60 protein-coding genes, 1 tRNA gene and 1 riboswitch (1 of these 62 running past the window's edge) are annotated in these 53,828 nt (G+C 73.4%); of the genes, 29 read left to right on the top strand and 32 right to left on the bottom strand.

The window, feature by feature from the left end:
• Positions 1-138: 138 nt before the first annotated feature.
• From ACFUVW_RS02175 to ACFUVW_RS02185, 3 genes are all read left to right on the top strand, one after another.
• A complete protein-coding gene (locus ACFUVW_RS02175; RefSeq protein WP_430569707.1) occupies positions 139-912 on the top strand; it encodes a class I SAM-dependent methyltransferase in 774 nt (257 codons plus the stop codon).
• Positions 913-1,025: 113 nt separating this feature from the next.
• Complete coding sequence (locus ACFUVW_RS02180) at positions 1,026-1,322, top strand: type II toxin-antitoxin system VapB family antitoxin (protein ID WP_380320948.1); 297 nt, start codon at positions 1,026-1,028, stop codon at positions 1,320-1,322.
• Positions 1,323-1,383: 61 nt separating this feature from the next.
• On the top strand, positions 1,384-2,019 hold the full coding sequence (locus ACFUVW_RS02185) for a LytR C-terminal domain-containing protein (protein ID WP_430569708.1): 636 nt from the start codon (positions 1,384-1,386) through the stop codon (positions 2,017-2,019).
• 22 nt (positions 2,020-2,041) lie between these two features.
• Here ACFUVW_RS02185 and ACFUVW_RS02190 read toward each other — a convergent pair whose 3' ends face one another.
• From ACFUVW_RS02190 to ACFUVW_RS02205, 4 genes are all read right to left on the bottom strand, one after another.
• A complete protein-coding gene (locus ACFUVW_RS02190; RefSeq protein ID WP_430569709.1) occupies positions 2,042-3,349 on the bottom strand; it encodes a uracil-xanthine permease family protein in 1,308 nt (435 codons plus the stop codon).
• A gap of 147 nt (positions 3,350-3,496) precedes the next feature.
• Positions 3,497-4,210: a rhamnogalacturonan acetylesterase gene (locus ACFUVW_RS02195; RefSeq protein ID WP_430569710.1), complete on the bottom strand. Its 714-nt coding sequence runs from the start codon at positions 4,208-4,210 to the stop codon at positions 3,497-3,499.
• Positions 4,211-4,293: 83 nt separating this feature from the next.
• Positions 4,294-5,217 carry an LLM class F420-dependent oxidoreductase gene (locus ACFUVW_RS02200; protein WP_430569711.1) on the bottom strand — a complete coding sequence of 308 codons (924 nt, stop codon included), beginning with the start codon at positions 5,215-5,217 and terminating at the stop codon, positions 4,294-4,296.
• A gap of 45 nt (positions 5,218-5,262) precedes the next feature.
• Positions 5,263-5,916, bottom strand: coding sequence for a disulfide bond formation protein DsbA (locus tag ACFUVW_RS02205; protein ID WP_430569712.1), 654 nt, complete (start codon positions 5,914-5,916; stop codon positions 5,263-5,265).
• A 64-nt stretch (positions 5,917-5,980) separates the two neighbouring features.
• Between ACFUVW_RS02205 and ACFUVW_RS02210 the strand changes: the two genes are divergently transcribed.
• The 4 genes from ACFUVW_RS02210 (at position 5,981) to pnuC (ending at position 9,416) form a co-directional block, all read left to right on the top strand.
• On the top strand, positions 5,981-6,220 hold the full coding sequence (locus ACFUVW_RS02210) for a hypothetical protein (RefSeq protein ID WP_430569713.1): 240 nt from the start codon (positions 5,981-5,983) through the stop codon (positions 6,218-6,220).
• A 121-nt stretch (positions 6,221-6,341) separates the two neighbouring features.
• Positions 6,342-7,478 carry a class I SAM-dependent methyltransferase gene (locus ACFUVW_RS02215; protein ID WP_430569714.1) on the top strand — a complete coding sequence of 379 codons (1,137 nt, stop codon included), beginning with the start codon at positions 6,342-6,344 and terminating at the stop codon, positions 7,476-7,478.
• Positions 7,479-7,512: 34 nt separating this feature from the next.
• Positions 7,513-8,322 (top strand): TetR family transcriptional regulator, encoded by an 810-nt coding sequence (locus ACFUVW_RS02220; RefSeq protein WP_430569715.1) that lies wholly within the window; start codon positions 7,513-7,515, stop codon positions 8,320-8,322.
• Positions 8,323-8,428: 106 nt separating this feature from the next.
• Positions 8,429-8,572: riboswitch (FMN riboswitch) on the top strand.
• A 124-nt stretch (positions 8,573-8,696) separates the two neighbouring features.
• On the top strand, positions 8,697-9,416 hold the full coding sequence (pnuC, locus tag ACFUVW_RS02225) for a nicotinamide riboside transporter PnuC (protein WP_430569716.1): 720 nt from the start codon (positions 8,697-8,699) through the stop codon (positions 9,414-9,416).
• A 25-nt stretch (positions 9,417-9,441) separates the two neighbouring features.
• Here pnuC and ACFUVW_RS02230 read toward each other — a convergent pair whose 3' ends face one another.
• Together ACFUVW_RS02230 and ACFUVW_RS02235 are read right to left on the bottom strand one after the other, a co-directional pair.
• Positions 9,442-10,167 (bottom strand): hypothetical protein, encoded by a 726-nt coding sequence (locus tag ACFUVW_RS02230; RefSeq protein ID WP_430569717.1) that lies wholly within the window; start codon positions 10,165-10,167, stop codon positions 9,442-9,444.
• Between the two features lie 100 nt (positions 10,168-10,267).
• A complete protein-coding gene (locus ACFUVW_RS02235) occupies positions 10,268-11,524 on the bottom strand; it encodes an acyl-CoA dehydrogenase family protein (RefSeq protein WP_430569718.1) in 1,257 nt (418 codons plus the stop codon).
• A 226-nt stretch (positions 11,525-11,750) separates the two neighbouring features.
• Between ACFUVW_RS02235 and ACFUVW_RS02240 the strand changes: the two genes are divergently transcribed.
• Positions 11,751-12,233, top strand: a complete 483-nt coding sequence (locus ACFUVW_RS02240; RefSeq protein WP_430569719.1) for an NUDIX domain-containing protein — start codon at positions 11,751-11,753, stop codon at positions 12,231-12,233.
• A gap of 77 nt (positions 12,234-12,310) precedes the next feature.
• Here the strand turns inward: ACFUVW_RS02240 and ACFUVW_RS02245 are convergent, their stop codons facing one another.
• Positions 12,311-13,657, bottom strand: coding sequence for an Nramp family divalent metal transporter (locus ACFUVW_RS02245; RefSeq protein WP_430569720.1), 1,347 nt, complete (start codon positions 13,655-13,657; stop codon positions 12,311-12,313).
• Positions 13,658-13,789: 132 nt separating this feature from the next.
• On the opposite strand from ACFUVW_RS02245, the gene ACFUVW_RS02250 reads away from it, so the two are divergent.
• From ACFUVW_RS02250 to ACFUVW_RS02265, 4 genes are all read left to right on the top strand, one after another.
• Positions 13,790-15,073: a glycosyltransferase 87 family protein gene (locus ACFUVW_RS02250; protein WP_430569721.1), complete on the top strand. Its 1,284-nt coding sequence runs from the start codon at positions 13,790-13,792 to the stop codon at positions 15,071-15,073.
• A gap of 131 nt (positions 15,074-15,204) precedes the next feature.
• The gene (locus tag ACFUVW_RS02255) at positions 15,205-17,004 is read left to right on the top strand and encodes a choice-of-anchor I family protein (RefSeq protein WP_430569722.1); all 1,800 of its coding nucleotides are present in this window, start codon (positions 15,205-15,207) and stop codon (positions 17,002-17,004) included.
• 59 nt (positions 17,005-17,063) lie between these two features.
• Positions 17,064-17,735, top strand: coding sequence for an ANTAR domain-containing protein (locus ACFUVW_RS02260; protein ID WP_430569723.1), 672 nt, complete (start codon positions 17,064-17,066; stop codon positions 17,733-17,735).
• Positions 17,736-17,817: 82 nt separating this feature from the next.
• Complete coding sequence (locus tag ACFUVW_RS02265; protein WP_430569724.1) at positions 17,818-18,522, top strand: ANTAR domain-containing protein; 705 nt, start codon at positions 17,818-17,820, stop codon at positions 18,520-18,522.
• 13 nt (positions 18,523-18,535) lie between these two features.
• On the opposite strand, the gene ACFUVW_RS02270 is transcribed toward ACFUVW_RS02265, so the two are convergent.
• Both ACFUVW_RS02270 and ACFUVW_RS02275 read right to left on the bottom strand, forming a co-directional pair.
• Positions 18,536-19,159 carry a PAS and ANTAR domain-containing protein gene (locus tag ACFUVW_RS02270; RefSeq protein ID WP_430569725.1) on the bottom strand — a complete coding sequence of 208 codons (624 nt, stop codon included), beginning with the start codon at positions 19,157-19,159 and terminating at the stop codon, positions 18,536-18,538.
• 80 nt (positions 19,160-19,239) lie between these two features.
• Positions 19,240-19,779, bottom strand: coding sequence for a helix-turn-helix transcriptional regulator (locus tag ACFUVW_RS02275; RefSeq protein ID WP_430569726.1), 540 nt, complete (start codon positions 19,777-19,779; stop codon positions 19,240-19,242).
• Between the two features lie 78 nt (positions 19,780-19,857).
• On the opposite strand from ACFUVW_RS02275, the gene ACFUVW_RS02280 reads away from it, so the two are divergent.
• Genes ACFUVW_RS02280 through ACFUVW_RS02295 form a run of 4 tightly spaced genes read left to right on the top strand, consistent with a single transcriptional unit; the run spans position 19,858 to position 22,666 of the window.
• Positions 19,858-20,922 (top strand): serine hydrolase domain-containing protein, encoded by a 1,065-nt coding sequence (locus tag ACFUVW_RS02280; protein ID WP_430569727.1) that lies wholly within the window; start codon positions 19,858-19,860, stop codon positions 20,920-20,922.
• A 26-nt stretch (positions 20,923-20,948) separates the two neighbouring features.
• Positions 20,949-21,440 (top strand): hypothetical protein, encoded by a 492-nt coding sequence (locus tag ACFUVW_RS02285; protein ID WP_430569728.1) that lies wholly within the window; start codon positions 20,949-20,951, stop codon positions 21,438-21,440.
• 40 nt (positions 21,441-21,480) lie between these two features.
• Positions 21,481-22,017, top strand: a complete 537-nt coding sequence (locus tag ACFUVW_RS02290) for a toxin (RefSeq protein ID WP_430569729.1) — start codon at positions 21,481-21,483, stop codon at positions 22,015-22,017.
• 49 nt (positions 22,018-22,066) lie between these two features.
• Entirely contained in the window at positions 22,067-22,666 is a 600-nt protein-coding gene (locus ACFUVW_RS02295) for a dihydrofolate reductase family protein (RefSeq protein ID WP_430569730.1), read from the top strand.
• Here the strand turns inward: ACFUVW_RS02295 and ACFUVW_RS02300 are convergent.
• Positions 22,648-23,358: a hypothetical protein gene (locus ACFUVW_RS02300; protein ID WP_430569731.1), complete on the bottom strand. Its 711-nt coding sequence runs from the start codon at positions 23,356-23,358 to the stop codon at positions 22,648-22,650. The genes ACFUVW_RS02295 and ACFUVW_RS02300 overlap by 19 nt on opposite strands.
• A 148-nt stretch (positions 23,359-23,506) precedes the next feature.
• Between ACFUVW_RS02300 and ACFUVW_RS02305 the strand changes: the two genes are divergently transcribed.
• Entirely contained in the window at positions 23,507-23,923 is a 417-nt protein-coding gene (locus ACFUVW_RS02305) for a hypothetical protein (RefSeq protein ID WP_430569732.1), read from the top strand.
• A gap of 6 nt (positions 23,924-23,929) precedes the next feature.
• Here the strand turns inward: ACFUVW_RS02305 and ACFUVW_RS02310 are convergent, their stop codons facing one another.
• Together ACFUVW_RS02310 and ACFUVW_RS02315 are read right to left on the bottom strand one after the other, a co-directional pair.
• A complete protein-coding gene (locus tag ACFUVW_RS02310) occupies positions 23,930-24,253 on the bottom strand; it encodes a hypothetical protein (RefSeq protein WP_430569733.1) in 324 nt (107 codons plus the stop codon).
• Between the two features lie 83 nt (positions 24,254-24,336).
• Positions 24,337-25,005, bottom strand: a complete 669-nt coding sequence (locus ACFUVW_RS02315; RefSeq protein WP_430569734.1) for a Type 1 glutamine amidotransferase-like domain-containing protein — start codon at positions 25,003-25,005, stop codon at positions 24,337-24,339.
• 131 nt (positions 25,006-25,136) lie between these two features.
• On the opposite strand from ACFUVW_RS02315, the gene ACFUVW_RS02320 reads away from it, so the two are divergent.
• Together ACFUVW_RS02320 and ACFUVW_RS02325 are read left to right on the top strand one after the other, a co-directional pair.
• Positions 25,137-25,379, top strand: a complete 243-nt coding sequence (locus ACFUVW_RS02320; RefSeq protein WP_430569735.1) for a hypothetical protein — start codon at positions 25,137-25,139, stop codon at positions 25,377-25,379.
• A gap of 95 nt (positions 25,380-25,474) precedes the next feature.
• Positions 25,475-25,975: a DUF402 domain-containing protein gene (locus ACFUVW_RS02325; protein WP_430569770.1), complete on the top strand. Its 501-nt coding sequence runs from the start codon at positions 25,475-25,477 to the stop codon at positions 25,973-25,975.
• A gap of 450 nt (positions 25,976-26,425) precedes the next feature.
• Here ACFUVW_RS02325 and ACFUVW_RS02330 read toward each other — a convergent pair whose 3' ends face one another.
• The 3 genes from ACFUVW_RS02330 to ACFUVW_RS02340 all read right to left on the bottom strand — a co-directional run bounded on the left by ACFUVW_RS02330 (position 26,426) and on the right by ACFUVW_RS02340 (position 30,021).
• Positions 26,426-26,965 carry a hypothetical protein gene (locus ACFUVW_RS02330; RefSeq protein ID WP_430569736.1) on the bottom strand — a complete coding sequence of 180 codons (540 nt, stop codon included), beginning with the start codon at positions 26,963-26,965 and terminating at the stop codon, positions 26,426-26,428.
• A gap of 247 nt (positions 26,966-27,212) precedes the next feature.
• Complete coding sequence (locus ACFUVW_RS02335; RefSeq protein WP_430569737.1) at positions 27,213-28,157, bottom strand: hypothetical protein; 945 nt, start codon at positions 28,155-28,157, stop codon at positions 27,213-27,215.
• A gap of 115 nt (positions 28,158-28,272) precedes the next feature.
• Entirely contained in the window at positions 28,273-30,021 is a 1,749-nt protein-coding gene (locus tag ACFUVW_RS02340) for a DUF262 domain-containing protein (protein WP_430569738.1), read from the bottom strand.
• A gap of 223 nt (positions 30,022-30,244) precedes the next feature.
• Here ACFUVW_RS02340 and ACFUVW_RS02345 point away from each other — a divergent pair, with 223 nt between their 5' ends.
• Together ACFUVW_RS02345 and ACFUVW_RS02350 are read left to right on the top strand one after the other, a co-directional pair.
• Entirely contained in the window at positions 30,245-30,577 is a 333-nt protein-coding gene (locus ACFUVW_RS02345) for a tyrosine-type recombinase/integrase (protein WP_430569771.1), read from the top strand.
• A 324-nt stretch (positions 30,578-30,901) separates the two neighbouring features.
• The gene (locus ACFUVW_RS02350; protein WP_430569739.1) at positions 30,902-31,555 is read left to right on the top strand and encodes an integrase core domain-containing protein; all 654 of its coding nucleotides are present in this window, start codon (positions 30,902-30,904) and stop codon (positions 31,553-31,555) included.
• 60 nt (positions 31,556-31,615) lie between these two features.
• Here ACFUVW_RS02350 and ACFUVW_RS02355 read toward each other — a convergent pair.
• The 5 genes from ACFUVW_RS02355 to ACFUVW_RS02375 all read right to left on the bottom strand — a co-directional run bounded on the left by ACFUVW_RS02355 (position 31,616) and on the right by ACFUVW_RS02375 (position 35,925).
• Positions 31,616-31,705 (bottom strand) — tRNA-Ser (locus ACFUVW_RS02355).
• Between the two features lie 150 nt (positions 31,706-31,855).
• Entirely contained in the window at positions 31,856-33,664 is a 1,809-nt protein-coding gene (locus ACFUVW_RS02360) for a glycosyl hydrolase family 18 protein (protein ID WP_430569740.1), read from the bottom strand.
• 132 nt (positions 33,665-33,796) lie between these two features.
• Positions 33,797-34,243 (bottom strand): DUF6098 family protein, encoded by a 447-nt coding sequence (locus tag ACFUVW_RS02365; RefSeq protein ID WP_430569741.1) that lies wholly within the window; start codon positions 34,241-34,243, stop codon positions 33,797-33,799.
• Positions 34,244-34,277: 34 nt separating this feature from the next.
• Positions 34,278-35,141 (bottom strand): SDR family oxidoreductase, encoded by an 864-nt coding sequence (locus tag ACFUVW_RS02370; RefSeq protein ID WP_430569742.1) that lies wholly within the window; start codon positions 35,139-35,141, stop codon positions 34,278-34,280.
• 73 nt (positions 35,142-35,214) lie between these two features.
• Complete coding sequence (locus ACFUVW_RS02375) at positions 35,215-35,925, bottom strand: PAS and ANTAR domain-containing protein (protein ID WP_430569743.1); 711 nt, start codon at positions 35,923-35,925, stop codon at positions 35,215-35,217.
• A 178-nt stretch (positions 35,926-36,103) separates the two neighbouring features.
• On the opposite strand from ACFUVW_RS02375, the gene ACFUVW_RS02380 reads away from it, so the two are divergent.
• The 3 genes from ACFUVW_RS02380 (at position 36,104) to ACFUVW_RS02390 (ending at position 39,399) form a co-directional block, all read left to right on the top strand.
• A complete protein-coding gene (locus tag ACFUVW_RS02380; RefSeq protein WP_430569744.1) occupies positions 36,104-38,572 on the top strand; it encodes a molybdopterin oxidoreductase family protein in 2,469 nt (822 codons plus the stop codon).
• The gene (locus ACFUVW_RS02385; RefSeq protein WP_430569745.1) at positions 38,569-39,114 is read left to right on the top strand and encodes a hypothetical protein; all 546 of its coding nucleotides are present in this window, start codon (positions 38,569-38,571) and stop codon (positions 39,112-39,114) included. The genes ACFUVW_RS02380 and ACFUVW_RS02385 overlap by 4 nt, the downstream gene beginning before the upstream one ends.
• 108 nt (positions 39,115-39,222) lie before the next feature.
• The gene (locus tag ACFUVW_RS02390) at positions 39,223-39,399 is read left to right on the top strand and encodes a hypothetical protein (RefSeq protein ID WP_430569746.1); all 177 of its coding nucleotides are present in this window, start codon (positions 39,223-39,225) and stop codon (positions 39,397-39,399) included.
• Positions 39,400-39,411: 12 nt separating this feature from the next.
• Here ACFUVW_RS02390 and ACFUVW_RS02395 read toward each other — a convergent pair whose 3' ends face one another.
• The 3 genes from ACFUVW_RS02395 to ACFUVW_RS02405 are packed head-to-tail and all read right to left on the bottom strand — an operon-like array spanning position 39,412 to position 41,614.
• Positions 39,412-39,585, bottom strand: coding sequence for a hypothetical protein (locus ACFUVW_RS02395; RefSeq protein ID WP_430569747.1), 174 nt, complete (start codon positions 39,583-39,585; stop codon positions 39,412-39,414).
• A 26-nt stretch (positions 39,586-39,611) separates the two neighbouring features.
• Entirely contained in the window at positions 39,612-40,220 is a 609-nt protein-coding gene (locus ACFUVW_RS02400) for a flavodoxin family protein (RefSeq protein ID WP_430569748.1), read from the bottom strand.
• Positions 40,217-41,614 (bottom strand): cytochrome P450, encoded by a 1,398-nt coding sequence (locus ACFUVW_RS02405; protein ID WP_430569749.1) that lies wholly within the window; start codon positions 41,612-41,614, stop codon positions 40,217-40,219. Before ACFUVW_RS02405 ends, ACFUVW_RS02400 begins: the two co-directional genes overlap by 4 nt.
• A 203-nt stretch (positions 41,615-41,817) precedes the next feature.
• Here ACFUVW_RS02405 and ACFUVW_RS02410 point away from each other — a divergent pair, with 203 nt between their 5' ends.
• Positions 41,818-42,381, top strand: a complete 564-nt coding sequence (locus ACFUVW_RS02410) for a DUF2231 domain-containing protein (RefSeq protein WP_430569750.1) — start codon at positions 41,818-41,820, stop codon at positions 42,379-42,381.
• 34 nt (positions 42,382-42,415) lie between these two features.
• Here ACFUVW_RS02410 and ACFUVW_RS02415 read toward each other — a convergent pair whose 3' ends face one another.
• Positions 42,416-43,078, bottom strand: a complete 663-nt coding sequence (locus ACFUVW_RS02415) for a PAS and ANTAR domain-containing protein (RefSeq protein ID WP_430569751.1) — start codon at positions 43,076-43,078, stop codon at positions 42,416-42,418.
• Between the two features lie 234 nt (positions 43,079-43,312).
• Positions 43,313-43,555 (bottom strand): hypothetical protein, encoded by a 243-nt coding sequence (locus ACFUVW_RS02420; RefSeq protein WP_430569752.1) that lies wholly within the window; start codon positions 43,553-43,555, stop codon positions 43,313-43,315.
• 187 nt (positions 43,556-43,742) lie between these two features.
• Between ACFUVW_RS02420 and ACFUVW_RS02425 the strand changes: the two genes are divergently transcribed.
• Complete coding sequence (locus ACFUVW_RS02425) at positions 43,743-44,942, top strand: zinc-dependent alcohol dehydrogenase (protein WP_430569753.1); 1,200 nt, start codon at positions 43,743-43,745, stop codon at positions 44,940-44,942.
• A gap of 16 nt (positions 44,943-44,958) precedes the next feature.
• Here ACFUVW_RS02425 and ACFUVW_RS02430 read toward each other — a convergent pair whose 3' ends face one another.
• Positions 44,959-45,909, bottom strand: coding sequence for a TetR/AcrR family transcriptional regulator C-terminal domain-containing protein (locus ACFUVW_RS02430; protein ID WP_430569754.1), 951 nt, complete (start codon positions 45,907-45,909; stop codon positions 44,959-44,961).
• A gap of 123 nt (positions 45,910-46,032) precedes the next feature.
• Between ACFUVW_RS02430 and ACFUVW_RS02435 the strand changes: the two genes are divergently transcribed.
• Positions 46,033-47,160 (top strand): FAD-dependent oxidoreductase, encoded by a 1,128-nt coding sequence (locus tag ACFUVW_RS02435; protein WP_430569755.1) that lies wholly within the window; start codon positions 46,033-46,035, stop codon positions 47,158-47,160.
• Positions 47,161-47,170: 10 nt separating this feature from the next.
• On the opposite strand, the gene ACFUVW_RS02440 is transcribed toward ACFUVW_RS02435, so the two are convergent.
• From ACFUVW_RS02440 to ACFUVW_RS02465, 6 genes are all read right to left on the bottom strand, one after another.
• The gene (locus ACFUVW_RS02440; RefSeq protein WP_430569756.1) at positions 47,171-48,748 is read right to left on the bottom strand and encodes an NAD-dependent epimerase/dehydratase family protein; all 1,578 of its coding nucleotides are present in this window, start codon (positions 48,746-48,748) and stop codon (positions 47,171-47,173) included.
• A gap of 63 nt (positions 48,749-48,811) precedes the next feature.
• On the bottom strand, positions 48,812-49,885 hold the full coding sequence (locus tag ACFUVW_RS02445; RefSeq protein WP_430569757.1) for an aromatic acid exporter family protein: 1,074 nt from the start codon (positions 49,883-49,885) through the stop codon (positions 48,812-48,814).
• Complete coding sequence (locus tag ACFUVW_RS02450; protein WP_430569758.1) at positions 49,882-50,316, bottom strand: hypothetical protein; 435 nt, start codon at positions 50,314-50,316, stop codon at positions 49,882-49,884. Before ACFUVW_RS02450 ends, ACFUVW_RS02445 begins: the two co-directional genes overlap by 4 nt.
• Complete coding sequence (locus tag ACFUVW_RS02455; RefSeq protein WP_430569759.1) at positions 50,313-50,702, bottom strand: hypothetical protein; 390 nt, start codon at positions 50,700-50,702, stop codon at positions 50,313-50,315. The genes ACFUVW_RS02450 and ACFUVW_RS02455 overlap by 4 nt, the downstream gene beginning before the upstream one ends.
• On the bottom strand, positions 50,699-51,928 hold the full coding sequence (locus tag ACFUVW_RS02460) for an NRAMP family divalent metal transporter (protein WP_430569760.1): 1,230 nt from the start codon (positions 51,926-51,928) through the stop codon (positions 50,699-50,701). The genes ACFUVW_RS02455 and ACFUVW_RS02460 overlap by 4 nt, the downstream gene beginning before the upstream one ends.
• A complete protein-coding gene (locus ACFUVW_RS02465) occupies positions 51,925-52,425 on the bottom strand; it encodes a hypothetical protein (RefSeq protein ID WP_430569761.1) in 501 nt (166 codons plus the stop codon). The genes ACFUVW_RS02460 and ACFUVW_RS02465 overlap by 4 nt, the downstream gene beginning before the upstream one ends.
• 184 nt (positions 52,426-52,609) lie before the next feature.
• On the opposite strand from ACFUVW_RS02465, the gene ACFUVW_RS02470 reads away from it, so the two are divergent.
• Both ACFUVW_RS02470 and ACFUVW_RS02475 read left to right on the top strand, forming a co-directional pair.
• On the top strand, positions 52,610-53,206 hold the full coding sequence (locus ACFUVW_RS02470; RefSeq protein ID WP_430569762.1) for a DUF4956 domain-containing protein: 597 nt from the start codon (positions 52,610-52,612) through the stop codon (positions 53,204-53,206).
• A protein-coding gene (locus ACFUVW_RS02475) for a VTC domain-containing protein (protein ID WP_430569763.1) crosses the window boundary here: on the top strand, positions 53,203-53,828 show its 5' portion. It continues 166 nt past the right edge of the window; the window shows 626 of its 792 coding nt (coding positions 1-626); its start codon is at positions 53,203-53,205; its stop codon lies off the right edge, out of view. Before ACFUVW_RS02470 ends, ACFUVW_RS02475 begins: the two co-directional genes overlap by 4 nt.

Here is a 53,828-nt window from a genome sequence, read left to right on the forward strand (position 1 = left end):
GCCCTCGGGGGTTCGAATCCCCCAGCCTCCGCCAGACCGCAGGGCCAGCACCGCACGGTGCGGGCCCTTCGTCGTCCCCGGCCTCGACCGCACGGAATTTCGATGGCGACCACCTGGACGGCATCCGACGATGAGGGCATGGACCGCACGTTCGACGAGCTCCTCGCCGAGGCCGACGCCGCACCGATGTCCGGCTGGGACTTCTCCTGGCTGGAGGGCCGCGCCACCGAGGGACGCCCCAGCTGGCGCTACTCCCGGCTGCTGCACGAGCGGCTCGGCACCGTCGACGCCGCGCTCGACCTGCAGACCGGCGGCGGCGAGGTGCTCGCCGCGGCGCCGTCGCTCCCCCGCCTGCTGGTCGCCACCGAGGGCTGGCCGCCCAACGTCGCGTCCGCGACGCGGCTGCTGCACCCGCTCGGCGTCGCCGTCGTCGCGCACGACGACGGCGGCCCGGACTCCGCGCCCCTGCCGTTCGCCGACGGCGCGTTCGACCTCGTCACGAGCCGGCACCCCGTCGTCCCCCGCTGGGCGGAGATCGCGCGCGTGCTGCGGCCCGGCGGTACGTACCTGGCGCAGCACGTCGGGCCCGCAAGCGTCTTCGAGCTCGTCGAGTTCTTCCTCGGCCCCCAGCCCGAGGAGGTCCGGCGGGGCCGCGACCCGGAGGACGAGGTGGCCGCCGCGCGCGCCGCCGGCCTCGAGCTCGTCGACCTGCGGGCGGAACGCCTGCGGATCGAGTTCCACGACGTCGGCGCCGTCGCCTGGTTCCTGCGCAAGGTGGTGTGGATGGTGCCGGGCTTCACCGTGGACGCCTACCGGACCGAGCTGCGCGACCTGCACGAGCGGATCGAGGCCGACGGGCCGTTCGTCGCGCACTCGGCGCGCCACCTCGTGGAGCTGCGCCGGCCCCGCTGACGCAGGGGCACCGGCGGCTCGACCCGGCGTCGTGACGGGATCGTGACGACATCGTGTCCGTATCGCGAGGCAACGAGACGGCCGGTCACAGGCCCGCCCCTACGATGGCAGCCATGATCTTCAAGGCCGTGGGGGACGGCCGTCCCTACCCCGACCACGGGCACGTCACCGCCAAGGACTGGGTGGACGTGCCACCGCGCCAGGTACGGCTCGACGAGCTCGTCACGACCAAGCGCACGCTGGACCTCGACCACCTGCTCGCGGAGGACTCGACGTTCTTCGGCGACCTGTTCGCCCACGTCGTGGAGTACCAGGGCGTGCTGTACCTCGAGGACGGGCTGCACCGCGCCGTGCGGGCCGCCCTCCAGCAGCGCCCCGTGCTGCACGCGCGGGTCCTCGTGCTGCGGTGAGTCCCGCCACGACCGGCGGCGCTCCCGCGAACGATCCCTCGAACTCGGGTAGTTTCTTCGCGTGACATCACCTGCCCCTGACCCGGTCCGCGAGACGCGCCGCAAGCGCGAGCACGAGCGGCAGGCCGTGGTCTTCGGGCTCCTCATCGCGTTCCTGCTGCTCGCGGGCCTGGCCGCCGCCGCGATGTACTCGGGCGCGTTCAGCTCGCCGTTCTCGCGGCCGATCTACACGCCCGTCGCCGAGGCCCCGCAGCCCGAGCCGTGCCTGCCGCAGGTGGAGGGCCAGCCCGACGGCGCCCTGCCCGTGCCGTACGCCGACGTCAAGGTGCGGGTCTACAACGCCGCCGACGGCAGCGAGCCCCTCGCGGGTGCGAACGAGGACGTGCTCAACGAGCGCGGCTTCAACGTCGTCGACACCGGCAACTGGGTGGAGAAGCTCGGACAGTCGGAGGTGCGGTTCGGCACCAAGGGCATCACCCGCGCCTACACCCTCGCCGCCCAGTACCCCGACGTCCGCCTCGTGCTCGACGACCGCAAGGGTGCCACGATCGACCTGCTCGTCGGCGACGAGTACAGCCCGCCGCTCAGCGAGGACGACGTGCTGCTGGACGCCGAGACCCCGATGAAGGACGTCGAGGGGTGCGTGCCCGCCAGTGAGATCACGCCGATCCCCCGGGTGACCCTGCCCAAGAACTAGGGCCGGGCCACCCGGGCGGACGTCAGTCCGTCGCCTCGGCCGCCGCGGGGGCCGACGCCGGCGAGGCGGGCTCCTGGTCGGTGCCGCGCCACCGGGCGATCGCCCGCATGCCGTGGTAGATCACCAGCGCGGACGCCGTGCCGATCGCGATGCCCTCGAACGTGAGGTCGCCGGCGGAGAACGTGAAGTTCGCGATGCCGATGATCAGCGGGACGGCGGCGGTGGTGAGGTTCACCGGGTTGCCGAAGTCCACCCTGGCCTGCACCCAGATGCGCGCGCCGAGGATGCCGATCATGCCGTAGAGCATCGTCGTCGCCCCGCCGAGCACCCCGTCCGGGATCGTGGCGATGAGCGCCCCGAACTTGGGGGACATCGACAGCAGGAAGGCGGTCGCGGCCGCCACCCAGTACGCGGCCGTCGAGTACACGCGGGTCGCGGCCATGACGCCGATGTTCTCGGCGTACGTCGTGGTGCCGGAGCCGCCGCCGACGCCCGCGATGGTGGTCGCGACGCCGTCGGCGAACAGCGCCCGGCCGGCGACGCCGTCGAGGTTCTTGCCGGTCATCGCGGCCACCGACTTCACGTGGCCCACGTTCTCCGCGATGAGCACCAGCACCACCGGCACGAAGAGGCCCAGGACCGCCGGGTCGAACGACGGTGTGACGAAGTGCGGGAACCCGAACCACTCCGCCTTCCCGACGGCGGTGAAGTCGACCTCACCCCGGATCAGCGCGGCGACGTAGCCGATCGCCACGCCGACCAGGATCGACAGGCGCCCGATGATGCCCTTGAACAGCACGGTCACGAGGATGATCGCCGCCAGCGTGATCGCGGCGGTGACCGGGGCCTTCTGGAAGTTGCCCCACGCGGCCGGGGCCAGGTTGAGGCCGATGAGGGCCACGATCGTGCCGGTGACGATCGGCGGCATGACCACGTCGATCCACCGGGCGCCGGCGAAGTGCACCAGCACGCCGACCGCGGCCAGCACGAGGCCGGTCACGAGGATGCCGCCCACCGCCACGGACTGCCCGTGCGACGCCGTCGCCGCGAGGATCGGGGCGATGAACGCGAAGCTGGACCCCAGGTAGCTGGGCAGCCGGTTGCGCGTGATCAGCAGGAACAGCGCGGTGCCGATGGCCGAGAAGAACAGCGTCGTCGCGGGTGAGAAGCCGGTGAGGAGCGGCACGATGAACGTGGAGCCGAACATGGCCACCACGTGCTGCATGCCGATGCCGATGGTGCGCGGCCAGCTCAGCCGCTCGTCGGGGGCGACGACGTCGCCGGGGGCGACGTGCCTGCCGTCACCGTGCTTGGTCCAGCCGAGGCTCATGGTGCTCCGTCCGTCGGGCCCGCGCGCGGGCCGCCGTGCTCACCGCTGTCGCTCGCCCGTGAACGTCCGGTGAAGATTGCCGCCGCACAGCGTACTGGCCCCGCACCGTCACCGGTCACGCACCCGGCACCCGAGGCGCCCCGCTCGTCAGGGCTGCACCAGCCAGGCTCCGAGCGGCTCCTCGGCGTCGTGCACGCCGTCGAGGGACGCCAGCGCCTCTCCGACGTAGCGCGCGACGGCGCGCGCCCCCGCGGTCGTGAAGTGGGTGTTGTCTGCGGCGAGCTTGTCGTCCACCGCGAGCCCGGCCGCGGCGGCCGCGCCGTGCGGGAACAGGGCCGCAGACCCGTCGCGGCCCAGCCACCCGTACAGCCAGCGGGTGAACGCCGTGAGGTCGAGCACCGGCACGTCGAGCTCGTGGCCGAGGCCGCGCACGGCCGCCGGGTAGGGGCCGTGCGACCAGCGCAGCGCGGCGTCGGGACCGTCGCCGTCGTAGAGGCGGCGCTCGACGCTCGTGGCCAGCACCGGACGGGCCCCGTTCGCCCGAGCCTCCGCGACGAACTGCGCGAGGCGGTCGGTGTACCCGCCCTCGGCCGCGAGCTCGTCCGGCTCCTTCTGGTCGTTGTGCCCGAACTGGATCACCACCGTGTCGCCGGGCCGCAGCTCGGCGAGCAGCTTCTCCCAGCGGCCCTCGGCCCGGAACGACGCCGTGGTGGCGCCGCCGATCGCGTGGTTGCGTACGACGTCGTCCGTGAACGCGGCGAGCTCGTCGCCCCAGCCCAGCAGGGGGACCTCCTCGTGGCCGGAGGTCCGGCCGGAGTCGGTGGGCGCGACGGTCGAGTCGCCGGCGAGGTGGATCGTCATCGGTCCTCCGTGGTGAATGGATTCATGCCGGGGTCGCGGCCGCCCCGGCGGCCCGGCCGCGCCGCGGCCGGGACCGGCCGGCGTCAGAGCTGTGTCGCGACCTCGCGCGCCACGAGGTCCAGGTGGTCGAGGTCGTGCAGGTCGAGCACCTGCAGGTAGACGCGCTGGATCCCCTGGTCGCGCAGGGAGCCGAGCAGGTCGACGGCCTCGGAAACCGTGCCGGCGACGCCGTGCTCGCGCAGCTCGGCCGGCTCGCGGCCGATCGCCGCGGCACGCCGCGTGAACTCGGCCTCGTCCTTGCCCACCGCGAGCACGAGCGCGACGGACTGCACGATCGAGTCCGGGGTGCGACCCGCCGCGGCCAGCGCCTCGTTGATCACGCCGATGCGCGGCGCGACCGTGTCCAGCTCCGGGAAGGCCTGGTTGTACTCGTCGCCGAACCGGGCGGCGAGCGACGGCGTCCGCTTCGGGCCGCCGCCGCCCACGATGACCGGGATCTTCGCCTGCGCAGGCTTGGGCAGCGCGGGCGAGTCGACGAGCGTGTAGTGCTCGCCGTCGAAGGAGTACGACCCGCCGACGGGCGTGCCCCACAGGCCGGTGAGGATCTCCAGCTGCTCCTCGAGGAGCCCGAACCGCTTCGCCGGGAACGGGATGCCGTACGCCTCGTGCTCGCGGGCGAACCAGCCGGCGCCGAGCCCGATCTCGACGCGACCGCCGGACATCTGGTCCACCTGCGCCACCTGGATGGCGAGCACGCCGGGGTGGCGGAACGTGGCGGACGTGACGAGGGTGCCGAGGCGCACGGTCGACGTGTCGCGCGCCAGGCCGGCGAGCGTCGTCCACGCGTCGGTGGGGCCCGGCAGGCCGTCGCCACCCATCGTCAGGTAGTGGTCGGAGCGGAAGAACGCGCTGAAGCCGAGGTCCTCGGTCGCCTTGGCGACGGCGAGCAGGTCGTCGTACGACGCACCCTGCTGGGGCTCGGTGAAGACACGCAGGTCGAGGGTCATGGTTCGCCTCTCGGTGGTGCGGGAAGTGTGCGGGTGGACCGCAGGTCAGTCGAAGGACGGCGAGCTGGTGCGCGACCGCTTGAGCTCGAAGAAGTCCGGGAACGACGCGAGCGCGACGGCGCCGTCGAAGATCCGTACCGCGTCCTGGCCGCGCGGGATGCGCGTGAGGACCGGCCCGAAGAACGCCACGCCGTCGACGTGGATCGTCGGCGTGCCGACGTCCTCCCCGACGGGCTTCATCCCGGCCTCGTGGGAGACGGCGAGGGCGGCGTCGTAGGCGTCCGACGACGCGGCGTCCGCCAGCGACGCGGGCAGCCCGGCCTCGGCCAGGGCCTCCGCGGCGACGGCGTCGAGATCGTCGCGACCGCCGGGGTGGATGCGCGTGCCGGCCGCGGTGTAGAAGGCGCTGAACGCCTCCGGGCCGTGCTCGGTCTGCACCGCGGCGGCCACGCGGCCGATGCCCCGCGACGCCTCGATCTTTGCCCGGTAGTCGGCCGGGATGTCGCGGTCCTTGTTCAGCAGGTACAGGCTCATCAGCCGGAACGAGAGCTCCACGTCCCGGTGCTCCGCGACCTCGAGCGCCCAGCGCGACGTGATCCAGGCGAAGGGACACAGCGGGTCGACGTAGACGTCCACGACGGGGACGGTCGCGGTCGGGGCGGTCGTGGTCTCAGGCGCGGTGGTGGTCCCGGAAGTCACGACCGCCACCCTACCCATGCCGCGGGCACGTGTTCCGCGGGACGGGCAGCGGTAGCCTCGGCCCGTGCGCAAGGTGCGGTGGGCGAGCGTGTGGACCGTCGTCGGGGCGTGCGTCGTCGCGCTCGCGATGCTGTGGGTCGTGCTGCGCGGCAAGGTCTGGGCGTGGATCCCGTTCTTCCTCGCCGCGGGGGTCGCGATCCGCGAGATCCGGTACCTGCAGCGCGCGCGCCGCCCTGCCGACGCCGGGTTCGACGAGCGCCGCCGCGGGGAGCCGGACGACGGCCGTGGGCGGCGTCGAGGCTGACGCGGATCACCCGCCCGGGCCGTCGACGCGCCGGACTCCCGCGGGTTAGCGTCGAGACGGGCGCCGCTCCCGACGACGCCTGGCGGCCCGCGCGTCCGGGCCACGGCACGGAGGTGCCGCGATGACCGACCCGACCGACACCGCCGACGCGTTCGCCGACCGGCTGTTCGCGGCCACGCTCGGCGCCATCGACGTCCTGGCCGTGCACGTGGGCGACCGTCTCGGCTGGTACCAGGCGCTCGCGTCGTCCGGCCCCCTGACGTCCACGGGGCTCGCGGAGGCCACCGGCACGGCCGAGCGGTATGCGCGCGAGTGGCTGGAGCAGCAGGCGGCCTCCGGCGTCCTCGTCGCGGAGGACGCCGGTGCGGCACCCGCGCTCGACGCCGACCCGCAGGAGGTCGCCCGGTCCCGCGTCTACGCGCTTCCCGCGGCGCACGCGGAGGTGCTCACCGACACGTCATCCCTGGCCTACCTGGCTCCGTTGGCCCGGTTCGTCGGCGCGATCGGGCCGCAGCTCCCCCGGCTGCTGGAGTCGTACCGGGACGGCGGCGGGGTGTCGTGGGACCAGCTCGGCGACGACGCCCGGCAGGCACAGTCCGACGTCAACCGGCCGTGGTTCGAGCAGCGCCTGGCGCCGACGCTCGCGGCGTTGCCCGCCGTGCACGAGGCGCTCTCCCGGCCGGGTGCCCGGGTGGTCGACGTCGGCTGCGGCTTCGGCTGGTCGACGCTCGCCCTCGCCGAGGCGTACCCGCTCGCCGAGGTGCACGGCGTCGACGTGGACCGTCCCTCCGTGGCCGCCGCACGGGCGGCCGCGGCGGACGCGGGTCTCGAGCGGCGGGCCTTCTTCCATCACGCGGACGCCGCCGAGCTCGCCGTCGCCCAGCCGTACGACGCGGCGTTCGCGTTCGAGTGCGTGCACGACATGCCTCGTCCGGTCGCCGTCCTCGAGGGGGTGCGCCGCGCGATGCGGCCGGACGGCGTGGTGGTGGTCATGGACGAGGCCGTCGCCGACGAGTTCCGCGCCCCGGCCGACGACGTCGACCGGATCATGTACGGCTACAGCCTGTTCGTGTGCCTGCCGGACGGCCTGTCCACGCGCCCGTCGGCCGGCACGGGCACCGTGATGCGCCCGGCCACCCTGCGGCGCTACGCGCGTGCGGCGGGTTACGCCGGCGTCGAGGTGCTGCCGGTCGACGACTTCGGCTTCTTCCGGTTCTACCGGCTGCTGCTGGGGCCCGGGAACGACCGGGCGCAGTGAGGAGGACCGGCGGTGCCGGAGTAACCTCCCAGGCATGACCGCCGTCCGGACGCACACCCACGCCCAGGCCGTCGACGCCGCGATCGACCTCTTCTCCCGGCAGGGCTACGAGCAGACCACCGTCGAGGAGATCGCCGACGCCGCCCGCGTCAGCCGTGCGACGTTCTTCCGCCGCTTCCGCTCCAAGGAGGACGTGGTCTTCGCCGACCACGAGCTGCTCCTGGAGGAGGTCGTGGTGATGCTCGCGGAGACCCGCCCCGAGGCGCGGGCGAGCGAGGAGTCCGGCCGCGCGCCCGAGCGGGCGTGGGACCCGACCGCCGACCCGTACCTCGAGGTCTGCCGTGCGGCACGGCTCGTCTTCGACCACCACGTGGGTCAGCGCGAGACGTCGATCGCCCGGCACCAGCTGCTGCAGCAGGTGCCCGCGCTGCGCGACCGCGAGCTGGTCACGACGCACCGCTACGAGCGGGCGTTCACCGCCTACCTGCGCGACACCCTGCCGCCGGACCGGTCCACCACGACGATGTCGATCGCGTTCGCGGCGTCCGTCGTCGCGGTGCACAACGCGATCCTGCGGCGCTGGCTGCGCAACCCCCACCTCGATCTGCGGCCGGACCTGGAGGAGGCGTTCGCCGACCTCCGTCGCGCCGCCGTCGCCCCGTTCCCGCACCCCGACGGCGAGCCGGCGGCGCCGTCGTCGTCCCCCGCCGACACCTCCGGCACGGCCGACGAGTCCCGGACCGTCGCGACCGGCGGCGACGGGAAGCGCGTCGTGGTCACGGTGCTGGAACCCGGTGCCGGGCCGGACGACGTCGCGCGTGCCGTGCGCGACGCGCTCGCCTGACTCACGGTCGGGAGCGCGGGGCACCGCGCGACCGGCGGGAATGCCGCTGTGGCATCCTGAGTTGTGCAGGACGCCGTCGGGACCTCCGGCGGCGCAAGACACGCACGTACGTGCTCCGGGGTCGGTGAAATTCCGAGCCGGCGGTGACAGCCCGCGACCCGGTCTCCCCTGGCATCCGCTGGGTGGGACCGGCTGACCTGGTGAGATTCCAGGGCCGACGGTCAAAGTCCGGATGGGAGGAAGCACGTGCGGCACGCGCCCGTCAGGGCGGGTGCCGCCGGGCGTCGTGTCGCCGACGACGGCCCTCGGGGCCGCGTTCGGCGAGCGCCGACCCCTCACCCCGGACGCCGCACCTCGGACCGGGAGAGTGAACGATGGACGCGATCGACGCGTTCTTCCACGCCACGTTGACCATCGGCGACCAGTCGATGCTCTGGCGCGAGATCGTCGGCAACGGCTTCGGCCTCGCCTCCGCGCTCGGCGGCATGCGACGCAAGGTGTGGGCGTGGCCCGTCGGCATCGTCGGCAACCTGGTGCTGTTCACCGTCTTCATGGGCTCGTGGTTCGGCGACACCGGTCGCGCGGACATGCTCGGCCAGGCCGGCCGGCAGGTGATGTTCCTGATCGTCTCCGTCTACGGCTGGGTGCAGTGGCGGCGGACGCAGCGCGCCGACCTCGAGGTCCGCGCCGACGGCAAGATCCCCGCCGACGGCGGCGCCGCCGTGCACCCGCACTGGGCGTCCTGGCCGGCTCGCCTGGGGATCGTCGTCGTGATGGTGGGCGGCACCCTGCTGCTGACGCCGCTGTTCCGCGCGCTGGGCTCGTACGAGCCCGTGTGGTCCGACGCGTGGATCTTCATGGGCTCGCTCGTCGCCACGTACGGCATGGCCAAGGGCTGGGTCGAGTTCTGGCTGGTCTGGGTGGCGGTCGACGTCGTGGGCGTGCCGCTGCTCTGGTCGGCGGGGTACTACGCCACCGCGCTGATGTACGTCTTCTACGGCGTGTTCACCCTGACCGGGTTCTTCGTGTGGTGGCGGATCCACCGTCGCGAGCAGGCCGAGACCGGGGCGACGACGCCCGCCGTCGCGCCCTGACCGCGCCGAGCAAGAAGTGCCGCCGTCAGTCGTCGATGTCGAGCTCGGTGCCCGGTCCCGCGGCGCGGGCGCCGAGGCGCGGGTCGGCGCCGACGGCGGCCACCAGGTCGGCGGGGCCGCCGAGCACCGCCTCGCGCGTGTACTCCGGGATGCCCAGGAACCACGACCGGTCCTCGGGCCAGACGATCGACGGCAGGGTGTCGTGCCGCCGCAGTGCGAGCGCCGAGCCGAGCGGCCCGGTCCACAGGAAGCGGGCACGCTCGGGGTAGGCGAGCGGGGCCGCCGCAGGGCGTTCCACCCGGAGGTCGGCGAGCTCCGCGCGCGCCTCCGCCAGGGCACGTCGCATCTCGCTGCGCACCGCCCGGGCCTCTCGACCGCGCTGCCACCACCGCGGGCGCTCCTCGACCGCGAGGTACACGCCCATCCCGGGTGCCGTGGCGGGGTCCTTGCCGTGATCGTAGAGAAAGCCCCAGCCCTCCCACAGGCCGACGTGGACCGCCTGCTCCCCGGTCCGCGGCCCGAACACCTCCAGCAGTGCGGCCAGGCGCTCGTAGGCGCCTTCCGGGACGACGTCGCGCTCCTCCGGCTCGTCGTCGTCGAGAGGGAACGGCACGACGGCGTACCCGGCGTAGACGGGCGGGACGATCGCGTCGACGGTCGGGCCGAACTCGCCCAGGAGCGGCAGGATCCACTCCCCCGCGCTCGGGTCGTCGTCCCAGCGGGCGCCCGCGCGGGCGAGGTCGGCGGTCACGGCGCCACCCTAGGACGGGTCGCTCGCCCGGTGACTCCCGGGACGACGACGGGGGCCCGCGCCGCGCGCGGGCCCCCGTGGTCTCTTGTGCGGCCGAGGCTCAGGCGAAGGCCGAGACCCCGGTGATGTCACGACCGACGATGAGCGCCTGCATCGACTCCGTTCCCTCGTAGGTGTGCAGCGCCTCGAGGTCGGCGAAGTGCCGCGCGACGCGGTTGCCGAGCAGGATGCCGTTGCCGCCGAGCATGTCGCGGGCGATCGACGCGACCTCGCGGGCCTGGCGCGTCGTCGTGTACTTGGCGAGCGACGCCTGCTCCCCGGTGAGCGTGCCGGCGTCGGCGAGGCGCGTGATCTGCGCGACGAGCAGCTGCATCTGCGTGACCAGGGACAGCATGCGGGTGAGCCGCTCCTGGACCATCTGGTTCTTGGCCAGCGGGCGGCCGAACTGGATGCGCTGGGTCGCGTACGCGGCGGCCGCCTCGTAGCAGGCGACGGCGTGCCCGACGGCGGACCACGCGACGGCGAGGCGGGTGGCGAAGAGGACGGCGGCGGTCGCCTTGAACGACGTCGCGCCGGGCAGCGCCGCGCTCGCGGGGATGAACACGTCGTCGAGCACGATGTGCGCCTGCCAGATGGCGCGCAGCGAGACCTTGCCCTCGATGGTCGTGGCGGTGTAGCCGGGGGCGTCCTGCGGGACGATGAAGCCGTGCACCTGGTTGTCGCCGTCGTCCCCGACGAGGCGGGCCCAGACCACGGTGATGTCGCCGCAGGAGCCGAAGCCGATCCACTTCTTCTCGCCGTCGAGGACGTAGCCCTCCACCCCGTCGCGGGTCTCCTTGCGGGCCGTGGTCTCGAGCGAGACGGAGTCCGAGCCGTGGGTGGGCTCGGTGAGCGCGAACGCGCCGAGGATCTCCCCGCGCGCCATCGGCTCGGCGTACTGCTCGATCTGCTCGGGCGAGCCGTGCATGACGATCGAGCGCAGCGCGAGCCCGCCCTGGACGCCGCAGATCGTGGCGACCGAGCCGTCTCCGCGCGACATCTCCATGCTGGCCAGCCCCTCGGCCATGAACGAGACCGACGGCCGGCCGGGGACGTCGACGCCGTCGCGCAGGAAGTCGCGCTCGGCGAGCTTCTTCACCAGGTCGAACGGCACCTCGGCGCGCTCCCAGTAGCCGTCGATGACGGGCAGGACGTCCTGCTGCACGAACTCGCGGACGGCGAGCTGGTGGGCGCGCTCCTCGGGCTTGACGTCGGCGAAGGCGCCCACGTAGTCGAGGTCCAGCGGCTGCGAGACGTCGTAGTCGGGGGCGGTCACGCCGGGCATGACGGGGACATCACGGGAGGAGCTGCGGGTCATCGACGACCTCTCTCTGCGCGGGGGTCCGGCGTTCCGGGCCCGGTGAGGAGTGGGGACCGGCGCCGTCCGAGGCTGGTGGTGGACGGCGCCGGTCTCTCCCCATCGTCACTCGCGACCGGGTCTCACGTCAAGCGATACTCGGTCTCAGCCTGGCCGAGGTAGTTCAGAACCCCGCGAGGTAGTTCGAGCCTCCGCGAGGTAGTTCCGGACGGGCCAGACTGTGCGCATGGCGACCACCAGCGCGGGCCTGCTGCTGTACCGCACCACGGACGACGGCGGCCTCGAGGTGCTGCTCGGCCACATGGGCGGCCCGTTCTGGGCCCGCAAGGACGCAGGTGCGTGGTCCGTCCTCAAGGGCGAGCTCGAGCCGGACGAGGACCCGCACGCCGCGGCGCTGCGCGAGGCGGCGGAGGAGCTCGGACTGCCCCTCCCCGCGCCGTCGTCCCCCGACGTCGACCTGGGCGAGGTCAAGCAGAGATCCGGCAAGCGCGTGCTCGCCTGGGCGCGCGAGTGGCCCCCGCCCGGGCCCGACCTCGCCCAGGTGCGCAGCAACACCGTGGAGATCGAGTGGCCGCCGCGGTCCGGTCGTCGCATCGAGGTACCTGAGATCGATCGCATCGCGTGGTTCGCGCCCGACGACGCACGACGCGTCGTCGTCAGCGCACAGGCCGCGCTCGTCGACCGCCTCGAGTCCGCTCTGCGTGGTTAGTCCGAACTACCTCGCGAAGTCTCGGACTACCTCGCGGAGGTTCGAACTACCTCGCGGGAATCTGAACTACCTCGGCGTCAGCCGGTGAAGGTCAGCCAGAGCAGCGCGACGTTGAGCACGACGATCACGGCGGCCACGGCCCACGCGGCGACCTGGGTGGCGAGGCCGTTGCGGAAGCCGCCGAGCAGGCCGGCGTCGCGCGTGATCCGCACCAGCGGGACCATCGCGAACGGGATGCCGAAGCTCAGCACCACCTGGCTCACGACCAGCAGCCACGTGGGCGACACCCCGGTCGCGAGCAGCACGATCGCGGGCACCAGGGTGACCAGCCGCCGGGTGACCAGCGAGACGCGTACGTGCAGCAGGCCGGACATGATCTCGGCGCCGGCGTACGCGCCCACCGACGTGGACGCCAGCCCGGACGCGAGCAGGCCCACCCCGAACAGCACGGCGACGGCGGGCCCGAGCGACGACTCGATCGCCGCGTGCGCGCCCTCGATCGAGTCGGTGCCGGTGCGGCCAGGCAGGTTGGCGGCCGCGAGCAGGAGCATCGCGATGTTCACGCTGCCCGCCAGCACCAGCGCGGCGACGACGTCCCAGCGCGTGGCGGTGAGCAGACGACGGATCACGGGCGGCGACGGTGGCCCCGGCACGGCGACGTCCTCGTCCGCCGCCCCGCCGTCCCCCACGCCGTCGCGCCCCTCGACGCCGGCGGCCAGGGCGTGCCGCCGCTGCACCCGGGCGTCGTGCCGCACGCGGTCGCGGGCGAGCGAGGAGTGCAGGTAGATCGCGTGCGGCATGACCGTGGCGCCGAGCATGGACGCGGCCAGCAGCACCGACTCCGGGCCGTCGAGCCGCGGCACGAGGCCGCCGAGCACGGCCCCCAGGTTCGGCGGCGCGAAGAACAGGCCCGCGCAGAACCCCACAGTGAGGACCGCGAGCATCGACGTCACGACCGTCTCGAAGACACGCTGGCCACGACGCTGCTGCACGGTGAGCACCAGCATGGACACGACCCCGGTGATGATGCCGCCCAGCACCAGCGGGACGCCGAACAGCAGGTGCAGGGCGATGGCGCCGCCGATCACCTCGGCGACGTCGGTGGCCATCGCGACCACCTCCGCCTGCGCCCAGTAGGCGATCCGGCCCCGCCGGGACAGCCGCTCGCCGAGCACCTCGGGCAGCGAGCGCCCGGTGACCACCCCGAGCTTGGCCGAGAGGTACTGCACCAGCACGGCCATCACGTTGGCGACGACCAGCACCCACACCAGCAGATACCCGAACCGCGCCCCCGCCGTGAGGTTGGCCGCGACGTTCCCCGGGTCGACGTACGCGATGGCCGCGACGAACGCCGGCCCGAGCAGGGTCACCAGGCGCGCGGGGCGCACTCCCTGGGCGGGTCGGTCGAGGGTCGGTCGGCTCATGCGGTCCTCCGGGTGCTGGCATCGGGCGGGCAAGGTTTCGGGTATCCGAAACCTTAGACGTCCAGACCCGCATCGCGCATCCCCGTGAGGGCTCCGGGGCGGCGGCGAGCCCTGTCTGTCACCATGTCGGGCGTGCCATCCACGCAGACCGCTGCCGCGCGGAACGCCCCCGGTCCCCTCGGCTCCGCGCTGAGGTCCCGGTGGCTGCTGGCGCTCGGCTTCGCCGCCGTGCACGCCTGGGTGGTCGGGCAGGCGATCACCTGGGGCTACACGATCTACGGCGACGTCACGCTGTACGAGTGGTGGGCCCGCCACGGGCTCGACACCGGGCAGTGGCCGGTCCTCGACTACGACTGGGTGTATCCCGCCGGCGCGCTCGTGCCCGTCACGCTGCCCGCGCTCGTGACCGACAGCCTGCTGGGATACGAGGTCGCCTGGACGGCGATGGTCGTGGCGCTGAACGCGGTCGCGACGGTGGTGCTGGTCCGCTCCGCACCGCGCGGCGTGCTCGGCGCCTGGTGGTGGCTCGCGTTCCTGCTCGCCCTCGGGCCGATCTTCCTCGGGCGGCTGGACGGCGTCGTCGCGCCGCTCATCCTGGTCTCGCTGGTGGTCGCGTCGCGCCGCCCCACCCTCGCGACGGCGGTGGCCACCGCGGGCGCATGGATCAAGATCGCCCCGGGCGCGGTGGTCGTGGCGCTGGCGGCGACGCGGGCCCGCTGGCGTGACCTGCTGCGCCAGGTCGTGCTGCCGGGCGCCGTGGTGAGCGTGGTCGTCGTGGGTCTCGCCCTCGCGGGTGGCGCGGGCCAGCGGGCGTTCAGCGTGTTCGGCCAGCAGGAGGCGCGCACCCTGCAGGCGGAGTCGGTGTTCGCCACCTGGTTCAGCGTGGCGCGGCTGTGGGACCCGTCGGTGCGGATCGAGTACAACGACGTGATCTTCACCTACGAGGTGCAGGGCGGCGCCGCCCGCCAGGTCGCGACCCTGCTCGACTGGCTGCTGCCGGTCGCGGTGCTGCTCATCGCGGCGCTCACGTGGTGGACGGCGCGCCGCCGCCCCGACCACGCGGGCGACGTCCTGCTGCTCAGCACCGCCGCCCTGCTGCTCTCGCTCATCGTGTTCAACAAGGTGGGCTCGCCGCAGTTCGTGGCGTGGGTCGGGCCGCCGCTGGCCGCCGCGATCGCCCTGGCCGGGCCCGGCACGCGCCGGCTGTGGGGCCCGCCGGCCGTCGGGGTGCTGCTGGCCGCGCTCGGCACGCAGATCGTCTACCCGGTCGCGTACGGTGAGTTCCTCGGCGGGCAGCCCGCGATGGTCGTCGTCGAGGCGCTGCGGAACCTGGCGCTCGTCGTGCTGCTCGCCGGCGCGGTGTGGCGGATCGCGCAACTCGGCCGCGACGGCGTGCGCGCGGACGCTCCCGCCTGACCGGCCCGCCCGGGCAGGCGTTCACCGGCGGGTCGGCACCCGTTCACCCCCGGCTCCCCCCGCGGCCACCCGTCCTCCCTACGGTCACCCCGACGGCGCGCCCTCCGCGCGCCCCGGCCCCGGAGGACTCCTTGCGCACACCGCTCCCCCGCACCCCACGACGCGCCGTCGTCGCCGGCTGCGCCACCGCCGTCGCCGTCGCGCTGGCGGTGCCCGTCGCGCTCACCGCGTCGGCCCACCGCGACACGCCTCCCGGCGCCGGCGTCGTCGCCGACCCGGTGGAGCTGTCGGCCGACGACGCCCGGGTCGGCCTCACGCCCCTCGGCTCGTACGCCACGGGCGTGTTCGACGAGTCGGCGGCGGAGATCGTCGCGTACCACGCCCGCTCGGAGCGCCTGTTCTCCGTGAACGCGCAGGCGGGCGAGGTCACCGTGCTCGACGTCGGGCGCCCGTCGTCGCCCCGCAAGCTCTTCGCACTCCGGACGACGGGCGTGCGCGCCGCGGACGGCTCGACCGTGCCCGACGGCGCGGTCGCGAACTCGGTCGCCGTCCGCCCGGACGGGCTGGGCGTCGTCGCGGTCGAGTCGCCGGACAAGGTCTCCGACGGCTGGCTCGTGGTGTTCGACGCCGCCGGCGACGGCGACGCGCTCGGCGCCTGGCGCGTGGGCGCGCTGCCCGACATGGTGACGATCACGCCCGACGGCCGCCGCGCCGTCGTCGCGAACGAGGGCGAGCCCGCCGACGACTTCTCCGTCGACCCCGAGGGCTCCGTCTCCGTCGTCGACCTGCCCCGCCGGTTCACCGGCAAGCACGCGGGCCGCGTCGCGCAGGACGCCGTGCGCACCGCGACGTTCCACGCCTTCGAGGGCGACCGGCTGCCCGACGGCTTCCGCGTCTTCGGGCCGGACGTGGCGGGCCCGGAGGGGTCGCTCGCCCACCGCGTCTCGCGCAACCTCGAGCCGGAGTACGTGACGGTCTCGAAGGACTCGCGCACCGCGTACGTGGCGCTGCAGGAGGCGAACGCCGTCGCCGAGGTCGACCTGCGCCGCGCGCGCACCGCCGACCTGTGGTCGCTCGGCAGCAAGGACCACTCGCTGCCCGGCCAGGGCCTCGACCCGTCCGACAAGGACGACGTCGCCGCGGTGCGCGAGGTGCCCGTCAAGGGGCTGTACATGCCCGACGGGATCGCGTCGTACACCTCGCGCGGCCGGACCTACCTCGTCACCGCGAACGAGGGCGACGCCCGCGAGTGGGGCGACTACGCCGAGCCCGCGCGCGTCAAGGACCTGGGCGACGACGGCCTCGCGCCCGTGTGCGCGGACTCCCCCGCCGCCGGCCTGCTCGACGACGCGGACCTCGGCCGCCTGAACGTCACGACGGCGTCGGGCCTGCGCGCCGACGGCTCGTGCTACGAGGAGCTGTTCGCGCTCGGCGGGCGGTCCTTCTCCGTGTGGACCACGGACGGCGAGCTCGTCTTCGACTCCGGCGACGAGTTCGAGCGCATGACGGCCGAGGCCCTGGGCGACGCGTTCAACACCAACCACACGGAGACGAAGGGCGACGGCCGCAGCGACGACAAGGGCCCCGAGCCGGAGAACCTCGCGATCGGCGAGGTGGCGGGCCGCACGTACGCGTTCGTGGGCCTGGAGCGGGCGAGCGGCCTCATGGTCTACGACATCACGCGCCCCGAGCGGGCCGCGTTCGTCACCTACGTCTCGAACCGCGACTACGCGGTGTCCGTCGAGGACGCGATCGACGACGGCGCCGCCCCGGCCGACGCGCTCGCCGGCGCCGGCGACCTGGGGCCGGAGGGCCTGACGTTCGTGCCGGCGTCCGACTCCCCCACGCGCCGGCCGCTGCTCGCCGTCGCGAACGAGGTGTCCGGCACGACGACGCTCTTCCAGGTGGACCGGCTCACCGGGCGCCGCTGAGGGGCGGCGCCCGACGGACCCGCGGGACGGGGCCGGGGCGCACGAGTACCGTGACGCCCATGGCCCTGTCCCGCTACCTCGACGAGTGCGCCGTCCGCGCCGCCGCCGTGCTCGGCCACGGCGTCGAGGCGAGCATCAGCCTGCGCGAGCACGGCATCTCGCTGCGGGCCGGCAGCAGCACGCCCGGGGCAGGGCGCTGCGACCAGGCCGAGGCGCGCGCCGACACCGGGCCCTGCATCGACGCGATGCGGCGGGGCACGGTGCTGACCACGGCCGTCCCGGACGCCGTGCCGGGCTGGGAGGCCTGGCGGACGGCCGCGGAGGCCGAGGGCTTCGTCCAGGCGCTCGCCGTCCCCGCCGAGGTGGGCCCCGGGGTCCGGGTGGCGATCAACGTGTACAGCCGCACAGCCGGAGACTGGCCGGCCGGCCTGGTGGACGCCGCCGTCGGCCACGCCGCGCTCGCGGCCGACGCCGTGCGCCTGCAGCTCCAGTTCGCCGACCTCGGGGACGCCGTCGCGGGCCTGTACCGCACCCTGTCCGACCGGGCGACGGTGGAGCAGGCGGTGGGCGCGATCATGGCGTCGAACGACTGCCCTGAGGACGAGGCGCGCGCCACGCTGCGGACGGCGGCCGCCCGGCGCGGGCTCAGCGAGCGCGAGGTCGCCGAGTCGATCGTGCGGACCCTCGTCCTGGGCGGCGAGGGCGACGTCATCGGCGGCCTCGACCGCTGAGGCGGCGCCGGATCCGCCGCGCCGTGTCGTGCATCGGGCATCAGTGCAAAACTGGCCCGCAGGCGACAGGACGGAGCGAGCGGTGAACACCTCCGAGCTGCTGGGCCTGCTCGCGCGGACCCTCGCGACCCTCGACGCGGACGCGTCGGTCGCGGCACGGATGTGCCGGGCGTGCACCACGATCCTCGGTGCGCGGGCCGGCAGCCTCACCCTGGCCACCCTGGCGGGCGAGCAGATCACCGTGACCAGCACGGACGCCGTCGCGGCGCGGGTCCAGGACATCCAGGAGGTGCTCGGCGAGGGCCCCGGGCAGCGCGCGCTCGAGGACGACACGATCGTGTCCGCACCCCTCGGCGTCGCGCCGGGCGACGACCCGTTCCCCGTGTTCTCGCAGCTCGCCGGCGAGGCCGTCGGCGACGGCACGTGGTTCGGCGTCCCCCTGCGCGTGGACGGCCAGCCGGTCGGGGTGCTGGGGCTCGTCGTCGGGCCGGGGAGAGGGCTGGCGCGTGACGCCGAGGAGGCGCAGTTCCTCGCGGACGCCGTCGGCACGGCCGTGCTCGGGGAGATCGACCAGGTCGGCTGGTCCGCGCGGGCGCGGGTGGACCAGGCCACGGGCATGGTGTCCGCGCAGCTGCGGGTGCAGCCGCGCGACGCCCTCGCCGTGCTGCGCGCGCACGCGTTCGGGCGGGGCAGCACGCTCGAGGACGTCGCGGAGGACGTGGTGGCGCGGCGGCTGACCTTCGCGGACGAGGCGGGTCCGGTCGAGACGCGCCGGAACGACGACTGACCCGCGCCCCCGGTCAGCCGCGGCGCAGCACGCGGTCGAGCGCCGCGCGACGGTCGACGTCGCGACGGTGCGCGACGTCGACGACGGCCCGCGCCAGGTCCCGCACGGCCACGTTGTGGTCGTTGGAGGCCGACCGCATCAGCTCGAAGGCCCCGTCGATCTCGACGTCGTAGACGACGGCGAGCACGCCCTTGGCCTGCTCGATGACGCCTCGGGTCGTGGCAGCCGCCCGGATGTCCGCCGAGGCCCGCTCCCCCGCCCGCTCGGCGACGGCGGACGTCACGTCGAGGAAGTAGCCCGTCGCCTCGTCGCGGCCCTGGTCGTCCTCGGCGCCGCCCACGACGGCGACCGTGAGCTCGCGGCGCCGGGCCGTCACGATGCGGTGCACGCTCGAGAACACCCCGGTCGCCGGCGCCGTCCCGAGGACGGCGCGGACGTCGTCGCGGTCCTCCGGGTGGGTGTGGGCGAGGACGAGGTCGGTGGTGGGCACCACCTCGTGCGGCTCGAAGCCGTGCATGCGGTAGACCGCCTCCGACCACGTCCAGCGGTCGGACGACAGGTCGAGGCGGAAGGAGCCCACCAGGCGTGGGGGACGGAGGCCCGAGGGCTCACCGGTCACGGTGGTGTCTACGGCCATGGTCGCCTCCGACACTGCTCAGAGCGAGCCGGCCACTGCTTGACCGGCGGCACGACTCTAGCAAGCGCACCGCCCCACGCTCACGGTGCGGGGGCGTCGCGCTCCTGCGCGTAGCGGCGGAACCAGTCGCGCGCGAAGCGGCCCGAGGCGAGGCCGTAGTCGAGGGTGGCGCGCTGGTAGGCGAAGACGTTGGCGAGCTCGTCGGGGACCTCCTGCCCGGCGAGCTGGTCCTCGAGCGCCTCCAGCCGCGCGACGTCCTGGTCGACCCGCGCCGTGAGCCGCGGCAGCACGGCGGCGCGCTCGTCCGGCTCGAGCAGGCCGAGGAAGAACAGGCGCGGCAGGACGGCGGCCTCGGCGTCGGGGCCGGTCACAGGGCCGGTCAGCCAGGCGCGGAAGTCCGCGCGGCCGGCGTCCGTGACGCGGTACGTCTTGCGGCCGCGCGCGCCGGGGGCGACGTCCGCGACCTCGATGAGGCCGCCGGTCAGCAGCGTCTCCAGCGCACGCCGGATGCTGCCGGAGCTGGCGCTGTAGAACAGCGAGACCGACGCCTCGAAGTGCTTGACCAGGTCGTACAGGCTGGCCGGCCGCAGCAGGAGCAGGCCGAGGATCACGTGCGCCATGGTCCGACCCTAGACCGTTGACCCTCATAGACCTGTCTAGTAGACATGTCTATGAGACTTGTTAGCGGAGGAGGGGTCATGGACACGTCACGCGAGGTCGACCGCCTGAGGTCGGCGCTGGACCGGATCGCCCGACGGCGCCCGTCGATGCCGGCGCCCCAGGTGCTGGTCGTCGCCCCGGGACTGGAGCTCGAGTCGGGCGGGTCGCAGCCGTTCCACGCCGCCAGCGTCGGGAAGGTCATGACCGCCACGCTCGTCGCGCTGCTCGTCGAGCAGGGCCGCCTCGGCTTCGACAGCCCGCTCGGAAAGCTGCTCCCCGCGTCCGACGTCGACGGCCTGCCCGCCGCCCCGGGCGTCGACGTGCGCACCGACGTCACGGTCGAGCACTTGCTCACGCACACCAGCGGGCTGCCGGACTACTTCGAGCCGCCCCGGGGATCCCGGACCGCGGTCTCGACGCGGACCGCCGCGACGGAGCCGGACCGGTACTGGTCCCCCGCCGCGCTGCTCGACGAGGTGCGCCGTCTGCCCGCTCGCGAGCGCCCGGGCGAGCGGTTCCGCTACGGCGACACCGCGTTCGTGCTGCTCGGCCGCGTCGTGGAAGAGGTCACGGGCGAGCCGTTCAACGCCGCCCTGCGCGCCCGCGTCCTCGAGCCCAGCGGCATGGAGCGCTCCTCCACCCCGTACAGCGACGCCCGCAGCCCTGCCGACCTCGAGGGCCTCGACGTCGCGCCCTTCTGGCTCGGGAGGCACGAGCTCAGCCGCGCGCTGAGCATGAGCCTCGACTGGGCCGGCGGCGGCATCGTCGCCCCGCCCGCCGACCTCGTGCGGTTCCAGCGGGCGCTGCACGGCGGACGCCTGGTCTCCCCCGAGACCCTGCGCTGGATGGCCGCACCGCGACACCGCCGTCGTCGGGGGATCCACTACGGCGCGGGCATGGTCACCGTGCGGTTCGGGGAGTTCACGCCGCCGTTCCTACGTGGGCTGCCCGAGCCCGTGGGCGGGCTCGGGCACTTCGCCACCCACCTGTTCTACTACCCGCGCCAGGACGCCCACGTGGTGCTGAACTTCCACGCGTACCGGCGCATGAACCAGTCGTTCATGACGCACGCGCGCATCGCGCAACTCCTTGCCAAACGGTGAGTGCGGCCAGCCGCTATGTTCGTGCCATGTCGAGCGCCGGCGGACGTCAGAGCCTGCTCGCCACCTGCCTCGTCGCAGCGACAGCAGTGCTCGCCGGGTGCGGCGGCCTGGCCGATGCGCTCCGTCCCACGGCCTACTGCTCCCCCGAGGACCCGGTCGTGAACCCGACGAGCGTCGCCCCTGGCGACGAGGTCCAGGTCGTGATCAGCGGGGTCGGGCGTCATCCCGAATGCTCGTCGACGTTGCCGGGCGGCGCTCGGTACGGGATCTCGATCGGCTCGCGGGTGGACGGGACGGGCAACGACGACCTCGGCAGCCACTACTACTCCGCCGGCCTCGTGGTCCTCGACCCCGACGACACCGGTGCCGCAGAGGCCACCGTCCGCGTGCCGGACGACATGCCCGTCGGCGAGGCGCAGATCTCGGTCGACCTCCAGGGCGCCAAGACGCTCTGCGAGATCGACCCCAGCGCATCGTGTGCACCCCACCCGTTCGCGGACCTCGACATCGTCGGCTGAGCCGCCGCCCTGGACCGGGACCGGCTGCTAGGTTCCCCCGGTGCGCAGGGTGTCGGTGGTCGGGGCGGCCGGGTCGGGGAAGTCCACGGTCGGGAGGCGCCTGGCGGCCGAGCTCGGGGTGCGGCACGTCGAGCTGGACGCGATGTTCTGGGGCCGGGACTGGACGCCGCGGCCGCGCGACGACTTCGAGGCCGACGCCCGGGCCGCGATCGCCTCGGGCGCGTGGGTGATCGATGGCAACTACTCGCGCCTCCAGGACGAGGTCTGGGCCCGCGCCGACACCGTCGTCTGGCTCGACCCGCCGCGGCCGGTCGTGATGATGCAGGTGTACCGGCGCACGCTGGCCCGCGCGATGGATCGCACGGAGCTCTGGCCGGGCACCGGCAACCGGCAGCGCTGGCGCGACGTCCTCGCGCCGTGGCGCAGGAGCTCGATCGTCCGCTGGTCGTGGGAGCAGCTGAACCGGTACCCCGAGCGGTACGGCGCCGCGATGGCCGACCCCACGCACGATCACCTCGAGTTCCACCGGCTGCAGTCGCGCGACGACGTCGACGTCTTTCTGTCCGCCGCTCGCTGAGGCCCACGTGCCGGCGACGAGTTCCGGCCGCCGCCAGGGTCCACCACCCATGACCAGAGTGGTGGGAGACATCTCGATCTCGTTGGACGGGTTCGTCACCGGGCCGAACCCGGGGCCCGAGAACGGCCTGGGCGACGGCGGCGAGGCCCTGCACACGTGGGCGTTCAGCGACGACCCGGTGGACCGGGAGCAGCTGCGCGCCGCCACGGCGAGCAGCGGCGCCGTCGTGCTCGGCAGGAACCTGTTCGACGTCGTCGACGGGCCGCAGGGCTGGAACGACGAGGTGGGCTACGGCGCCCGCGAGGTCGGCCGGCCGCCGTTCTTCGTCGTCACGAGCAACCCGCCCGTACGCACACGGCTCGCGTTCTGGACGTTCGTCACGACCGGCCTGCGCGACGCCGTCGCCCAGGCTCGCGACGCGGCCGAGGCGGGCGGCGGCGACCGAGACGTCGTCCTCATGGGCGGCGGCACGACCGTCGGTTCCGCGCTCGACGCGGGTCTGCTCGACGTCTTGACCCTGCACCTGTCCCCCGTCGTCCTCGGCGACGGCACGCCGTTGTTCGTCGGCGGCCGGCGGCACACGCTGGTGCAGCGGACGGTGACGCCGTCGACGACGGCGGTGCACGTCGTCTACGACGTCGTGCGTTGATCGTCTCCCAGCACCAGCTCGTCCAGCGCGCGGCGCAGGGCGTCGGTGTCCGGGCCGGGCACGAAGGCGGGGATCCGCAGGAAGTCCTCCAGGTCGGCGCGGGAGAAGTCGGCGAGCCGGTCCGCCCGGCCGTCGCGGATCGACTCGAACACGGTGGGGCCGTGCACGAAGACGGGGTCGGTGAGCCGGAGGGCGCCGTCCGCGGCCTGCAGGATGTTGCCGGGCCTGATGTCCGCGCCGCCCCACAGGCTGTAGCGGCGGGCCCCGTCGGCGAGCAGGTCCTCGATCCGACGGCGCAGGTCGACGACGTCGGGGTGGTCGGCGAGGTCGGCGCTCGCGCCGTCGGGCGGCGTCGGGTCGGACGCGCTCGGGATGCCGAGGGACGCGACGAGGTCGCGGGCGCGGCCCTCGTCCGCCGGGTGCAGGCGCTCCATGACGACGACGTAGCCGCGGTGGCGGAGCCGGACGACGTCGTCCACGCGCACCAGGAACGGGTTCGGCGGGCCGGCGAGGCAGGCGTCGGCGAACAGCCGGAACGCCGGGTCGAACGGCGTGACGCGCGCGGCGAGCGTGTCGTCGGGCGACGCGAGCACCCACGCCCAGTCACCGGTCCCGACCTCGCGCCAGCCCGCGGACTCGAGGGCGGCGCGTGCCTGGTCGGCGGTGGCATCAGGGGTGAGCGTCGGGAGCACGGTCCCAGCATCCGTGGTGGCCGCAGGCCCCGTCAGGTTCTTTCTGCCGGTGCGCGACGCCCGGCGTAGCGTGGTCGGCGTGTCCGCGCCGTCGCCCACGAGCCCTCCCGCGCACCTCTGGCGCCGAGAGGATGCCGCGCTGCGGAGCATGCGACGCGCACTCCTGGCGTGCGCCGCCGTGGCCGCGGTCGTCGTCGCCGACGCCGGCTGGCGGATGCTGAACCTGCACTGGTTCGCCTTCGTGGGCTACTCGCTCCTGATCTGGGCGGTGCTGCCCGTTCTGGCGACGCTGGCGCTCACGTTCGTCATCACGCTGGTGTCGGACGTCGAGCTGCCGATGTGGTGCACCGCCGGCATCGCCGCCCTCGCGACCGGCACGTGGATGGGCTGGGCCGTCGGGCCGACGTACGGCGGGATCACCTACGGCGGCGTCGTCGCTGCGGGCATCCTCGCCGTCGGGCTGGTCCTCGACTCGCGCCGGCCTCTGCGTTCGCGCCTCCTGCTCGCCGCGCTGACCGCCGCCGCGACGGCGGCGGTGACGGCCCTCGGCTTTGCGGCCCTGTAGCGCGGGTCAGCGGGGCGCGAGCACCTCGAGCAGCAGCACGACGACGGTGGCGGCGGCCGCGAGGGAGACCACCAGCAGCGGCGCTCTGCGGCCCCGCAGCAGACCGCGGACCTCCGCGACGACGACCCACACGAACAGCACCACCGACAGCACCCGGAACAGCGCGGGCAGGACCTCCGGCGACTCGATGAGGTTCTGGACGTGCCGCCACCACGTCGTGATGTAGAGACCGGCGAGGCCCGCCTGGATGAGCGCGACGCCGACCACCGCTGCTGCGCGGAGCGGGCTCGGGCCCTGCTCGTCCGGGTATCCGTCGTGGTGCGTCGCCATGCGGTGGTGCTCTCCTGGTGAAAGTCCGATCGAGGGGCGGGCCGGTGCCCGGCCGCCGCAGGCCAAGGTACAGCGCCTGTCGGTCAGGCCAGCTTTCGCCACGTCCCCTCGGACACGACCTCGATGGCGCCGTCGTCCACGACGAACGCGGTCTCGTCGTCGACGACGTAGGCCGGCCCGTCGAGCTTCGCCGCCCAGCGTTCGGCCGCGGCCTCCGTGTTGTCGGGCAGGTCCGGGTGGCCGAGGTGCGGGAACATCGATAAGTCGATGACGCCGAGGGTGGTCGCCTCCTCGCCATCAGGCGGCAGCCAGCCGACGAACTCCTCCCCGATGGCCGGCGTCATAACCATGCTGCCGCCGCTCATCCCGACCCACACGGCGTCGTCGAGCTCGGGCAGCAGGTCGGCCAGGCCCGAACGGCGCATCCAGTACGCGAGGTAGCCGGCGTCGCCGCCCGCGGCCAGCAGGACGTCGGTCTCCCGCACCAGCGGCACCCAGCGCTCCTCGGGGATGCTCGGCAGCGCGGTCAGCTCGAGCACGCCCACCGACTTCCAGCCGAGGCCGGTCATGTGATCCGTGGTTCCGGTGATGAAGTTCCACGCGTTCCGCCCCGGGCCGACCCACGGGTGCCCGTACAGCGCGGTGGGGATGGCGAGGGCGGTGCAGTCCTCGACCGGTCGTGGGAGCAGGGCCTCCAGCGCGGAGCGGATCGACGTGTTCCGCACGCCTGCGGACGTCAGCAGCAGCTTCATGGCGCGCCTCTCGGTCGACGGTCACACGGCAGACTGCGCAGGTGGCGACAACTCATCGTGCCGGGTGGCGCCACGGGTGAAGTCCTCTCCGAGAGCCGGGCCGAGGCTCGACCATCACCTACTCTCGCCGGATGAGGACACGCGCGTCGACGGTGATGCTCATCGGTGGCACGACGCTGGCCGTGCTGGGGGCGGTGGTGTCCGTCGTCTACTTCCTGCAGCCGTGGCGCACCTGCTCGTACGAGGATTCGTCGGCCGGCTGCGCGATGCTTCCTCTCGACGCGTCGATCATGACCGCGGCGATGCTCGTGACCCTCGTCGCGACAGCGGTCGCCATCGCCGGTGCTGCGGGCAGACGGCGCACCTTCTCGTAAGCGCGGGCTGTCTGGTACGCGGCTCCCAGGTCGAGCCCCACGCGACGCTGTAGCCAGCGGACGTCTCCCCCAGCAGACTGAGATCCGTGCTGAGGATGTCGAAGCGGAAGTGGTCCGTGGCCGAGGGGACCTGCTCGGAGGCGTTCAGCTGGCCCGTCGAGCACCTGGGAAGCGACGAGCACGGCATCTGGCTGGGCTCGCGGCGAGGAAGCCCTGTCCGTCAGCCCGACGGCCGTCGCGTCGAGCCGCAGGAGCACGACGGCGTCTGGCTGGTCGCCGAGGGCGCCTGGTGGGTGCCCGCCTTCTGGTTCACCGCCGCGACCGACCTCACCATCGACATCTGCACGCCGCCCAGGCTCGACGACGCCGTGTGGTCCTTCGTCGACCTGGAGCTGGACCTGTTCCGCAGCGCCGACGGTCGCGCGGGCATCGTCGACCAGGACGAGTTCGACGAGCTCGCCCTTTCCGGCCACCTCACCGATCGCCAGGTGGCGAACGCGACCGAGACCGCATGGTCGTTGCTACCCGACGTGGAGGCGAAGGCAGAGCCGTTTGGCGACACGGCGCGAACGTGGCTACGGGCACTCCGCTCCTAGCGCCCACTAGACCGACGCAGGCAGAACGGAGTCGAGGAACGACGAAGGGCCCCACGTCCGCATCACGCTGCGGGTGGGGCCCTTCGGGTGTCGGTAGCGGTGGGCTTCAAAGTGGTGCGTTGGTTCACCCTGCCCGCTCGGGTCGTTCTGGCATCTGACCTGGCCCTTTACCGCGCCGCCCGTTGGATCGGGTTGCACCCACCGGCACCGATCCGCCGTCCAAAACGGAAGCAATTCGGCGACCTTTCGGCACCTCAGCCGGTGGGGACACTCGGAGGCGCCGTGCCGATAGCGGAGCACAAGAGGCCGGCGGAGGGCCGGGTCAAGGGTGGCCGCAGGCCATCGCGTAGCGACGCCGCAGGCGCCCTTGACGCGGCCCAGAGTCGGCCGGATGCTCGGCAATCGGTGCGCGGCCGGAAGGCGACCCTTCGTGCGGGCCGAGCCCCAGGCTCAGTCCCCGAGCCGGTGGGTGCGGTACTCAGCAAGTGGAGTGTCGAAGCTCAGCCCGTTCTCGTCCAGCGCGTTATAGATCGTCAGCCTGTTCCCACCGTCGAGGACAAGGCTGACCGCCAGGGAACCGTTCGCAATGTCGGGACCGCACCACTCCAACAGTTCGACGTCGACAACCAGAAGCCCCTGGAGCGCAGTCAGCTTCTCGTCCGCGTCGGAGCGCCAGCGCCAGCCGCTGTCTGGGAAGTCGATGGGCCGCGCGACGTCGATACGGCCCCACGTGAGCGAGAGCTCGTCGAACTTGTTGTGCTGGATCTCCAGCTGCACGCCCTCGAACTGGAGCACCACCGGGACGTCAGCGACCCACTCGGCAGAGTCGTCGTCCCAGCACAACCAGACGTGGACCAGCGCCCGGCCCACGAGATCCAGCAGTTGCGGACCGTGCGCGGTAGCGACCGTCCCGACTCCCTGTTGGAACTCCGGCTCGTAATGTTCGATGCCGAGGTAGGTGGCGGCTGCTCGGCTGTGATCGGCGTCCACGAAGGTGAGGATGCCACGCGTTGGCGCGGCAGCGGGCGGCGCGGGTTTGCAGCCCGTTAGGTCGGAGCCGCACTAGAGCCGGAAGAGCGGGGGGCGGTCCTGGGGAAACTCGGGGCCGCCTTCGTCGTGTCATGGGAGGCAGCGCGGGGCCCCGCCCGTGCGGCCGACCGCGCGGCGGAGCCGCGCCTTGAGGCAGTAAGGAAAGTCCTCACCAACGGTGCCGCCAGCGCCGTTTGAGTTTCCTAGATCACCGACGTCCACGCCACTGGGAGCGACGAATCACCTCTCGGAGATGGCCACGCCAATTCCCGCTGTGCACGATGCGTGTAAAGTCGGCCGACGGATCAGACAGCAAGTCGATTCGACTTCGTTTACTGAGCACGTCCCACGACTCATACATAACATACAGCGCGTTTCCGTAGGCAAAATTCTCGAGCACAACAAGATCATCACGGAATATGTAGGCGAGGTAGCTCTGGTATCCGCCGCCACCAACCCCGATCTCGGGAGGATTCAATGCCTGCATGTTCTTGATGCGTTCTATCGCGACGTCGGTGTTCCGTGAGGCCGAAATTATTCCGAGCCGGGCCTCGATCGCTCGAAGGATCGCGGCAGGACTCACGCCGGGCGGGAGCAGTTCCCACGGGAGCTCCCGGTCACGACGCCATCGAACCTCGGTTTGATCTGCCGCGACAACCCCTACACCTCCGAAGCACTCGTTGAGGAGTCGAACAGCCATAAGAAGGTCAGGAGAGTCGACGGGTGTTGCTTTGGAGAAAACGCGGTCAACGCGAACCTCGATCTGAACCCCATACTCGCCACCGCCCGGTTTGGCCGTGTATGTAAAGGCGAAACCCTTACCGTGCCGAACCTCGGTCGCTTGAACTTCCCTCGAATGATACGCGGGGACAGTGGGCCGGCTCCTGTCGCCGTACGGGTGGACATCGGTGGTCCAAGACTTCAGCCGCTTAGGGAGATCAGGACGCTTTACCTCTTGGCCAACACGGTTCCATGCGGCCCATTGACCGCGGTGTTCCGGTGGGACCGTCGGGCCCGCAGCGTCCAAATTGTCGCCAGAAAACTTAATGTCGAGGTCTTCGTAGTGGCCCTCCAGCACATCGCCACGGTTTAAGACAAACACCCGACCAATCTGAAACTCAGATGAGGACAGCGCCGCGATCTGTGCCTGCAACGCCTTGCTAACTTCAACCAACGTTCCCCCATGGTTTGCTACTGGTGAGTCTAGGTTCGATTTGCACTGCTGCCGGCGAATGCTGAGACCGCAGGGCGCCTAACACATATACGCTCTAGCCCGCCGACTCGTCATGAATCTCTTCTTCGATCTCCAGAACTTCGGAAGCGTCCGTATCGGTGATTAGCGCCTCACCCTCAACTTCCGCCGGCCCCTCACCTGAATCAATCCCTGCGGGTTCTCCGACGAGCGACAGCGCGCGACTCTGAAGATACTCGGCCCTCAGGTTCAGGAAGCTCTCGTACTCATCGGCGAGGGCGGCATCAAGCGCCGACTCGGGAACAAGAAGGCTTTCGAGACGCGCGACGACCTCATCGCGTCCGATCCGACCAATGAGTGAAGCCAGATAGACACTCGGCGCCTTGTTGCTGATGGAAATGTTGCTGGCGGAAGTCAGCATGACTATATTCGCTGAAGAGTTGGCCTTCGCCGCCGGAACGCCGACAGACTTGAGATAGTCGCGCGGAAAGAAGTGGTGATACTCCTTATCATTGTTCCACGCAAGAGAGCGTCGCGGGTCGATCGTCTGACCCGTCAGCAGATCAACGGGATGGGCGTACGACAGCATCAACGCGAGCATCTTCGAGACAGCGCTATTCGACCTGAACTGCGTTACACGCCATACGTCACCGCGGGGAAGTGATGCGGGGACTTCGATCTCACCTGTGCCGCTCGCGAAACGAGCGATGGCGGCATAGTCGGCGGACATTTGCCCAGTATTCCAGCCACCGAAGTATCCGCTAAGAGTGGTGCGCCAGAACCATCGTTCGATACTAGCGTATTGCGACCCGGTAGGACTAGGAATCTGGCGAAAGATCTCAGCAAGCACTGCGAACTGATTCGCATAGGGAAGAGCCTGCGCGCGCGGCGCCTTGATCTGGGACGCCAAAAAGTCGACTGCACGACGAGAGGCCAGGCTGACGGTCTCAACGGTAGTGGTGAGCTCTGACGCTGTCTTGCCTCTGAGCCGATCCATGTCGTCCACGCGAAATCCATAGCCGGCAGCTGCGGACGTTACGCGGAGCATAGTTTTTCGATCGATACCGCCGTAATCGCGCGTCGCAAGCTCGCTGCGCACTGCATCAAGAGCATCTCGAAGATCAAATTCCGGGTCCCAAGTTGCGGCCCGCATAAGGTCGACGATCGTGAGCGGTGTCGCTGTGCTATTGATTCGCTCGAAGATCGGTGCGATATCGTCAATAGGCATATCGCCCAGGGTCACAGCCGCTATCATATAGTCCTGAAAGCGATTGAACAATGTGTCTGCTCGGGCCCGGAGCTCATCGTCGTCGATTGTGGCCGTGCGCTGAAAGTATTTGGCCGGATTTGTCAGATACCTCAGGGGCACCTGACCGAGTGGCGGCTCGTCGAGCGAGTACAGATGGAGAAAGCTCTGGGTTCGCAGGTCATAGACGATGTTCCAGAGGCTGTCTGGATCGTCATTTGGTGACCAGTAGAGCGCCCCGCAGACGGTCGAGAGCCTTTGCTGGCCGTCGAGGAGATAGTTCACGGGGTAGTCAGGCTTCGGCTCCGCGATCGAAAGTCCAGCGATGGATCTCTCGTTCGCGAGCTCCTGCTTAGACTGCCACAGCAGAATGCTCCCGATCGGATAGTTCAATGCGATCGAATCAAGCAGCCCGATGATCTTGTTGCGAGGCCAAACAAAGTCCCGCTGAAATTTCGGGAGGAGGATGTCGCCTGTAAGAACCCGCTGCGCGAGTTGGGAAATTCGTTCTACACTTGGTCGAGGATCCTTAAACGGGGCCTTGCCTGAGCTTGGTCGGGCGGGTTCAGGCTCGGACATCGATGTCTCCTCTGTAGGCGTGATCCCGATACTATCTGCGGCGCCACTGGTGAGAAGGGATTGAGCGGGTGAATGTTGCGTGCGGCGATCATGGGGAGCTGTCCTGTGCGCTCACAGCCCTCGCGACGCGCTGATCCGGCCTGGCCGACACGCGTCACGGGCGAGGCGGCAGCGTCAGTCTGGACTATCGCTGTCGCTGTGAACGATCCTCAGGCCGGGTCGTCTGCGGCAGTCCAAGCCCAAGTCGGACACGTCGCGCCGCACGATCACGCTGCCGGTCTTCGTCGTCGCGGCGATCACCGAGGCGCTGGACCTCGGGCTCGACGGCGGGCCGGACGACCTGGTGTTCCCGTCGACCAACGCCACGCCGCGCGCACCGAGCCGGATTCGCGACCAGCTCCGCGACGCGCAGGCCGCCATCGGCACCAAGGTCACGCCGCACGACTTCCGCCGCACCGTCGCCACCCAGGTCGCCAACTCGACCACCATCGCCAACGCGACCGCGCTGCTCGGCCACGCCGACGAGGGCACCACGGTGCGGTGCGGCACTACGTGAAGCGGACCCACGTCGCTCCGGACCTGCGGACGGTGATCGACCAGCTCGTCACCCAGACGTCGACGTCGGGCGTCCGGGAAGGGAAAACGGAGTGAAAAGGGAGTACGGGAAACGACGAAGGACCCCACAGCCGCAGGATTCTGCGGGTGGGGCCCTTCGGGTGGCGGTAGCGGTGGTGTCCAGTCTCAGGACATCGGAATGGGGTGTCTCAAGACATCGGCATAGCGTGTCTCGAGTCATCGGCATGGCCTGCCGCGTCGATGCTCGGGAGTGTCGAGGGCCGCCCTCCACACCAGCGCCCACCGACGCATCACCGCACAGATCGTGCTCGACACCTTCCGCCGCACCTGTGACCAGCACGAACACCCCGCCTCGGTCCTGACCGACAACGGCATGGTCTACACCGTCCGGTTCGCCGGCCGACGCGGCGGCCGCAACCACCTCGAGCACGAGCTGCACCGCCTGGGCATCGTGCAAAAGAACGGCCGCCCGAACCACCCCACCACCCAGGGCAAGGTCGAACGCTTCCAACAGACGATGAAGAAATGGCTCCGCGCCCAGCCCGACCAGCCCACCACCGTGCACGAGCTGCAGGCCCTGCTCGACACCTTCACCGAGCACTACAACCACCACCGCCCGCACCGGTCCCTGCCACACCGACAGACCCCGGCCACCGCCTACCAGGCCACGCCCAAAGCCCGCCCAAGCACCACAGCCCGAGAACACGACAGTCACGACCGACTCCGCCGCGACAAGATCGACAAGACGGGCTGCGTCACCCTGCGCATCGCCGGCAAGCTACGCCACATCGGCATCGGACGACCCCACGCAGGAACCCACGTCCTGCTCCTGATCCACGACCACGACGTGCGCATCATCAACGCCGCCACCGGCGAGATCCTGCGTGAGCTCACCATCGACCTCACCCGCGACCTCACCCGCGACTACCAGCCACGCGGCACCAACACGCAGAAATGACGATGGCCCGAACCCATATTTCGTGGGTCCGGGCCATCCCGATGTCCTGAGACATCACAGTGGCGGTAGCGGTGGGATTTGAACCCACGGTGGACTTGCACCCACACACGCTTTCGAGGCGTGCTCCTTAGGCCGCTCGGACACGCTACCTCGCCGGACGAACCGGCCCACCGAGGATACCCAATGGATCGGCAGACTCGAAATCCGGCGTCCGAGGCGGTCCGGTAGTGCCTCCGGTCGTCCGGTCGCACCCGGGGGCACGACCTGACGACCGGAGGCGCTACCTCGCCGCGGGGGGTGTCAGACGCAGGGCGCCCCGGCGTCCCAGGCTCCCTTGACGTCGCTGCCGGGCAGCTCGCCGCGGGTCCACCACTGTGCGGTGTGGTTCACGCCCGCGCGGGAGACTACGTCACCGGTGGAGTAGGTGGCGGCCGCGTCGAACGCCGGCCCGCACTGCTCGGCGTCCACCGGGTGGTCGCCGTGCTCGCCGACGACCTTCCACGGGTCCTTCTTGCCCTCCGCCGAGGCGGGGGCGACACCGCGCGTCCACCACGTGGCGGCGTACTCGACGCCGTCGTGCGAGACGACGTCACCGGTCCGGTAGACGCCCGTCGGGTACCAGGGCGCGGCGCCGTCGCCCTCGACGAGGGGGCCCGGCGTCGCGGCCTGGAAGGTGCGGACGAGCGCGGAGCTGAGGTCGCGGCCGGCGTCGCCGGCGATGTCCCAGAGGTAGGCGCCGCCGAAGCCGTTCTCGGCGAGCCACTCGGCCTTGGCCGTCACGGAGCGCGGGGTGTCGAGCGTCCACCACTCGTCGCCGTTGTAGTAGTAGCTCTGCCCGGCCTGCTCGTCGTAGTGCTCGGTGAAGCCGCCCTCCGCGAACCGGTCCTGCAGCTGCGCGGAGTACGTGAACGGCAGCGAGCCGCCGCTGGCGGGCGCGCCGGGCGTCGGGTCGTCGACGCCCTTCCACCCGTACCCGTACGCGGCCAGACCCAGCACGAGCTGGTCCCCGCGGTACCCGGCGTTCTTGTAGGCGTTCATGAGGCCGTCGGCGGCGAGGCCCCAGTTGGCCGACTGGCCGGGGTCGGCGTAGGAGGGGTACTCGTGCAGGTTGCCCTGGTGGCCGGTGCTGCCCGTCTGCCACGGGCCCACGTAGTCGTAGCCCTGGATGTTGAGGAAGTCGACGACGGCGGCGAGCCGCGGGTCGACCCAGCCGCCCTCGGTGCGACCCGCCCACGACGCCGGGGCGAAGCCGGTGATGAGGTAGTCCTCGCCGGTGGTGGCGGCGCGCGCGTCGAGCTCGGCGCGCAGCAGCTCCACGAAGGATAGGAAGTTATCCTTGTCCTCCTCCGGGTGGTCGCTCGGGTGCTCCCCGCCCACGACGGGCCATTCCCAGTCGATGTCGAACCCGTCGAAGATGCCGGCCGCGGCGCCGTCGCCGCCCTTGACGCCGTGCTCCGGGTCGTCGACCACGGGCAGGTTCCCGTCGAGGTACAGGTCGATGCACGAGTCGACCAGCCGCTGCCGGTTCTCCGGCGAGCTGACCGCCTCGGAGAAGTTGTCCGACCAGGTCCACCCGCCCAGGGAGATCAGCACCTTCAGGCCGGGGTTCGCCGCCTTGAGCTTCTTCAGCTGGTTGAAGTTGCCCGCCAGCGCCTGGTCGGCGCTGTCGGCCACGCCGTCCACGGCCTGGCCGGCGCCCTTGAGCTGCACGTAGTCGTTCAGCGGGTCGCCCTCCATGTGCCCCTCGGGCAGGCCGGTCTCGGGGTCGATCGCGCCCTCGTCCGGATCGACGCGGTCGGTGATGTCGCAGACGAGGTCGGTCGTGACGTTGCCGAAGGCGTAGTTGAGGTGGGTGAGGTCCTCGACCGCCCCCGAGCGCTGCAGGTCGGCGACCTCGAACCCGACGTCCTGCGGACCCCAGCCCGGGAAGTAGGCGGGGGTCTTGAAGCCGTTGACGCCGTCGGCGTCGTGCACGGACGCCGCGCCGGGCAGCGGCGGGGTCGAGGCGGAGGGCGTGGCGGAGGCCCCTCCGGCGGTCAGCCCGACGACGGCGGCGGCCGCGGCGAGGGCGAGGGCGCCGTGACGGCGCGGGGACGGTCGGTGTCTCATCGGGAGCCTCGTTGCTTCCTCCGGGCGCACCCGGATCAGTATTTGTTCGGGCTCCTGCACAATAGCGTGGACGGCACGAGGTGACCAGGCCCTGCAGAACTCGACGCCCAGGTCAGGGCCGGTGGGAGAGGGTCAGGTGCCGTCGTTGCCCGTGTCGAAGACGCGCGCATACAGCTCGGCCGCCTCGTCCACCACGGCGCGGTCGATCGACGCGACCGGCACGGTGTCGACGAGCAGCGGCTCGCAGTCCGGCCCCCGCCCCACCACCTCGCCGGAGAGCGCCCACGGGAAACGCTGCGGCGTCATGAGGTGCGCGTACTGGCACAGCTGCCGGGCCACCCAGTGCTCCAGGGGCCGGTCCCACCACGGCTCCGCGTCGAGCGGGTTCACGCTCAGGCCCGGCAGCAGGCACCCGCTCTCGTGGTCGCGGCTCTCGGTGCCGGCGTCGGCCACGGGCCCGGCGCTGAACCGCACGTACAGCGGCGTCGCGACGGCGAGCAGCTCGACGACGTCCCCCAGCGACCGCATCCGGGGGACGTCGTCGAGCGTGACCGGGCCGTCCGGAACGTGCAGCGTCACGCCTCCTCCTCCGGGGCCGCCTCGGCGGCAGCCCTCAGAACACCGCCTTGCCGCCCGTGACGCCGACGACGGTCGCCGAGACGTAGCTCGCGTCCCGTGGCGACGCGAGGAACACGAACGCCGGAGCCACCTCCGCCGGCTGCCCGGCGCGCCCGAGCGGCGTGTCCTGACCGAACTTCTGCAGCTTCTCCTCCGGCTGGGTGGCCGGCTGCAACGGCGTCCAGATCGGCCCCGGCGCGACGGCGTTCACGCGGATGCCGCGCTCCCCGAGCTCGCTCGCCAGGTTCACCGTGAGGTTGTTGATGGCCGCCTTGGTCGACGCGTAGTCGAGCAGCGACGACGACGGCTCGTACGCCTGGATGGACGAGTTGTTGATGATGCTCGACCCCTCGCCCAGGTGCTTCAGCGCCGCCTGCGTGACCCACAGCAGCGCGTACAGGTTGGTCTTGAGCACCCGGTCGATCTCGTCGGTGGTGATGTCCTCGACCGACTCGCGGCGCGCCATCTGGAAGCCGGCGTTGTTCACGAGGACGTCGAGCCCGCCGAGCTCCGCCACGGCCCGGTCGGCCAGGCCGCGCGCCGTCGACTCCTCGGTGAGGTCGCCCGGCAGCAGAGCGGCCTTCCGGCCCGCCTCGCGCACCCACCGCGCCGTCTCCTGCGCGTCCTCCTCTTCCTCGGGCAGGTACCCGATCGCGACGTCCGCGCCCTCGCGCGCGAACGCGATCGCCACCGCCCGCCCGATGCCGGAGTCGCCGCCGGTGACCAAGGCGCGCAGCCCGTCGAGCCGGCCGGAGCCGCGATAGCTCTCCTCGCCGTGGTCCGGGGTCGGGGTCATCGCGCCGGTGAGACCGGGCGGCTCCTGCTGCTGGGCGGGGAACGACTGCTGGTCGTCGGCCATGCTGTCCTCCTGCGGTGCTCGTCCTACGGTGCGGCTCGTGCTGGTGCGGCTCGTCCTGGGTGCGGCTCGGGCGTCACGCGGCACGACGGCGCGCGAGCTGCGCCTCGTGCACGTGCGGCCGCTTGGCGGGCTGCACGTCGGCCAGGGCCTCCCGGACCGCCTGCTTGGCGCGGCGGCCGAAGCCGTCGCCGGCGGCCAGGTGGGCCATCACCTGCGTGGCCGCCTCGCGCAGCGTGGCGCCGGTCGCGCCCGCCGCCTCGGTGAGCAGGTTCTCCGCCGCGTCCTCGTCCACGCCGTGCACGGCCATCAGCACGCCCTTGGCGCGCTCGATCGAGGCGGCGGAGACGAAGGCGCTGTCGAGGGCGCGCCGCACGTCGCGCTGCACCGCCTCGCGCTGCACCGGCGTGACGTCGACGACGTAGCCCGCCACCTCGGGCGGCCCGTCGCCGCGGGAGCGCCGCGCCTGCGCCGTGACCAGCAGGGTGCGCGTGCGGCCGTGGGCGTCGACGACGCGCCGCGCCGTCACGACCGGTCCGCCGCCGCCGAGCGCGCGGGCGGCGTCGTGCACCACGCGGTCGCGCTCGTCGGGGTGCAGCTTGGCCTCGAGAGCCTCCGGGCCGGGCTCGAGCGCCCCGGGCTCGTGGCCGAGCATCCCGTCGACCTCGTCGGACCACCACCAGCGCCCCGTCCCTGCCTCGGCCCGGTAGGAGCCCGTGAGCAGGTGGGTGCCGACCGCGAGCGCCGAGACGAGGTCGTCGGTGCCGGCGGGAGTTGTCGTCGTCATCATGACCTCCGAGAGGGGAGGGTCGGTGCCGCTTCCTGACGCCGGACCTTCACGCTAACGCGGCCTGTCAGGGACGGCCACCGGGCCTCCCCGACCGGCGACCCCCGCGCGGGGGGACTAGCGTCGACGAGGTCGGTCAAGACGCGGCCGACCGCTCTCGACGCGGAAGGGGGCCCTCGTGGGCTCCATCGACCGGGTGGCGGAGCCCTGGGGCACGCGCACCCCGTACGGGCCGGGCGAGGACTGGCCGGTCCGTCTCGACACGTTTCTCACCGACGGCCTCGCGCCGGAGGACGTCGACCGGTGGGTGCCGTCCGCGACGGTGCTGCACTCCAACGGCGACGCCCTCGACATCGCGGTGAAGGACGGCCGCATGGTCGGGGTCCGGGGCCGCGCCGGCGACCGGGTCAACCACGGGCGGCTGGGGCCCAAGGACCTGTACGGCTGGCAGGCGAACGGCTCCCCGGACCGCCTGACGCGCCCCCTCGTGCGTCACGACGGCCGGCTCGTGGAGACCAGCTGGGACGACGCGATGGGGCGCGTCGTGACGCGCACGCAGGAGCTGCTCGACGAGCAGGGGCCGAGCGCGCTCGGCTTCTACACCTCCGGCCAGCTGTTCCTCGAGGAGTACTACACGCTGGCACTGGTGGCCCACGCCGGGCTGCGCACCAACCACGTGGACGGCAACACCCGGCTGTGCACGGCCACCGCGGCGGAGGCGCTCAAGGAGTCGTTCGGGTGCGACGGGCAGCCCGGGTCGTACGCGGACGTGGACCACGCGGACGCGATCGCGCTGTTCGGGCACAACGCGGCCGAGACGCAGACGGTGCTGTGGACGCGCATGCTCGACCGGCTCGCGGGGCCGCGACCCCCGGCGCTGCTGTGCGTGGACCCGCGCGAGACGCCGGTCGCGCGCGCGGCGACCGTGCACCTCGCGCCCCGCCCCGGCACCAACGTGGCGCTGCTGAACGGCCTGCTGCACGAGGTGCTGGCCCGCGGCTGGGTGGACCGGGCGTACGTCGACGCGCACACGGTGGGCTTCGCGGAGCTCGAGGCGCAGGTGGCCGCCTACCCTCCCGACGTCGTCGCGCGGATCTGCGACGTGTCGGAGGGCGACCTGCGCGCGGCGGCCGAGCTGGTGGGCACCGCGGAGCGGCTCCTCTCGACCGTCCTGCAGGGCTTCTACCAGTCCCACCAGGCGACGGCGGCCGCGGTGCAGGTGAACAACCTGCACCTGGTGCGCGGGATGCTCGGCCGGCCGGGCGCCGGCGTGCTGCAGATGAACGGGCAGCCCACCGCGGAGAACACGCGCGAGTGCGGCGCGGACGGCGACCTGGCGGGGTTCCGCAACTGGGCGAACGACGCGCACGTCGCCAACCTGGCGCGCGTGTGGAACGTCGACCCCGACGACATCCCGCACTACTCGCCGCCCACCCACCTCATGCAGATGCTGCGGTACGCGGAGCAGGGCTCGCTGCGCCTGCTGTGGGTGCAGGCGACCAACCCGGCGGTCTCGCTCCCCGAGCTGGCCCGCGTGCGGTCGGTGCTCGCCCAGGAGCGGCTCTTCCTGGTGGTGCAGGACATCTTCCTGTCCGAGACCGCCGAGCTGGCCGACGTCGTCCTGCCCGCCGCGGCCTGGGGCGAGAAGACCGGCACGTTCACCAACGCCGACCGCACCGTGCACCTCTCCGAGCGCGCGGTGGACCCGCCCGGCGAGGCGCGGCCGGACCTCGACATCTTCCTCGACCTCGCCCGCCGCCTCGACCTGCGGGACAAGGACGGCGGGCCGCTGGTCCCCTGGACCGGCCCCGAGGGCGCCTTCGAGGCGTGGAAGGAGTGCTCGCGCGGCCGGCTCTGCGACTACAGCGGCCTCACGTACGCCATGCTCCGCGACGGCGGCGTGCAGTGGCCCTGCACGGCCGACGCGCCGCGCGGGACCGAGCGCCTGTACGCCGACGGGAGGTTCTGGGCGGCCCCGGACACCTGCGAGAGCTACGGCCGCGACCTCGTCACCGGGGCGCCCCTGGAGCCCACCGAGTACCGCGCCATGAACCCGGAGGGCAGGGCCGTCATCAAGGCGGCCGAGTACCTGCCGCCGCACGAGGAACCGGACGCGGAGTTCCCGCTGCAGCTCGTCACCGGCCGCACGCTGTACCACTTCCACACCCGCACCAAGACGGGTCGCGTGCCCCAGCTGCGCGACGCCGCCCCCGACGTGTGGGTGGAGCTGGGCTCCGCCGACGCCGACGCCCTCGGGCTCGCCGAGGGCGACGTCGCCGCGCTCACGACGCCGCGCGGCGGGATCGAGGCGCGCGTCCGGGTGGGCGGGATCCGGCGCGGGGTCGCCTTCGTCCCGTTCCACTACGGGTCGTGGGACACCGGGTCGCGGCCGGACGGCTCGACGGGCCGGGCGGCGAACGAGCTCACGCCCACCGACTGGGACCCGGCCTCCAAGCAGCCGCTGTTCAAGGCCGGCGTGGTGTCCGTGCGCAAGGTGCGCGACGGCGACGGCCCGGCGCCCGCGCCCACCACCGCCGGCTCCGCGCCCGTCTCCGGCGACGTCCCGCCCACCGCGGGTGGGGCCGAGGCGCTGAGCGACGAGAGCCTCCCCCCACGGCCGGGGACGCACGCGAGGAGCACGGCATGAGGATCGGGACGGCCCTGCGAGGGCTGGAGCGGTCGGAGCGCGGCCTGGCCCGCGGCCTGGACCGCCTCGCGGAGCGCCATCGCGCAGAGCACGAGGTGTGCCACGTCGGGCGCGACCTCGCGGCCTGGTCGCGGGCCCACGCGCGCGACGTCGCCGTCGCGGCCGGCCGCTACGAGGCGGCGCAGGAGGTGGGCGACGGGCCCGGGGAGGCCCTCGGCCGAGAGCTCGGCGCGGCGCTCGGCGGGGTGCTCGAGGACCCGCTCGAGGACCCGCTCGGCGTCCCGACCGTCGCCGGGCACGGCGGCGGCGCGCCCGGGGCCGGCACCCCCGACGGCCTCGAGCTCCTGCGGGACCTGCGGCTGGTCGCGATGCACGCCTACGGCGTCTCCACCGAGTGGGAGATGGCGGCGCAGGCCGCGCAGGCGGTGCGCGACCACGACCTGCTGGCGCTCTGCCAGCGCTGCCACCCGGGGACCCTGCGCCAGCTGCGGTGGGCGAACGCGACCATCAAGGTGCTGTCCACGCAGGCGCTGACGTCCTGAGCCGCGCCCGCCGCGCGGCCGGATGCGGGCGTCCCGGTCGCGTGCCACGGTGCCCGGAGAGCCGCGCGGTCCAGCCCCGGCCGCCGCGCTCGGGCGACAGGAGCGACGATGACCGACCAGCCCGTCTACGACCCCGACCAGGACCCGGACGCCGACCCGGACGAGCTCAACCCGCGCACCGGCGCGGCCGCGGGCGACGGCGACGGCGACGCCGGGCAGGACCCGGACGCCGACCCCGACCAGCTCAACCCCCGCACGGGCGGGCAGGCCGGCCCGGAGTCCTGACCGGACGCGTCCTCACCCCGCGTCGAAGCGGTCCTCGCCCTCCTCGTCGGGGTCGTCCTTCGGCTTGTCGCCGGGGACGGCCTCGACGTCGGCGGCCTCGCCGTCGTGCGCCGCGCGCTCGCGCTCGGCCTGGTGGCGGGGGTCGTCCTCGTCGGCGCGGTGCCGCTCGGTGGGGTGCTCGCTCACTGTGCCTCCTTGGTTCGCGGTACTGGTCAGTCCTCGGGGAAGGGCCGCACCGGCAGCGACCGCAGCGCGGTGGCCACGGAGTGCAGGTTGTGGGCCATGAGCCGGCCCGTGCGGTGCGACCACTCGTGCCCGTGCTCGGTGTCGGGGTACTCCGGCCCGGGGCCGGGCCCCTGGTTCCAGTAGGTCCAGGCCTGCCCGGGGATCGTGTAGCCGAGGTCGGCGAGCGCGCCGGTGATCTCCGAGATCACGTGGTGCGCGCCGTCCTCGTTGCCGGTGACGACGACGCCGGCCACGCGGTTGTAGGCCACCGGCGTGCCGTCGTCCGCGGTCTCGGACAGCATGGCGTCCATCCGCTCCAGCATCCGCTGCGCGACCGACGACGGCCGGCCCAGCCAGGTCGGCGTCACGACCACGAGGATCTCGGACTCCAGGAGCCGCGCGTGCACCCGCGGCCACTCGTCCCCGCCGCCGAGGTCGGTGACCACGCCGGGCGGCACGTCGAGGTCGACGAGGCGCACGTGACCGACCTCCACGCCGCGCTCCTCCAGCGCCCCGGCGACCACCCGGGCCAGCAGCTCGGTGTTCGACGGTTCGGGGGACCGCTTGAGCGTGCAGCTGACGAACAGGGCCTTCATCGAGCTCTCCGTACCTCGCGTTCCGGCGGCCGCTCCTGGACCTCGGGCCAACGTAACGCGGAGGGCCCGTCCCCACCCGCGACGAACCGCAGCCCGAGGTGGTCGACCGTGCACGGGAGGGGGTCGCGGGCGAGGAACCGGCCGCGCTCCACCCCCAGGCCGAGGCCCGCGAGCCGCGCGAGCAGGTACGACGCGACGAGGAGCACCACGTTGCGGCCCGGGCACGCCGCGGGCCCGCCGCTGAACGGCACGATCCCCCAGTCCGCGTCCGCCCGGCCGTCCCACCACGCCTCCGGCGCGAAGTCGTCCGCGAACGCCAGCCGCTCGGGGTCCCGGTGGAAGAACCCGCTCAGGACGACGAACCCGGTGCCCGCCGGCACGGTCGTACCGCCCCAGTCGGTGGGCCGCACCGCGTCGCGCAGCACCGCGAACGTCGTCGGCCACAGCCGCACCGCCTCGAGCAGGCAGGCCCGGCCGTACGGCAGCAGGGCCGGTTCTCCCCCGTCCCCGGCACGCGCGAGCTCGTCCACGAGGCGGCCGCGGACGTCGTCGCGCGCCGACGCGACGGCGAGCGCGCGCAGCGTGGTCGCGCCCGCGGCGTCGAAGGCGAAGAGCCAGTGCGGCACCTGGCCGGGCGCCTCGTCACGGCCGGCGTCACGGTCAGCGTCGCGCGCCCGCCCCGCGAGGGACGACGACGGCGCCCGCGCCACGTGGTCGGCGACGCGCCGCTCCAGCGCCGCGCGCAGCCACGGCCGGCGCGGGCGGAACCAGGACCAGTTGCCGTCGCGGCGCAGCGCGTTCAGCAGGTCCACCACCCGGTGGTCGTCGCGGGCGCGCGGCCCGAAGGTCACCTCCAGCACCAGGCGCCACCACACCTCGGCGAACGCGTCGGCGTCGAGCCCGCCTGCGGCGTCGACCTGCCGGGCCAGCTCGCCGGCCGCGCGCTCGACCGCCGCGACGACGGCCGCGCCGTCGTCGTGCACCGCATGCGCGGCGTCGAGGGCGTCCTCGTTGAGCGGCCGCAGGCGGCGCCGGTCGTCCGGCCCGGAGATCAGCAGCGCGTGCGGCTGGAAGTGCGCGAGCGCGCCCCGCTTCTCGTTCGACGCGGCGGTGAACGGGTCGGGCGTGCCCTCCAGCAGGCGCCGGACGTCGTCCGGCGCGGTGACCACGACGAGGCGGCGCGGGCCGAGCCGCAGCGCCAGGGGCGCGCCGCCGTACCGGTCGCGCAGGCCGCCGAGCACCCGGCGGGCCTCGCGGTCCGTCTGCCGTCGCTCCGCCCAGGCGGTCAGGCGGGGCCGGCGCACGATCGCGCCCTGCGCGACGAGCGGCACGAGGACGGACCGCAGCACGCGCGCCGTCTCGGCCGCGGAGAGCTCGACGGGGGCTCGGGACACGAGGGACCTCCAGCGGGTCGGGCGGGCGCCACGGCTCGACGCGTCGTCCCAGCCTCGGACGGGCCGGTGCTCCCCGCACCCGGGCCCGCGACGGCGAGCGTGCGCCTCCCGTCCTACGGTCGAGGGGTGGCGTCGAGGAGGGGCGTCCCCGGCCGACGCACGCGACCCGCCCGACCATCCGTCCGTCGCCCCGAGGAGGCACGATGCCCGCGCACCAGACCCCGTCCACCGACCGTCCGTTGCCGCGCCTCGCCACCGAGCTCGAGCGCGCCGAGCGCCTCGACCCGCTAGCGGGCATGTACGAGCGGATCTCCCGCGCCGTCGTGCCCTCGCCGGGCCGGGTGCGCGACGAGCTCCGGGGCCGCTCCGTCGGCCACCCCGTGCACAGCGTGCTCACCGACCTGCCGATCGGGCTGTGGGCGAGCGCCGTCGCGCTCGACCTCACCCGCCCGCACGGGCACGCCGACGCCGCCCGTCGGCTGGTGGGCCTGGGGCTGCTCGCCGCCCCGCCGACGGCGCTGACGGGCCTCGCGGACTACCGCGCGCTGAGCGTCCCCGGCCGTCGTGTCGCCGTCGTGCACGCCACGAGCAACGGGATCGGCACGCTGCTGGCGCTCGCCTCCTGGCGCGCCCGGCGCGCCGGCCGCCACGGCCTGGGGGCCGTGCTCAGCCTGGCCGGCATGGGCGCGGTCGGGGTGGGCGGGTACCTGGGCGGTCACCTCGCGCAGGCGATGCGCGAGCCCCGGCACGTGCCCGGGGCGCGGTGATCTGGCCCGGCGCGGTGATCTGGCCCGGTGAGCCCTACCGGGCGTCACCCTCGGAGCGGTTCTGGAGCAGGTCGGCCATCGTCTCCGCGACCTGGCGCATGTCGCCGTTGCCGTCCGCCGCGAGCTCCACGATCCGTGACGAGATCTCGCGCAGCGGCAGGTTGGAGTGGTTGGAGGCCTCCCGGAGCCACTCGAAGGCGCCCTCGAGGTCGGTGCGCAGCGCGCACATCACGACGCCCTTGGCCTGCTCGATCGTCGCCCGGTTGGCGGCGGACGCCCGGATGCTGGCGGTCGCCCGCACGTCGGCGATGCGCGTGACCGCGGGCGTGACGTCGGTAAAGTAGCCGACGAGCTCGCAGACGGCGCCCGTGGCGTCGGTGCGGCCCTCACCCACGACCGCGAGCGTTCGCTCGTCCCCGTGGGCGTCCATGATGCGGTGCATGCTGCTGAAGGGTTCGCCGGTCGAGCAGGCATGACGGAGGACCTGACTCACCCGTGCCCGGTCGTCGGGGTGCTTGTGCGCCAGGATCAGCTCGGTGGTGGGAACGACCTCGCCCGGCTCGAAGCCGTGGATCCGGTAGGTCTCGTCCGACCACCACCACAGGCCGGTCGAGAGGTCGTGCCGGTACCTTCCGACCGGGTGGCTGGTGCCGAGGGCCAGGGTGCCCTCGATGTCCCAGGACGTGATGTCGGTCATGTGGAACCTCCTTCGTGGCTCGCGCCGCTGGAGATGAGCCGCCTCATGACTCTCCTCGACCGTAGCGCCTTTCGCCGTCGTGGGACAGCGGCGCGGACCGGAGGAGCGTCGGCTGGGTGGCGACCAGAGCCGGGGAGCGTGCACGATCGGAGGTGCGGCGGCTCGCCGCCGCGGGTCGGATGTCCAGCAGCGCGGCACCCGGCTCCCCCGACGTGCCGCTCGCGTCCCGCGACCTCAGGTGGCGGTGCTGTCGGTGAGGTCGGCGCCGGTCGCGGTGCGGGCGCAGTGGCTGCAGCAGAACGTCTCCTCGCCGACGTCCACGCCGTGGCCGAGCACGGTGCAGCCGCAGTGGGCGCAGCGGGGCGCGACGGCGTGCGCCGCGCACTCGAACGAGTCGTACACGCCGGTCGTGCCGTCGTGCGTCGTGAGGGTGAAGGCGCGGGCGTAGTCGTTGCCGCACGTGTCGCAGACAGGCATGCCGTCCTCCTCGGGGTGTCGGGCGCGGCCCTCTGCTGGACCTCCGTCCACCGTCGCAGCCCGACCGGCGGCCCGCCATCGGGTCGGGGCCGCCGGGTGAGCAGACCGCACCGGTGGTTCACTGGCCAGGTCGGTGCAGCAGCTCGCCGGCCCAGGGGCACGAGCCCGGCGGCGGAAGGGGCGAACGGTGCGTGCACTGACCTGGCAGAGCAAGGAGCGCGTCAGCGTCGAGGACGTCCCGGACCCTCGCGTCCAGGAGCCGACCGACGCGGTGGTGCGCGTGACGTCCACCGCGATCTGCGGCTCCGACCTGCACCTGTACGGCGTGCTCGGGATGTTCCTCGACGCCGGCGACGTGCTGGGGCACGAGGCGATGGGCGTCGTCGAGGAGGTCGGCGCCGACGTCGAGCACCTGGCCGTCGGCGACCGCGTGGTGGTGCCGTTCGGCATCGCCTGCGGGCGGTGCTGGATGTGCGAGCGCGGCCTGCAGAGCCAGTGCGAGACGACGCAGGTGCGCGACCAGGGCAAGGGCGCCGCCCTCTTCGGGTACACCCGCCTGTACGGCCAGGTGCCCGGCGGGCAGGCGCAGTACCTGCGGGTGCCACAGGCGCACTACGGCCCGGTCGTGGTGCCCGACGACGGGTCCCCCGACGAGCAGTGGCTCTACCTGTCGGACGTGCTGCCCACCGCGTGGCAGGCGGTGGAGTACGCGCACGTGCCGGACGGCGGCAGCGTCGCCGTGCTGGGCCTCGGACCCATCGGCCAGATGGCCGCGCGCGTCGCCCTGCACCGCGGCGCGAGCACCGTCGTCGGCATCGACCCGGTGCCCGAGCGGCGCCTCATGGCGCAGCGGCACGGCGTCATCACGTTCGACCCGGCCGAGCGCGGGGTACGCACGGCGCTGCGCGACCTGACCGACGGCCGCGGGCCCGACGCCGTGATCGACGCCGTCGGCATGGAGGCGCACGGCTCGCCCCTGGCCGAGACGACCCAGAAGCTGGTGGGCCTGCTGCCCGACGTGCTCGCCGCGCCGATCACCGAGAAGGGCGGCGCCGACCGCCTGGCCGCGCTCCTCGCGGCGTGCGCGCTGGTGCGCCGCGGCGGCACCGTGTCGCTCTCCGGCGTCTACGGCGGCGCGAAGGACCCGCTGCCGCTGATGCAGATCTTCGACAAGCAGCTCACGATCCGCACCGGCCAGGCGAACGTGCGGCGGTGGACGGACGACCTGCTGCCGCTCGTCTCCGACGCGGCCGACCCGCTCGGCGTGCTCGACCTGCGCACCCACCGCCTCCCGCTCGAGGAGGCGCCGGAGGCGTACCGCGCCTTCCAGCGCAAGGAGGACGGCTGCATCAAGGTCGTGCTGGACCCCTGGGCGTCGGTGGCGTGAGGCGGGCGGCGGCGTCCTACGGTGCCGGCGCCCGGGCGGCCAGGCCGTCGAGGAGCAGGCCCAGGCCGAGCTCGAACAGGCGGTCCAGGTCGAGGTCGTAGCCGTCCTGCATGAACCCGCCGAGGATGCCGGCGAAGGCCGGGTAGGGGCCCGAGGACGCCATCCGCCGCAGCGCGCGGCTCTGCCGGTCCACCCACCCGTCGTCCGACAGGCCTGTGGTGCCGACCGCCTGCTGCTCGCGCTCCAGGTTGGTGGCCAGGCCCTGCACGTAGCCGTAGAGCAGCACGTGCAGGTCGAAGCGCTCGGCCGGGGTCCGCCCGAGCCCGGCCAGCGCGGTCAGCGCGAGCTCGCTGTGCGCGGCGAGGCTGGGCAGCGGCAGGGGCCGGGTGATCGGGCCGAGCTGGGCGAGCCACGGGTGCGCGCGGTGCAGCGCCCACAGCGTGCGGGCGTACAGCTCGAGCCTGGGGCGCCAGCCGTCGGGCGGGGCCTCGGGGTAGGCGTGCTCGCCGTACGCGGCGTCCGCCATCAGCATGACCAGCTCGTCCTTCTTCTGGACGTGCCGGTACGCGGCGGTCGTCTCGACGCCGAGCCGGGCGGCCACGCTGCGCATCGAGACCGCCGCGAGGCCCTCGGCGTCGGCGATCTCGATCGCGGTCCGGACCAGCCGGTCGCGCACCGGGCCAGGGGCCTGGCCTCCTCCGCGGGACGCCGCACGCGACGTGCCCCCCGGCGAGGCGCCGCGGGACGACTCGCCCCGGGCGGTGACGACGAACCCCGAACGCGGCTCGGCCCGCAGGACGCCGTCGCGGCTGAGCGCCTCGAGAGCCCGGGCGGCGGTGGCGGCGGCCACGCCCCACTCCCCCGCGACCTGCCGCACCGACGGCGCCTTCGCGCCCACGACCAGCTCGCCCCGGGCGATGCGTCCCCGCAGGTCGTCGGCGATCTCCAGGTACTTGGCCTGCACCACGTCCGGCCCTCCCGTCTGTGCTAGGTCAGGGCGCATCTGTACCAGGTCACTTCCCGGTGTCGCGGCACGGCTCCGCCACTGTGGACGGCGTCAGGGTACTGAAGCTCGAAGGTGGGAGAAGCGATGCGCGACGTGATGGTGTCCGGTGCGGGGATCGCGGGCCTGGCGGTGGCCTACTGGCTGCGCCGGAACGGCGACAGGGTGACGGTGGTCGAGAAGGCGCCGGGGCCGCGCCCGGGCGGGCAGGCCGTGGACGTGCGTGGCGCGGCGCTCGACGTCGTCTCGCGGATGGGGTTGGGCGGCGCCGTGCGGGACGCCGGCACTCGCACCCGGGGCATGACGATGCTCGACGCCGACGGCGCGGAGCTGTTCCGGTCCGAGGACCAGGCGTACAGCAGCGGCCGGCTCGACGGCGAGGACGTCGAGCTGCTGCGCGAGGACCTGGTCGCGCTGCTCGCCGGCCTCACGAGGGACGTCGAGGTGGTCTACGACGACGCGATCGCGGCGCTGACGGACGGGCCCGACGGGGTGCGGGTGGAGCTCGCGAGCGGGGACGTCCGCACGGTCGACCTCGTCGTCGGCGCGGACGGGATGCACTCGGCGGCACGTCGCCTGGCCTTCGGACCGGAGGAGCGGTACTCCCGGCACCTGGGCCAGTACGTCGCCGTGTTCTCCGCCCCGAACGTGCTCGGCCTGGAGGACTGGCAGGTGTGGGTGCAGGACCAGGCGTCCGGCGTCGGCGGCGGCATCTACCCGGTCCGGGACAACACCGAGCTGCGGGTCACGCTCGGGTTCGCGTCCGGTCCGCTCGACCACGACCACACGGACGTCGCCCGGCAGAAGTCCGTGGTCGCCGAGCGGCTGGGTGGCGTCGGCTGGGAGATGCCGAGGTTGCTGGAGATCATGGCCGGCTCCCCGGACTTCTACTTCGACGCGATGGCGCAGATCCACCTGGAGTCGTGGTCCACGGGCCGGGTCGCGCTCGTCGGCGACGCCGGGTACTGCGCGTCCGTCCTGTCCGGGCAGGGCACGAGCCTCGCGCTCGTCGGCGCCTACGTCCTCGCGCAGGAGCTGGCCGCGCACCCGGACCACCGGGACGCCTTCGCCGCGTACGACCGGCGGATGCGGCCGTTCGTCGCCGCCAACCAGGCGCTGGCCACCGAGAATCCCGGCGGCCCCGCCTCGCTCGAGTCGATGGACCGCGCCAAGAACGCGATCACCCTCGACGAGCCCGCGCCGGCGCGCGGCTGAGGGCCAGGCCTCAGCCGGGCTCGCGGAAGGCGCGCCCGCGGGCGTACTCGTGCAGGCGGTCCAGGGTGGCGAGCTGGCGCTGCGCGCGCTCGGCGAGGTCGCGGAACTGCGCGGGGTCGAGGCCGAGCTCGTCGGCGTGCTCCTCCAGCGTCTGCCAGCCGCCCAGCTTGCCCACGACGGCGGAGCGCATGAGCTCGGCCTCGAGCACCACCGACATCGGCGAGCGGCTCACGACGCGCCCGTTGAGCTTGAGCCGCCCGAGCCGCTCGGCCGCGCCCGCCAGGAGCTGCCGGTGCCGGCGTCGCGGCAGGCCGAGCTCCCGCAGCAGCTGCCGGTACAGCTCCCGCTCGCCCCGGATCTGCTCGGCCACCTCCGCCAGCTCGGCGTGCAGGGGCAGGTCGACGTAGTCGCCCACCATCCGCTCGATCCGCCCCAGGCCGGCCGTCGCGCCGGTGAAGTGGTCCGAGAGGTACAGCCCGAGGAGCTCCCGGTCCACCTGCGCCGGGACGGCCGGGTGCGCGCCGCGCAGGGGCAGCGTGGACGCCCCCGCGGGGCGCGTGGCCGTCGGCCGCAGCGGGGCGGACGCCAGCCCGCGCCCCTCGGCGATCCCCTGGACGACCTCCTGGAGGGCGTCGGCCGCCGACCGCCCGGCCCTCCAGTCCAGCTCCCGGAACGCCCGGCGGGTGTCCATCACGGGGGCGCCCATGGCCATGTCCACCCAGCCCGGGTCGGCGGCGACGACGCGCGCCGCGTACGCGAGGGAGACGACGGCGCGCACCGCGGCGGGCGGCACCTCCACCAGCCGCCCGTGGTCCACGAGCCGCGCGAGGTCGGCGCCGCGCAGCAGGTCCGCGGCGGCCACGTTGAACGCGCCGCCCGCACGGCGCAGCAGCACGAGCCGGTACGCGTCCGCGGCGTCGTCGGCGTGCACGGCCTGCAGCCGCAGCCCGGCGGGCAGCGGCAGCAGCGGCGGGCGGCCGTGCCGCAGCAGGCCCACCGGCAGCACGCGGCCGACGAACAGCCGCGTCACCTCCGCGCCCGCGTCGCCCTGGAAGACGAGGGCGGTCCGCAGCCGGGCGACCGTCACCTCGGGGTGCTCGCGCTCGAGGTCGTCCAGCACGTCCTCCTGCGCCGCCTTGTCGACGCTGTAGTGCGAGGTCGCGATGCCGTCCGCGGGCCAGTCCTCGGCGTGCGGCAGGTCGTCGTCGACCGGCGAGTACACGCCGACGGACGACGCGACCACCAGGTGCGGCACCCCGGCGGCGACGACCGCGCGGCCCACCCGGCGCGTGCCCTCCACGTTGACCGTGCGCAGCAGGTCCCGGTCGCGGTTCGGCTGGATCAGCCAGGCGAGCTGGACGACGGCGTCCGCGCCGCGGAACAGCGCCGTGAGCCGTTCGACGACGTCCCGCTCGTCGTCGCCCGCCAGGTCGACGGCCGCCCACTCGGCGTGCCGGTACGGCTCGGCCGTGCGGTCCGGCAGGCGCCGCGCCACGCCCAGCAGCGACGTCACCTCCGGCTCGTCCGCCAGCGCGCGCAGCAGCGCCGTCCCGACGTTCCCCGTCTGCCCCACCACAACCACCCGCATGCCCCACACCGTGGCACCGGGGGCCGGTGCCCGCAGACGGACCGCGTCGTGCCAGGTGACGGTTCAGCCCGTGAGCACGTCTTGGCCGCGGCGCAGCACGACGACGAACGCCCCGGCCACGAGGTGGTCGTCGCCGGAGCGCGTCCGCGCGTCGCGCACGACGTCGCGGAGCCGGTCGAGCGACCGCGCGAAGTCCGCGCCGGGATCCTCGGCGGCGCCGTCGTCCCCGGCGTGCTCCGGGTCGCGCAGCGCCCGCGCGAAGGAGCGCAGCGCCGTCGCGAGCTCGGGGCGCAGCCTCGGCCCGAGGGCGACGTCGTCGCGCCCGGTGCCCTCCCACCCGACGAGCAGCCGCACCACCTCGTCGACGACCTCCGCCGTCGTCCCGAGCACCTCCGCCCGCCGGGCCTGGGACCGCACGCGCTCCCCGTGCCGGCGGGCGCGCGGGTTGCCGCGGGACGCCTCGCGGGCGCGGGCGACCGTCGCGCGGGCCCCCTCGATCGTGGGGTGCAGCGCGTGCCGGCGGCGTTCCCACTCGTCCGCGTCCAGCGGGCCCTCGTCGTCGAGCCAGCCGGCCAGGTCGTCGAGCTGGACCACGAGGGCGTCGCGCAGCGCGCCCAGGGCGAGGTCGGAGGGGGTGATCGGCAGCGGGGGCAGCACGAGGTTCACCGCCATGCCGATGGCCGCCCCCACCACGACCAGGCCGGCGAACGCACCGACGTACTCGGCGTCCTGCCCCTGGCCCAGCACGAGCACGAACAGGGCCGAGTTGGCCACCCACACGCCCATGTCGCCGAGCACGCGCCACCCGGCGCACAGCAGCGCGACGCCGACGACGAGCGCCACCGACAGCGCCCCGGGCTCGAGCACGGCGTCCGCCGCGAGCGCGATCCCGGCGCCGAGGAGCAGCGAGCCGACGGTCTGCAGGGACTCGCGCGCCGACCTGGCCAGGGTGCCGGCCGTCGCGACCACCGCGCCGAGCGGCGCGTAGTAGGGGTACTCCGAGAACGGCGCGGGCGCGAGCACCGCGACCACCCACGCGAGCGCCGCCGCCAGCGCGCCCCGCAGCGCGAGGGACCACCGGGGGTGCCGCAGCCAGGCGCGGTGCAGGGCGGAGGCCAGCCGCCGCGCTGCGGTCATCCGAGCCCCGCCGGCAGCTCGGCGTAGCCGGGCGCGAGGCGCAGGCGCGGGGTGCCGTCGTCGGCGGCCGGGTCGGCCTCGACGGCCGCGACGTCCTCCCAGCGGGCGAGGAACGTGCCGCGGTGCCGGCGGCGCACGAGCTGCGGGACCGGCCACGGCGACCGGACGTCGGTCCGCTCGTACCCGTGGAACGACCCGGCGCCGCGCGGCCCGACCAGCACCCCGACCAGCCGCGCGCCGCCGACGGCGTCGCGACGTGCCCGCGCGCTCATCGGGGCGTCGTGCCCGGCCTCCTCGCGGTCCTCACGGCCACCCGGGCCCTCCTCGGGCTCGTCCACGACCTCGAGCGCGAGGCGGACGTCGACGACCACGCCCAGCGGGGCGCCGTCCGGCCCCAGCACGCGCGCGTCGAGGAGGTCGCCCACGTTCACGACCCGGCCTCCGGGTCGTGCCGGCCGCCGGGGATGCGCGCGATCAGCCGGTCGCGCACCCAGCGCTCCACCCACACCGCGTCGAGCCGGTCCGAGGGCACGGTGAGCTCGACCGCCGTGCCGACGTGCCCGACGTCGTCCCACGCGATGCGCGGCAGGCGGCTGTCGGGCACGCGCCCGCCGAAGAGGCGCGTCGCCAGCACGGGGCCGAGGAGGATCGCGCCGACGTGCACCTCCCGGCCCGCCTCGACCTCGCCGCCGTCCGGCCCGGCGAGCGCCAGGTCGTCGACCGCCCCGACGGGCTCGCCGTCCGGGTCCAGCACCTGCCGGCTCAGCAGGTGCAGACGCGCGTCGACGAGGCGCACCTCTCCCCTCGGGTGGTTCATGACCCCGCTCCCGTCGCGATCATCAGGGGGATCGCCGCGACCGCCGCGACGACCACGATCACCAGGTACACCGTGCCCAGCGCGTTGACCACCCGCCCGTTGACGTGCTCGCCCATGTACTCCGGGTCGTTGGCGACCACGAGGATCGGCACGTACGTCAGCGGCAGCGCGACGGCGGAGAACACCACCGACATCTCGGTGACCGCCACCGGGTCCACGCTCGTCATGAGGATCCCGACGGCGAGCAGCAGCGCCACGATCATCGTGAGGTGGAAGCGCGCCGCCCGCGCGGGCCGGCGGAACTTCCCCCACGACCAGCCGAGGTACTGCGCCAGCGTGTACCCGCTGGACAGCGCGGTCTCGAGCGCCGCGCCGAACGTGGCGGCGACGATCCCGAGGATGACGACGGCGAGCAGCAGCACCCCGCCCGCCTGCGCGACCGGCAGCACGATCTGCGACAGCGACGACACCTCGATGCCCGCCGGCATGAGCACGACGGCGGCGCAGCCGGCGATCGCGAGCGAGAGCAGGCCGCCGAGAGGGAAGCCGAGCAGCACGTTGAGGCGGTTGGTGCCGAGGTCCTTGGCGGTCCACCGCTCCTCGACGGCGCCGGAGGAGAAGAAGAACACCTCGTACGGCGTCATCGCCGCGCCGAACAGCGCGATCGCGTAGTACCAGTACGACGCCGGGTGCTCCGTGCCCGGCGGCGACGGCGGGACCGCCTGGCGCAGCAGCTCGCCCCAGTCCGGGCCGAGCTGGAACAGCGCGATCGCGAAGCCGACGAGCAGCAGCCCCATGAGCCCGGCGACGTTCTCCAGCACCTGGAACTTCACGCGCCACAGGACCAGCCACACCGCCAGCGCCGCGACCGGGATCCACAGGCGCGGCTCGACGCTGCTCGCGAGGTGCAGCGCGAGCGCGATGCCGCCGACCTCGGCGGTCAGCGTGAGCAGGTTGATCGCGAACGAGGCGACGAGGTTCGCCCCGGCGGCCCGGGGCCCGAGCCGTTCGCGGATGATCTCGAACGTCGCGCGGCCGCTCACCGCCGCGACGCGCCCCGCCATGCTCGCGAACAGGACGATGCCCACGACGCCGAGCACCACCACCCAGGCGAGCGACATGCCGAACCGGGACCCGACGACCGCGTTGGTCACCAGGTCCCCGATGTCGACGAACCCGCCGATGGCCGTGAGGATGCCGAGCGCGGCGGCGAGCAGCCTCTTCACGGCCCACCCGCCTCGGCCAGGGCGGCGTCGACGGCGACCGTGGCGGAGCCGAGCTCGGCGAGCAGCTCGTCGGCGTCGGCCGGCACGGTGGCGGCGTCGTCGAGGTCGCCACCCGAGCGGGCCGCCACCCACTCGCGGGCGGTCACCACGACGTCGGACACGTCGCCCACGGCCTTCAGCCCGGTCGTGCGCTGCCCGGACGACGCGGCGTCGGGCGGCACGAGGGTGGTGAGCGCCGACTCGGCGTCGTCGAGCACGCGGAGCTGGTCGAGCAGCACGGTGTCGGCCACGGGACCGGTGATCCGCCCGTCGTCGAGCAGGCCGACGGCGATCCGCGCCGTCTCGCCCGCGGAGCCGGCCTCCGCGAGCGCGTCCGCCACCGCCGCCGTCGCCTGGCCGGGCTCCTGCCGGCTCGGGACGCAGCCGGCGAGCGCGAGGACCACCATCGCCACGACGCCACCGGCCGCGAGCCGTCGTCGTCCTGTCCGCCGCATCACGTCCCGATGATCGGCACGCCGCCGCCTGCACGCACGTCGGCGCTGCTCAGGGGCGTTCCCAGCGACCGCCCACCCCTCGCAGCCGGTTCCCAGGCCGCCCTCAGCGCCTCCCTGAACGGGAGGTGTCCACTGGGTGTCCTTCCCACCCACGGACCACGACCGGTCCCCGTCCCCCGGAGCCCGCATGCCTCCCGCAGCCCTGTACGCCGTCGACCTCGTCGCTGTCGCGATCCTGACGTTCGCCCTCTACTTCCCCCGGCACCGCCGCCGCGACCTCGTGGTCGCCTACCTCGGCGTCAACGTCGGCGTGCTGGCGGTGTCGGCCGTGCTGGCGTCGAGCTCGATCGCCGCCGGCCTCGGGCTGGGCCTGTTCGGCGTGCTGTCGATCATCCGGCTGCGCTCGGACGAGCTGTCCCAGCGCGAGGTCGCGTACTACTTCGCGGCCCTCGCGCTGGGCCTGCTCGGCGGCCTGGGCACGTCGGCGGGCTGGCTCGGCGTGGCCGGGTCCGCGCTGATCCTCGTCGTCATGGCCGTGGCCGACCACCCGCGCCTCCTCGCGCGGCACGGCGCGCAGACGATCGTGCTCGACCGCGCCGTCGTCGACCGCACGGAGCTGACCGCCCACCTCGAGGCGCTGCTGGGCGCCCGCGTGCGGTCCGTGTCCGTGCAGGAGATCGACCTCGCCGACGACACGACGCGCGTCGAGGTCCGGTACGACCTGCCGCGCGACGGCGGCCGGCCCGTCACCGCCCCCGCCGACGTGCTGGCGGTGACCCGATGAGCGCCGCGGCCGTCGTCGCCCGGGGGCTCGCGGACGCCGTCCCGGTCGGCCTCGCCGAGCTCGACGCCACCGCCGCGCTGCAGACCCGCGTGGACCGCAAGTACGTGCTCACCCCCGCCGAGGTCGCGGCCCTGCTCGCGACGCTCGCCGCGCACGGCCCGCGCGTGCTGGAGATCGACGGCGACCGGTCGTTCACGTACGCCTCGACCTACTACGACACGGCCGACCTGCTGACGTTCCGCCTGGCGGCCCGCCGGCGGCGCCGGCGGTTCAAGGTCCGCACCCGCACCTACGTCGACACCGGCAACGCCACGTTCCTCGAGGTCAAGACGCGCGCCGCCCGCGGCGTCACCGTCAAGGAGCGCCGCCCGTGGGAGCTCGCGACGCCGCTGGCCGGGGAAGGGCTCGACTTCGTCGACGACCGGCTCGCCGCCGCCCGCCTCGACGCTCCGCCGTCGACGCACCTCGCCCCCGTGCTGTGCTCCGCGTACCGGCGCACCACGGTGCTGCTGCCCGACGCCCGCCTGACCCTCGACACCGGCCTGCGGTGGCGGCTCGCCGCCCCCGACGGCGCCGGCGACGGCCGGGCCTCCGCCGACGTCGGCGACCTCGTCGTCGTCGA

The sequence above is a fragment of the Isoptericola sp. NPDC057391 genome (assembly GCF_042668085.1).
Lineage (GTDB): Bacteria > Actinomycetota > Actinomycetes > Actinomycetales > Cellulomonadaceae > Isoptericola.

Excerpts from the sequence above, each read along its gene's own strand:
- ACFUVW_RS02470 (WP_430569762.1), top strand. The coding sequence starts at position 52,610 with ATGCCTCCCGCAGCCCTGTACGCCGTCGACCTCGTCGCTGTCGCGATC.
- ACFUVW_RS02420 (WP_430569752.1), bottom strand. The coding sequence starts at position 43,555 with ATGCCTGTCTGCGACACGTGCGGCAACGACTACGCCCGCGCCTTCACC.
- ACFUVW_RS02375 (WP_430569743.1), bottom strand. The coding sequence starts at position 35,925 with ATGACGACGACAACTCCCGCCGGCACCGACGACCTCGTCTCGGCGCTC.
- ACFUVW_RS02190 (WP_430569709.1), bottom strand. The coding sequence starts at position 3,349 with ATGAGCCTCGGCTGGACCAAGCACGGTGACGGCAGGCACGTCGCCCCC.
- ACFUVW_RS02390 (WP_430569746.1), top strand. The coding sequence starts at position 39,223 with ATGACCGACCAGCCCGTCTACGACCCCGACCAGGACCCGGACGCCGAC.
- ACFUVW_RS02325 (WP_430569770.1), top strand. The coding sequence starts at position 25,475 with ATGTCGAAGCGGAAGTGGTCCGTGGCCGAGGGGACCTGCTCGGAGGCG.
- ACFUVW_RS02385 (WP_430569745.1), top strand. The coding sequence starts at position 38,569 with ATGAGGATCGGGACGGCCCTGCGAGGGCTGGAGCGGTCGGAGCGCGGC.
- ACFUVW_RS02270 (WP_430569725.1), bottom strand. The coding sequence starts at position 19,159 with ATGGCCGTAGACACCACCGTGACCGGTGAGCCCTCGGGCCTCCGTCCC.
- ACFUVW_RS02310 (WP_430569733.1), bottom strand. The coding sequence starts at position 24,253 with ATGGCGACGCACCACGACGGATACCCGGACGAGCAGGGCCCGAGCCCG.
- ACFUVW_RS02410 (WP_430569750.1), top strand. The coding sequence starts at position 41,818 with ATGCCCGCGCACCAGACCCCGTCCACCGACCGTCCGTTGCCGCGCCTC.
- ACFUVW_RS02195 (WP_430569710.1), bottom strand. The coding sequence starts at position 4,210 with ATGACGATCCACCTCGCCGGCGACTCGACCGTCGCGCCCACCGACTCC.
- ACFUVW_RS02200 (WP_430569711.1), bottom strand. The coding sequence starts at position 5,217 with ATGACCCTCGACCTGCGTGTCTTCACCGAGCCCCAGCAGGGTGCGTCG.
- ACFUVW_RS02305 (WP_430569732.1), top strand. The coding sequence starts at position 23,507 with ATGCGACGCGCACTCCTGGCGTGCGCCGCCGTGGCCGCGGTCGTCGTC.
- ACFUVW_RS02340 (WP_430569738.1), bottom strand. The coding sequence starts at position 30,021 with ATGTCCGAGCCTGAACCCGCCCGACCAAGCTCAGGCAAGGCCCCGTTT.
- ACFUVW_RS02275 (WP_430569726.1), bottom strand. The coding sequence starts at position 19,779 with ATGGCGCACGTGATCCTCGGCCTGCTCCTGCTGCGGCCGGCCAGCCTG.
- ACFUVW_RS02440 (WP_430569756.1), bottom strand. The coding sequence starts at position 48,748 with ATGCGGGTGGTTGTGGTGGGGCAGACGGGGAACGTCGGGACGGCGCTG.
- pnuC (WP_430569716.1), top strand. The coding sequence starts at position 8,697 with ATGGACGCGATCGACGCGTTCTTCCACGCCACGTTGACCATCGGCGAC.
- ACFUVW_RS02455 (WP_430569759.1), bottom strand. The coding sequence starts at position 50,702 with ATGAACCACCCGAGGGGAGAGGTGCGCCTCGTCGACGCGCGTCTGCAC.
- ACFUVW_RS02220 (WP_430569715.1), top strand. The coding sequence starts at position 7,513 with ATGACCGCCGTCCGGACGCACACCCACGCCCAGGCCGTCGACGCCGCG.
- ACFUVW_RS02285 (WP_430569728.1), top strand. The coding sequence starts at position 20,949 with ATGTCGAGCGCCGGCGGACGTCAGAGCCTGCTCGCCACCTGCCTCGTC.
- ACFUVW_RS02235 (WP_430569718.1), bottom strand. The coding sequence starts at position 11,524 with ATGACCCGCAGCTCCTCCCGTGATGTCCCCGTCATGCCCGGCGTGACC.
- ACFUVW_RS02415 (WP_430569751.1), bottom strand. The coding sequence starts at position 43,078 with ATGACCGACATCACGTCCTGGGACATCGAGGGCACCCTGGCCCTCGGC.
- ACFUVW_RS02215 (WP_430569714.1), top strand. The coding sequence starts at position 6,342 with ATGACCGACCCGACCGACACCGCCGACGCGTTCGCCGACCGGCTGTTC.
- ACFUVW_RS02175 (WP_430569707.1), top strand. The coding sequence starts at position 139 with ATGGACCGCACGTTCGACGAGCTCCTCGCCGAGGCCGACGCCGCACCG.
- ACFUVW_RS02445 (WP_430569757.1), bottom strand. The coding sequence starts at position 49,885 with ATGACCGCAGCGCGGCGGCTGGCCTCCGCCCTGCACCGCGCCTGGCTG.
- ACFUVW_RS02315 (WP_430569734.1), bottom strand. The coding sequence starts at position 25,005 with ATGAAGCTGCTGCTGACGTCCGCAGGCGTGCGGAACACGTCGATCCGC.
- ACFUVW_RS02245 (WP_430569720.1), bottom strand. The coding sequence starts at position 13,657 with ATGAGCCGACCGACCCTCGACCGACCCGCCCAGGGAGTGCGCCCCGCG.
- ACFUVW_RS02435 (WP_430569755.1), top strand. The coding sequence starts at position 46,033 with ATGCGCGACGTGATGGTGTCCGGTGCGGGGATCGCGGGCCTGGCGGTG.
- ACFUVW_RS02295 (WP_430569730.1), top strand. The coding sequence starts at position 22,067 with ATGACCAGAGTGGTGGGAGACATCTCGATCTCGTTGGACGGGTTCGTC.
- ACFUVW_RS02360 (WP_430569740.1), bottom strand. The coding sequence starts at position 33,664 with ATGAGACACCGACCGTCCCCGCGCCGTCACGGCGCCCTCGCCCTCGCC.
- ACFUVW_RS02240 (WP_430569719.1), top strand. The coding sequence starts at position 11,751 with ATGGCGACCACCAGCGCGGGCCTGCTGCTGTACCGCACCACGGACGAC.
- ACFUVW_RS02180 (WP_380320948.1), top strand. The coding sequence starts at position 1,026 with ATGATCTTCAAGGCCGTGGGGGACGGCCGTCCCTACCCCGACCACGGG.
- ACFUVW_RS02260 (WP_430569723.1), top strand. The coding sequence starts at position 17,064 with ATGGCCCTGTCCCGCTACCTCGACGAGTGCGCCGTCCGCGCCGCCGCC.
- ACFUVW_RS02400 (WP_430569748.1), bottom strand. The coding sequence starts at position 40,220 with ATGAAGGCCCTGTTCGTCAGCTGCACGCTCAAGCGGTCCCCCGAACCG.
- ACFUVW_RS02280 (WP_430569727.1), top strand. The coding sequence starts at position 19,858 with ATGGACACGTCACGCGAGGTCGACCGCCTGAGGTCGGCGCTGGACCGG.
- ACFUVW_RS02370 (WP_430569742.1), bottom strand. The coding sequence starts at position 35,141 with ATGGCCGACGACCAGCAGTCGTTCCCCGCCCAGCAGCAGGAGCCGCCC.
- ACFUVW_RS02320 (WP_430569735.1), top strand. The coding sequence starts at position 25,137 with ATGAGGACACGCGCGTCGACGGTGATGCTCATCGGTGGCACGACGCTG.